Source organism: Brachybacterium sp. sponge (genome assembly GCF_001613775.1).
In the GTDB taxonomy this organism is placed as follows: Bacteria; Actinomycetota; Actinomycetes; order Actinomycetales; family Dermabacteraceae; genus Brachybacterium; species Brachybacterium conglomeratum.
This window is the reverse complement of the sequence record NZ_LRMP01000001.1, coordinates 1-54681: the sequence shown is the minus strand read 5'-3', so window position 1 is coordinate 54681 and position 54681 is coordinate 1. Positions and strand designations below refer to the sequence as shown.

Genomic DNA, 54681 nt, shown 5'->3' with positions numbered 1-54681 from the left:
GTCCGCGGGGGCGGACTGCGCCGAGAACGCACGCTTCTGCGCGGCGGGCTGGAGGTCGACGAACTGGCCGCCGAGCTCGCCGCGGACGCGGTTCTCGGAGCCGGTGGGCGCGGGGTCGTTGCCCTCACCGGTCAGGTCGCCGCGGATGATCGTGTCCGTGACGTCGACGCCGTCGGTGTTGTCCGAGGCGGTGACGTCGCCGCCGAAGTAGGTGGCGCCCTCGCAGCGGATCTTCTGGCCGCCGGACCCGAGCTGCACGCCGGCGTTGCCGGTCAGCGACGCGTTCCCGTCGAGCTCGCCGGCGCAGAAGGTGGTGCCCTCGGTCGCGCCGGTGACGGTCAGGTCGCCGGCGAGGGTCGAGTCGAGGATGTCGGTGAACTCGGTGTTCTCGCTGGTCACGTTGCCGCCGATGGTGTTGCCGCTGAGGTGCACGAGGCCCTGGGCGACGTTCACGCGGCCGGAGATCGAGGAGTCGTAGGAGTACAGGAAGGGCGAGGCGCCCTCGGCCGCACGGCCGTTGTAGTTGCCCTCCACCGCGGACTCGTCGAGGTAGACGCCGTAGCCGCCGTTGGAGACGACGTTGCCGGCGATCTGGGAGGTGGAGGCGTCGAAGTAGCCGTCGCCCTGGACGACGACGCGGCCGCCGACGGAGGAGTCGGTGATGAGGAGGTCGGCGCCGGCCTGGACGCGCACCTCGCCCTCGACGGTGACGTCGGTGAGGACGCAGGACTTGTCCTTCGCCACGACGAGGTCGCCGGGGACGGTGACCGAGGAGGCCTCGCCGTCGCAGCGGGTGGTCAGGGCGGCGCTCGCGGAGCCGGCGGTCGCGGCGATGCCCGCGGCGGCGAGCGCGGCGGCGGAGAGCAGGGTCACGGAACGGGAGAGGGTGCGCACTGGGGCTCCTTGGTCGCCGCGCCGGGCAGGGCGGGGCTGTGGGGGTTCGATAGGGGTGCGTCACGACCGTAGCGACTCACATCACACCGGACAATCGATTCGGCCAGATTCGCCGGAGTTCACCGAGATTTCCCCTTCTCGTGCCCCGGGCGACGAGCTCTCGTCCCCCTCGCCCCGGCCGCAGGTCAGAGCGGGAGTCGCACGTAGGTCGTCTCGAGGTACTCGGCGAGCCCCTCGTGGGAGCCCTCCCGGCCCAGCCCCGACTCCTTCACCCCGCCGAAGGGGGCCGAGGGGTCGGAGGCCACGCCCAGGTTCACCGCGACGATCCCCGACTCGAGCCGTCCGGTGACGGCCGTGACCTCGCCGAGGTCCTCGCCCATCAGGTAGGCCATCAGCCCGAACTCGGTGGCGTTGGCCGCTGCGACCATCTCCTCGACGTCGTCCAGCACCGTGATCGGCGCGAGCGGGCCGAAGATCTCCTCGCGCTGCACGCGCGCGTCCCGCGGCACGTCGGCCAGCACCGTCGCCTCGTGGAAGAAGCCCTCGCCCCCGCCCGTGCCGCCGCCGGTGAGCACCTTCGCGCCGCGCTCGACCGCATCGGCCATGAGCTCCTGGACGGAGTCGACGGCGGCCCGGTCGATCAGCGGGCCGAGGGTCGTGGCGGGATCCGTGCCGGGGCCGAGCACGAGCTGCTTGGTGCGCTCGACCAGCCGGTCGGTGAACTCCTCGGCGACGGAGGAGTGGACGTAGAAGCGGTTCGCGGCGGTGCAGGCCTCGCCGTTGTTGCGGAACTTCGCGAGCATCGCCGCCTCGACCGCGGTCTCGACGTCCGCCGAGGGGAGGACCAGGAAGGGTGCATTGCCGCCCAGCTCCATCGAGGTGCGCAGCACGTGCTCGGCGGACTGGGCGATCAGGGTGCGGCCCACCGCGGTGGAGCCGGTGAAGGAGACCTTCCGCAGTCGCGGATCGGCCATCAGCGTCGAGGACAGGCCCTTCGAATCGCTCGTGACCACGCAGTTCACCACCCCGTCCGGCACTCCGGCCTCGGCGAGGATCGCCATCAGCGCCAGCGAGGTCAGCGGCGTCTTCTGCGCGGGCTTGAGCACCGCGGTGCAGCCGGCCGCGAGGGCCGGGCCGATCTTCCGCGTCCCCATCGACAGCGGGAAGTTCCACGGCGTGATCAGCAGGGTGGGGCCGACGGGCCGGACCGTGGTGAGCACGGCGTGGTCGGCGGCAGGAGCGTGGCGGAACCGGCCGGGCTCGCGCACCGCCTCCTCGCTGAACCAGCGCAGGAACTCCGCGCCGTAGGAGACCTCGCCGTACGCCTCGGCGAGCGGCTTGCCCATCTCCAGGGTCATCAGCGCCGCGAGGTCGTCGGCTCGCTCGTGGCACAGCTCGTAGGCGCGGCGCAGGACCTCCGAGCGCTCGCGCGGCGTGGTCGCGGCCCAGTCCGTCTGAGCGGCGCAGGCGGCGTCCAGGGCCTTCGCGCCGACGGAGGCGGCATCGGCGTCGACCACGCGGGTCAGCGCCGCGCCGGTGGCGGGGTCGATCACCTCGAGCGCGGCGGTGCCGCCGAGGAAGCGGCCGCCGACGAAGGAGCTGGTCGGGGTGCGCTCGAGCACCTCCGCGATCCGGGTGGGGGTGAGGGCGGGCTGCTGGGACATCGGAACCTCCTGCGTCGACGGATGCTTCCTCCAGTCTGCACCCGTCCCGCCCCGCCGTGCCCGTTCGTTCTCAGTCGTGCCGGGCCGTGCTCAGCCGGCGGCGAGGGCGTCGACCGCGCCGATCAGGCCCAGGTGGCTGAAGGCCTGGGGGAAGTTCCCGATCATGCGGCGGTGCGTCCCGTCGTACTCCTCGGCGAACAGGTGCAGGTCGTTCCCGCAGGCGAGCAGGGTCTCCATCAGCTCCTCCGCCTCGTCCCGTCGGCCGGTGGCGGCGTACTGCTGGACCAGCCAGAACCCGCAGACCACGAAGGGGTGCTCGTCGCCGGGCAGGCCGTCCTGCCCGAGGGTGCGGTAGCGCAGCAGGAGGCCGTCCTCGGTGCGCAGGTCCCGCTCGATCCGTGCGACGGTCGCGAGCATCTGCGGGGCGTCGGCCGGGAGGAAGCCGGTGTGCGGGATCTGCAGCAGGGAGGCGTCCACCTCGGTGCTGCCGTAGGTCTGGGTGAAGGCGCCGTCGGGGCCGACGCCCTTCTCGAGGATCTCCGCGCGGACCCGGTCGCGCAGCCGGGTCCACTTTGCGAGCTCCTCCTCGGTCGCGGGCAGGCCGTGCTCGGTGACGGCGCGGACCGCTCGGTCGAAGGTCGCCCACACCATCACCCGGCCGTGGGTGAAGAAGGCCGGCTCCCCGCGCATCTCCCAGATGCCCTGGTCGGGGTCGTCGACGTGCGCGATCGTGAAGCGCACCAGCGCCTTCTGCAGCGGCCAGGACCAGCGCGACTCCGCGACCCCGGCCTCCCGCATCGCCGACAGCGCGATCATCACCTCCCCGACCACGTCCGCCTGGTACTGGGCGGAGGCGCCGTTGCCGATCCGCACCGGGAGGGAGCCCTCGTAGCCGGGCAGGTGCTCGAGCTCCTGCTCGGGCAGGTTCCGGTCCCCGGTGATCGTGTACATGATCTGGAGCCGCTCGGGGTCCCCGGCGATCGCGCGCAGCAGCCACTCCCGCCAGGACACCGCCGCGTCGACGTGCCCGTGCGCGAGCAGCGCCTCCAGCGACAGCGCCGCGTCCCGCAGCCAGCAGAAGCGGTAGTCCCAGTTGCGCACCCCGCCGAGGTCCTCGGGCAGGCTCGTCGTGGGCGCGGCGATGATCCCGCCGCTGCGGCGATGGGTCAGGGCGCGCAGCACCAGCAGGGAGCGGGCGACGGGCTCGGCGTACTCCTCCTCGACGCGGACGCTGCCCAGCCAGGAGGACCACTCCACGCTGGTCGCCGCGAGCGCGGCGTCGACGTCGGGCGCCGCGGGCACCTCCTGCCAGGACGGGAACCAGGTCAGCACCCAGTCGGCGCCCTCCCCGGCGCTCAGGCGGTGCCGGCCGTGGTGGGAGCGGTGCCCGGCGCGGAGGGCCGGGCCGTGCAGCGAGACGGCGTCCCCGCCCGCGACGGCCAGCAGCACCCCCTGGCCGGCGGCGTCCTCGCTGCGACGCACCCACGGCACCGCCGCGCCGTACTCGAAGCGGAGCACGAGCTCCTGGACCACCTCGACCTCTCCCTCGGTGCAGGTGACCGAGCGGATCAGGTCGGAGAGGTCCGCGTCGGCGCCGTCGGGGTGGGCGACGGGGGCCGGCGACGCGATCGCGCGCTCGGCGCCGATCGGGAGGAGCTCGATCACGGTCGCGGCGCCGGTGGGGGAGCGCCACTGCGTCTCCAGCACCATCGTGCCCGGCAGGTAGCGGCGGGAGACTACCTCCCCGTCCGCGATCCGCAGCGACCAGTGCCCGTGCCGCTCCTCGCCCAGCAGCGAGGTGAACAGGGCGTCGGAGTCGAAGCGCGGCATGCACAGCCAGTCGATGTCCCCCTCCCGCGTCACGAGCGCGGCGGTGCGCTGGTCGGAGAGCAGAGCGTGGTCCTCGATCGGTGCGGCGGTCATGGGGCCAGTGCATCACGGCGGGCGGGCCGACGGACCGGAGCAGTCGGCGAGAACCCGCGGCGGAGATGGACAGCAGGAATACGGTGAGCCCATGACGAACTCCGGGAACAGCCTGTCCGTGGACGTGCTCGTGATCGGCTGGGGCAAGGGCGGCAAGACCCTCGCCGCGGCCCTCGCCGGCCTCGGGCAGAAGGTCGCGATGGTCGAGCAGTTCGCGTCGATGCACGGCGGGACCTGCATCAACATCGGCTGCGTCCCCACCAAGACCCTCGTGCACGACGCCCAGGAGCGCCGCGAGGACGATGACGCCGCCTCCTACTGGGCACGGGCCGTCCAGCGCCGCGACACCCTCATCGGGACGCTCCGCGACGTCAACCACCACCTGCTCGCCGACCTCGACACGGTCACCCTCGTCGACGGCCGCGCCCGCTTCGTGGGCGAGCGGACCGTGGAGGTCTGCGGCGGCGAGGACCGCCTCACCGTCACCGCGCCGACGGTCGTGGTGAACACCGGCGCCGTGCCCTCGCGCCCGGACCTGCCCGGGATCGACTCCCCTCGGGTGCACGACTCCACCTCGCTGCAGCACGCCGACCCCTTCCCGCGGAGGCTCGCGGTGGTGGGCGCCGGGCCGATCGGGCTCGAGTTCGCCTCGATGTTCGCGGGCTTCGGCGCCGAGGTGACGGTGCTGAACCGACGCCCCTGCCTGCTGCCCGCCGAGGACGAGGAGGTCGCCGCCGAGGTGCAGTCCGTGCTCGAGGGCGACGGGATCACCGTGCTGCACGAGGCGGACCTCCGCGGCGTCGAGGACGGGGCGGAGGAGGCGCTGCTGCGCCTCGAGGTCGCGGGGCGGTCGCGCGATCTCGCGGTCGACGCCGTGCTGCTGGCCACCGGGCGCCGCCCCGCCACCGACGGCCTCGGGCTCGAGGCGGCGGGCATCGACGTGGACGAGCGCGGCGCGATCGTGGTCGACGAGCACCTGCGCACCAGCGCCCACGGCGTCTTCGCGCTCGGCGACGTGCACGGCGGCGCCCAGCAGACCTACCTCTCCCTCGACGACCACCGCATCGTTCTCTCCCAGCTCACCGGCGACGGCTCCCGCTCCACCTCCGACCGGGTCGCGGTGCCGACGACCACCTTCCTCACCCCTCCGCTCGCGGCCGTGGGCCTCACCGAGACGGAGGCGCGGGAGCAGGGACGGGATGTGCTGGTCGCGACGCAGAAGGTCGCCGCGATCAAGGCCATGCCCCGCCCGAAGACCCTCGGCGACCCCCGCGGGCTGGTGAAGATCGTGGTCGATGCGGACACCGACGAGATCCTCGGCGCACGGCTGTTCCACGTCGACGCGCAGGAGGTGATCAACCTGATCGCGCTCGCGATGCGCACCGGCACCACGGCGACGCAGCTGCGCGACGGGATCTGGACCCACCCCTCCTCGACCGAGGCGCTCAACGAGACGCTCGGGAAGCTCGCGCCGGTGGAGTGAGCCGCGGACACGGCGGGACAGGGAGACGGGCGGCGTCCTCCCCGCCCCGCCGTGCCGCCCGTCGGCTCTGACGGGGTGAGGCAGCTCATCGCCCCGCGAAGCCCCTGATCGCATCCGCTTTCCCGACTCTTTTCCAGGGTTCTCCGAGAGTTCCTCGACGGGAGTCCGAGGCACGGTGCGGAGCGTGGGGCCATGAGCTCCACCCCGCCCTCCTCCCCGGTGCCTCCTCACTCCCCGCATGGCCCTGACGTCCCGCCCGTCGAGGACGCGGCGGGCTCCTCGGAGTCCCAGGTCAAGAGCCTCTCCGTGCCCGGCCTGCTCGCCGGCGGCGCCGCCGCGGCGACCACCTCCGTGATCGGCGGCCAGCTCGGCATCAGCGGCACCGTGCTCGGTGCCGCGATCACCTCCGTGATCTCCGCGGCCGTGGTCGCCTTCTACACCGACTCCGTCAACGGCACCGCCCGCACGCTCAAGCAGGTCAAGGCCAAGGCGGGAAAGGCGCAGTCCCGCGTCCGAGGCGGGGAGGTCCACTCCTCGCGCACCCGCCGCGAAGCGGGTGAGGACGGCGCCGTCGGGACGGACGCCGCCGGGACGTCCGAGCATAGGCCCGGTGCGGACGGCGCCTCCGGGGAGACGCCGGGTCGCGGCCGGCGGATCGGGAGGATCGCCCTGATGAGCGTGGTCATCGCCCTGATCGGCATGGCCGCCGTGTTCGGCGTCCAGCGTCTGACCGGCACGGAGCTCTCCCCGGGCACCGGCGAGATCCAGCGCTCCGTCACCGGGACCGAGCACGTGACCCCCCGCGAGGACTCCGGCGGCACGACCGAGGACGGGACGTCCGAGGACGGCACCGGAGAGGACGGGACCGGGCAGCAGGACGGCGCCGAGCAGCAGGACGGGACCGGGCAGGACGGGACCACCGTGGACCCGCAGCAGCAGGACGGCACGACCGGCGAGGGCACCACCGGTGACGGATCCTCCGAGGAGGGCACCGGCGGCGGAGGCACCTCCGAGCAGGGCGGCGGCACGAGCGGCGACGGCAGCTCCTCCGGCGGAAGCTCTTCGGGTGGTGGCCAGGACAGCGGCGGCGCCTCCGGGAGCGGAACCTCCGGCAGCGCCTCCTCGGGCGGTGCGAGCTCCGGGAGCGGCTCCTCGGGCAGCGGATCGGGCTCGACCGGCTTCGGGAGCTGACCCGTCGGCGATGCCTCCGGCACCTCCGGCGGCGGCGCGGGGTCGGGCGGTCCCGGGTGGCCCGGCTCGTCGGCCCTCAGCCTGGGGCAGTCGGCCCGCGCCCTGCGGCGGCCGACCCTCAGGCCTCCCCGTCGTCCTCCCTGCCACCCTCCCCGGCGACGAACTCGCGCAGGTGGGCGGAGAGCTCGAGGCGGCTCGGCTCGTGGCAGTACATCATGTGCCCCGCCTCGTAGTACTCCACCCGGATCCGCTCCGAGTAGTCCGAGCGGGGGATCGCGAGCTGGGCGAGCACGTGCTCGCTGGCATGGAACGGGGTCGCCGCGTCGTGATACCCGTGGGAGACCAGCACCCGGGTGTGCGGGGACTTCCGCAGCACGCGGGCGAGATCGGAGGCGACCTCCACCGAGCGGTTCTCGAAGTCCTTGTAGCTCCACGGGTGCACGCGCCCGGACATGATCTCGTAGACCACGTCGGCGGAGAACTCGAGCTCCCCGCGCAGGTAGTGGTTGATCGCCGCGGTGTAGCTCGGGGCGAGCTGGTCGATCGACGGATCGGTCTCCATTCGCGCGGCGTTGGCGTCCCCGGCGGGCGCCGTGAAGCGGCCGTCGATCCGGCCGGTCACCAGGCCCTCGTCCCGCAGCAGCTCGGCGAGGAAGGCCTGGTGCTCGACGCGCAGGTCCGCGCGCTCCACCCAGTCCGGGTCCACGCCGATCAGCGCGCCGATCCGGGCCGCGGCCTCCTGCTTCTGCGCGGGGTCCAGTCGCAGCCCCGCCGCGAGCAGCGCCGGGTACTCCTGCTCGGCGAAGGCCTCGGCCTCGTCGACCACGTCCTGCAGCAGCCGGTCCTCGTGCTTGCCGTGGGCGTGCGCGATCGCGGCATAGGTGGGCAGGTAGTGGAGGTAGGGGCGGTCGTTGCCGGGGGAGAACACGATCGTGCCGAAGTCCAGCACCGGCGAGATCAGCACGATCCCGGCGACGGCGAGGTAGTAGCGGTCCAGCAGCCGTGCCGCGACGGCGGAGGCGCGGGTGGTGCCGTAGGACTCGCCGGCGAGATGGACCTCGGAGGTCCAGCGGTCGTTGCGGGTCAGCCAGTCGATGACGAAGGCGGCGATCAGGTCGCGGTCCGCGGCGAGGCCGTGATGGCGGTCCGGCTTCTGCCCGGGCGCCGGGCGGGAGAAGCCCGTGGTCATCGCGTCGACCACGACGAGATCGGCGTCGCGCAGGATCGTCTCGTGGTTGTTCAGCAGGCGGTGCGGGGGAGCGGCGGGGGCGCCCGCGTCCCCCGAGTCCACGCGGCGCGGGCCCAGCAGGCCCAGGTGCAGCCAGACGGTCGAGGCGCCGGGGCCGCCGTTGAAGGCGAACACCACCGGGCGGGGCTGCTCGCCCGGGGAGGTGGCGACGTACGAGACGGAGAACAGCTCCGCGTAGGGCCTGCCACGGCCGTACTCCTCGCCGTCCGGCTCCTCGCGCAGCACCACGGTGCCGGCGGTGGCGGTGTAGTTCAGCGGCCCGTCCTCGAGCGCGAGGCTGTGCAGGGTCGTGACCAGGCGGTCCTCGGGGGCGGTCCGGTCGGCGTCGGAATCCGGGCTGCTGCCGGTCGCGGCAGAGGTGCTGGGGGCGGCGGACTGGTCGTTCACACGAGCTCCTTCGTCGGATGCGGCATCGCGCTCGATGCTACGCGGGCCCGCTGCGCGGGGCCTCCTGCAGGAAGGGGACGTGAGCGGCACGCCGCGGAGCTCAGCCGCGCAGCGTGCCGCTCACGTCCCCTTCGTGCGGACGCGGCGGCGGGATCAGTCCAGGGCCGAGATGTCGCGGGACTCCTCGGCGCCGGGCTCGTTGTCCCGCACGACCATCCGGATCGGGTCGAGCTTCGTCCAGACCACGAACAGCACGCCGACGACGAGCATCGCCAGGCCGGCCCACAGGTTCGCGTTCATCCCGTCGGTCTTCGCCGCCTCGTCGGGCGAGAAGGCCACCAGGCCCATGATCACGAGGATCAGACCGAACAGGCCCAGCAGGGTGCCGATGAAGTTGCGGATGTCGAACGCGCCGGCGGTCTGCACGGTCGCGTCGGCCGGGACGTCGGCCCCGGCGGGGGTGTTCTCCTCGGAAGTGCTCATTGCTTCTCTCCTCCGTCCGCTCAGGCGAACGCGATGTTCAGGACGATGACCAGGACCAGGGCGATGCCCGCCATCGGGACCGGGCGGCGCCAGAAGGGCATGTCCTTCTCCTCGGGGTCGATCAGATCGGCCCTCGGCGTCTCCGAGTAGACCAGGCCCTTGAGCTCGTGGGCGGGCTTCGGGGCGGTGATCTGGGTGACGGCGACCGAGACCACGATGTCGACCACGAACGCGGTCGCCGCGCTCATGAACGCGAGGCCCTGGCCGGGCAGGGAGAAGACCCCGAGGAAGGTCGAGGAGCCCCACAGGATCACGGCCGAGAGCGTGCCCGCGACCAGGCCCGTCCAGCCGGCGGTCGGCGTCATCCGCTTCCAGAACATGCCCAGGATGAACGTCGCGAACAGGGGCGCGTTGAAGAATCCGAACAGGGTCTGGAGGTAGTCCATCAGGTTGGAGAACTGCGCGGCGATCAGCGCGGTGAAGATCGCGATGACGCAGGCTGCGGCCGTCGCGATCCGGCCCACCTTCGTGTAGTGGTCGTCGGGCGCGTCCTTCTTCACGTACTGCTGGTAGAGGTCGTAGGAGATCACCGTGTTGAAGGCGGAGATGTTCGCGGCCATGCCGGCCATGAATGCGGCGAGCAGGCCCGCGATCGCGACGCCGAGCAGGCCGTTGGGCAGCACGTCCCGCATCAGCAGCAGCAGGGCGTCGTTGTAGTTCACGCCCGTCGCGGCGGCGCCGGCGGCATCGCCCGCGTGGTCGAGCTGCTTGAACTCGGTGAGCTCCCCGACCAGCACCGCGGCGATCATGCCGGGGATGATCACGATGAAGGGGATGAACATCTTCGGGAAGGCGCCGATGATCGGGGTCATCCGGGCGGCGGTGATGGACTTGGACGCCATCGCGCGCTGCACCTCGACGAAGTTCGTGGTCCAGTAGCCGAAGGAGAGCACGAAGCCCAGGCCGAACACGATGCCGATCACGGACAGCACGGGGGAGTCGAAGCCGGAGAGGGCCTGGCCGGGCCAGGAGTGCAGCTGCTCGGAGCCGAGCATCCCGTCTCCGGCGATGCGCTCCTTCATCCCGGACCAGCCGCCCACGCGGTGCAGGCCGATCAGCGTCAGCGGCAGCAGCGCTGCGACGATCACGAAGAACTGCAGCACCTCGTTGTAGATCGCGGCGGAGAGGCCGCCGACGGTGATGTAGAAGAGCACGAACGCGGCGGCGAGCAAGAGCCCCACCCACATCGGCCAGCCCAGCAGGCGGTTGACGATCGTGGCCAGCAGCGAGAGGTTCACGCCCGCGATCAGCAGCTGTGCGACCGCGAAGGAGATCGCGTTGACCAGGTGCGCGCCCTTCCCGAAGCGCATGCGCATGAACTCGGGGACGCTGCGCACCTTCGAGCCGTAGTAGAAGGGCATCATCACCACGCCGAGGAACAGCATGGCGGGGATCGCGCCCACCCAGAAGTAGTGCATCGTCGGCATGCCGTACTGGGCGCCGGTGGCGGACATGCCCATGATCTCGACCGCGCCGAGGTTGGCGGAGACGAAGGCGAGTCCGGTGACCCAGGCGGGCAGCGAGCGGCCGGAGAGGAAGAACTCGATGGAGGTGGAGACGCCGCGCTTGGCGTACCAGCCCACACCGAGGACGAAGACGAAGTAGAGCGCGATGATCGCGTAATCGATCCACTGCGCGTCGAGTCTGAGGTCGACCATGAAGGGTCTCCTTGCGACGAGGAGGCGTGCCGCGACGTCGAGGAGGAGGTGGCGCGCGGGCGGGGAACGGCGCCGCCGTGGCGCCGACGAGGGACGTTACCACCGGCTTGCCGGGTGTTCCCGTCGGCCGACGGACTCCACGGCGGGGCAGTGAGGTGGGACACCTCGGCGGCGGTGCGGCCGGGGCGCGCAGGTCGGCGTGCGCTCGCCCGCCGGGGGCGTCCTCGCAGTTCGCGCGAATTTTGACCGACGGTAGGTGATGCGGCATCCTCGTCGGGCGCGAGCTCGCCCGTGCGGCGGTCGCGCTCCGCTCGCGCCCCGGGGTGGACAAACGGGTCGTGAACGTTCACGATGTATCTGTGCCCCCGAGCACATCACGCCCGCGACCGCGGTGCACTCAAGGACGAGGAGTGATGACCTGCGATGAACCCCCGCTTGTCACGACGATCGGCGCTGGTCGGAGGTGGTGCGGCGCTCGCCGCCGGCCTCGCGGCCTGTGCGCCGCCCAATCCCGGCGAGGTCAATGCCGAGCCGACCATCCCCGCCGCTGACGGCAAGGTCCACCTGACCTACTGGGCCTGGCTGAAGGACCTGCAGAAGGTCCTCGACGTCTTCAACGCCTCCCAGGACCGCATCCAGGTCGACGCCACCTGGATCCCCGGCGGCAACACCGGCGGCTACGCGAAGATCCTCTCCGCGGTCGCCGCGGGCGGCGGCCCCGACATCGCCCAGGTCGAGCTGCGCCAGATCCCCGAGTTCGCGCTCGCCGGCGCGCTGGTGAACCTCAGCCGCTACGGCTTCGGCGAGGACGAGTCCGCCTTCGACCCCGGCGCGATCAGCCAGGCGAAGGTGGGCGAGAACATCTGGGGCGTCCCGCAGGACACCGGCCCCATGGCGAGCTTCTACAACCGCGAGGTGCTCGAGGGCGAGCTGGGCCTGACCTTCCCCTCCACCTGGGACGAGTTCCGCGAGACCGCCGGCATCGTCTCCGAGGCCGGCAAGCAGATCATCAGCCTCGACCCCTCCGACGGCTCCCACCCCATCGGCTGGGTCATGCAGTCCGGCGCCGTGTGGTTCCGGCCCGAGGGCGACGGCTGGATCGTCGACATGACCGACGACGCCTCGATGCGCGTCGCCGAGTTCTGGGACGGCATCTTCGACGAGGGCCTGGTCGGCACCGGCTACGGCTCCTACACCACCCCCTGGTACGCCGCGGCGGCCGACGGGAAGGTGCTCGCCTCGATCAGCGGCTCGTGGTCCGACGCTCTGAACGAGACCGTGCCCGGCGGCTCCGGCAAGTGGGCCGTCGCGCCCATGCCCACCTGGCCCGACGGCTACGCCTCCGGCGGCCACGGCGGCTCCGCCGCCGCCATCCTCGCCAACTCGCAGCACCCGGCCGAGGCGCTCGAGTTCCTCACCTGGATGTGCACCGACCCCGCCGGCATCGACGCGATGATCGAGTACTCCGGCATCGGCTGGTCGCCCGCCGCCGACTACATCGGCGAGAAGCGGCAGCAGCCCAGCGAGTTCTTCTCCGGCCAGAACTACAACGAGGAGGTCATCGTCCCGATGGCCGCCGGGCAGAACCTCGACTGGACCTGGGCGCCGCTCATGCAGCGCGTCCAGGCGCTGATCGGCGACGGCATGACCACCGCCGTCACCGGCGAGGTCCCGCTCGCGGACATGTTCGCCAGCGCGCAGAAGGAGATCGTCGAGATCATGCGCACCATCGGTCTGAACGCGGAGGAGGCACGATGAAGGGCAAGAGCGCCCCCTGGCTGCTGCTGGCACCGTTCCTGGTGCTGTTCATCGGGACCATGATCGTCCCGATCATCATGGCGATCGGCTACAGCTTCACGCGCGTCCAGCGCCTGGGCCTGCTCGGCGAGGCCGGAGTGGACAGCGTCTTCGCGGGGCTGGACAACTACATCGCCGCGCTGACGAACGCGAACTTCATCGCCTCGATCGGGCGGATGGTCCTGTTCGGCGTCGTGCAGGTGACGGTGATGATCGTGGCCGCCACGATCCTCGCCCTGCTGCTCGAGAGCGCCTCGGCGAAGTGGCCCGGCTTCTTCCGCGCCACCTACTTCCTGCCCTACGGCATCCCCGGCGTGATCGCCACGATCCTGTGGTCCTTCCTCTACATCCCGGGGCTGTCCCCGATCGTGGACGTGCTCGGCGCCGTCGGCATCACCGTCGACTTCCTCGGCCCGAACATGGTGCTGTGGTCCATCGCGAACATCGTGACCTGGACCTACACCGGCTACAACATGCTGATCATCGTCGCGCAGCTCAAGGCCATCCCCGGCGAGCTGTACGAGGCCGCGAAGATCGACGGGGCGAGCTCCTTCCGGGTGGCCCGCTCGATCCAGATCCCGCTGATCCGCCCTGCCCTGATGCTCACGATCATCTTCTCGATCATCGGCACCCTGCAGCTGTTCGCCGAGCCGCGCCTGCTGCAGACCATGAGCGCGGGGATCACCTCGGAGTACACCCCGAACATGTCCGCCTATGCCTTCGCGTTCCAGTACAACGACATCGGCATGGCCGCGGCGCAGTCCGTGATCATCGCGGTCGCCGCCTTCCTGTTCTCGGCCCTCGCGCTGGGAATCTCGAACTGGATGGAGAAGCGCCGATGAGCACCACCGACAACGCCCCCACGCACCGTGCGAAGCCGCTCGGCAACGCCGCCAGGGCCGCCCGCGGCGACGGCCGCGCGGGCAGCCGCGACGCGGGCCGCAAGCCCACCACCACGATCATCGTCACCGCGATCCTCGCGATCGTCGCCGTGTACTTCCTGGTGCCGGTGTACTGGGTGGTCATCAACGCCACCAAGTCCACCGAGGACCTCTTCGGCACCAGCGGGTTCTGGTTCGGCGAGAACTTCCAGCTGTGGGAGAACATCCAGTCCGTGCTCACGGCCAACGGCGGGATCTTCCCCCGCTGGGCCCTGAACTCGATCCTGTACTCCGGGGTCGGCTCCGTGCTCGCGACCTACTTCGCGGTCGCCGCCGGATACGCCCTGGCCAAGTACCGCTTCCGCGGCCGCGGCCTCGTCTACGGGCTCGTCCTCGGCGGCGTGCTCGTGCCCGGCACGGCCGTGGCGCTGCCGCTGTTCTTCCTGTTCAGCTCGATCGGGATCACCAACACCTACTGGGCGGTGCTGATCCCCTCGCTGGTGAGCCCCTTCGGCCTGTTCCTCGCCTCGATCTACGCGGGCGCCGCGGTGCCCGACGAGATGCTCGAGGCGGGCCGTCTGGACGGCGTGAACGAGATCGGCCTCTTCCACCGCCTGGCCCTGCCGCAGCTGACCCCCGCGATCGTGACGATCGTGCTGTTCCAGTTCATCGCGATCTGGAACAACTACATGCTCCCGCTGGTCATGCTGGCCGACGAGAAGCTGTACCCGATCACCCTGGGACTGGACAACTGGCGGGCCCAGACGGACCGCCTGCCGGAGTTCTACCAGCTGACCACCGGCGGCGCGCTGCTGTCGGTGATCCCTCTGGCGATCCTCATCCTGGTGCTGCAGCGCTTCTGGCGCGGCGGCCTCACCGAGGGCTCCGTCAAGGGCTGATCCCGCCCCGCCGCGAGCGGCCGTTGCCACGACCGCCTTTCACCGCGACCGCCCCGCACCCCGTGACCACGGGGGCGGGGCGGTCGTCGTCGCGCGGGCTCGTGGGAGCATGACGTGGCATATATGCCACGTCGTGCCGCCGAGCGCCCGTACGCAGCGCCGCCGGGACCGTGGCGCGGCGGCGTGCGTCCTCGGCGCCGCCCGAGCCCGCCCGCTTTCGGGATCCGGTGGCGGGACGGCCCGGGGTGCTCTTGGATGGAGGGATGAGCTCCTCCCGCGGCCCTGCTCCTGCCCGACGCCCCGCGCCGACCGCGGTCCGGCTCCCTTCCCCGCCGCGCCGGCGCTCCGTCCTCGCCGCGGCGGCGGCGCTGCCGCTGGCCGGGGCCGGGCTCTCGGGCTGCGGGATGGTCGAGGGGATCGTCGGTGACGACATGGAGCCGGACCTCGTCTCCGAGCTGCCGCGCCGGAAGCCGGCCGAGGCCGACGGGCTCGGCCGGCGCGTCGTCCCCTTCACCGCCCAGCTGCTCGCCGGCATCGACCGCGAGCCGGTCAACGCCGTCTGCTCCCCGCTCTCGGCGCAGACCGTGCTGACCATGGCCGCGCTGGGCGCCGCAGGGGACACCCTCGCCCAGATGGAGGAGGTGCTCGGCGGCACCGTCGACGAGCTCGCCACCACCGCCAACACGCTCTCCGCGGTGCTCGCCGCCGTGGGGGACGCCGCCCGGGAGGAGGACGACCCCGAGGGGCCGGAGCCCGCCGTCGCCTCCCTCGTCAGCAGCACCTGGCTGCAGGAGGACATGGCGGTCGAGCAGGGATTCCTCGACGGCCTCGCCGAATGGTTCGGCAGTGGCGTGTTCCAGATCGACTTCCTCGCCGAGGCGGCGCGCGAGAAGGGCCGAGAGCGGATCAACGACTGGGTGGCCGAGCAGACGAACGACCTCATCGAGGACCTCGTGCCCGAGGGGGCGCTCCCCGACCGCACCCGTGCCGTGCTCGTGAACGCCCTGCACCTGAAGGCCGCCTGGCCCAGCCCGCTCGAGCGCCGCGGCGGCACCTTCACCACGGACGAGGGCGAGGAGCTCTCCGTCGAGCTGCTCCACGGCAGCAGCTCCGCCTGGTTCGAGGACTCGGTGTGCCGCGCCACCGCGCTCCAGGCCGCCGGCGGCGAACTCGCCCTCGCGCTGGTCCAGCCGGCCGACGGCATCGGCGCGACGATGGACGCCTGGGCCGAGGTCGCGGGGACGCCCGCGGCGGGCCTCGGCGGGCTGCTCGACGGGCTCGAGGACTCCTCGGAGCAGGTCGACCTCGCCGTGCCGTCCTTCGACATCGCCTGGGACTCCTCCTTGGTGGCGGTGCTGGAGGGCCTCGGGATGACCGAGCTGTTCTCCGAGGCGGCGGACCTCTCCGGAATCACCGCGGAGGAGGGCCTGATGATCACCGAGATCCTGCAGAAGGCCGTGATCACGGTCGATGAGGAGGGGATGGAGGCTGCGGCCGCGACCGCGGCGATGGCCGGCACGACCGCCGCCCCCGTCGAGCCGAAGGAGCTGGTCCTGGACCGGCCGTTCCTGTTCGTGGCCTATGAGCGGACGACCCGCGCCCCGCTGGTCGCCGGTTGGATCGGGGATCCGACGCAGACGCGGTGAGGCCGGGCCGGCGTCCGCGCACCTGTCTGCAAGGATGTCGGCCATGACAGGCCAGCTCATGACCGCCCTCGGCATCGGCCTGGTGGGCCTGCTCATGATCGGTCTCGGGCTCTGGCTGCGTGCAGGACGGCCGGCGGCGATGCGTCGCTGGATGAACCCGCTGTCGGAGAACTGGATGGAAGAACGGGTGGTGCTGCTCGGGATGCCGACTGTCGGGGCGCTGCTGGTCTGCCTCGCGGTGGTCGCCGCACCCCATCAGTGGACCGTGCTCCGCCTGCTCGCGACCGCGGGGATGGTGGTGCTGGCGGTCCCCGCCCTGTACTTCCTGATCCCCCCGTTGCCGCTTCCGGGGTTCCTGTACCCGGGATGGGCGCGCCGTCTGCGCGACGGACGCGAGGCGCAGAGGCGCGCGTTCCTGACCGGGCAGGGCTGAATGTGCTGCCCGAGGCCATCCTCGGGACAGCGCTGAACAGCACGGGCCGTCCGTCGGCGTGCCCGTGGGCGGGCCGGTTCGCGCAGGCGCTCGTCGGCTGACAGACTGGCGAAAACCGATTCACCGTGGAGAGGGCCGACGACGAAGTCCGTCGCGCTCGCCGAGGAGCACCGCGTCGAGTGCGCCGCCCGTGCCGTCCCGGCCATTGAGGAGGACTGAATTCCATGACCACTGACCTGCGCGTCGGCGTGATCGGCATGGGCGCCCGCTCCGATCTCGCCTCCCATGCCCACCGCCCCGGCGAGGGCTCCCGCGTCACCGTCGTCGCCGACCCGGCCGAGCGCGGCCGGGACCTCGCCCGCGAGCGCTTCGGCGAGGACGTGGCGACCGCCCGCTCCGTCGAGGAGATGCTGGAGGCGCACGAGGTCGACGCGGTGATGATCCTCGCCCCCGACTACGCGCACGCCGGGATCGCGCGGCAGACCCTCGCCGCCGGGGTCCCCACCTTCTGCGAGAAGCCGATGGCGATCTCCCTCGAGGACGCCGACGCGATGCTCGAGATCGCGAAGGAGAAGCGGGCGCGGCTGTACATCGGCCACAACATGCGGCACATGCCGGTGGTGCGGCAGATGAAGGCGATCGTCGACTCCGGCCGGATCGGCAGGGTCCGGGCGATCTGGTGCCGCCACTTCGTGGGCGCCGGCGGCGACTTCTACTTCAAGGACTGGCATGCCGAGCGGGAGAAGGCCATGAGCCTGCTGCTGCAGAAGGGTGCCCACGACATCGACGTGATCCACTGGCTCGCCGGCGGCGCCACCCGCCGCGTCTCCGGCATCGGCGACCTCGCGGTCTACGGCGACATCACCGACCGCCGCGACAACTCCGGCCGCCGCATGGGGGAGTGGTACGACGAGGACATCTGGCCGCCCACCGCGCAGAAGGAGCTCAACCCCGTCGTTGACGTCGAGGACATCTCGATGCTGCAGATGACGCTGGACAACGGCGTCCTCGCCTCCTACCAGCAGTGCCACTTCACCCCCGACTACTGGCGGAACTACACCGTGATCGGGGACGCCGGACGGATCGAGAACATGGGCGACGGCGCCGGCGACCAGATCCACCTGTGGACCTCGCGCCGCTCCGGGCCCGGCCGGCCCGACGACGTCGAGGTGATCGCCCGGGCCGAGGGCGGCCACGGCGGCGCCGATCCGAGCCTCGTCGCCGAGTTCCTGCGCTTCGCCCGCTCCGGCGGCCGCACCGAGGTCTCCGTGATCGCGGCCCGCGAGGCGGTGGCCACCGGGGTGCGCGGCGCGGAGTCGATCCGCTCCGGCGGCGTGCCCCTCGAGGTGCCGCCGGTCGCGGACGAGATCAGGGAGTACTTCGACGGCGGGCAGGTCTGAGATCGCACGGTCGCCGAGTCCGGCGATCGCAGCGGCGGCTCAGGCCGACGGGCCTGCCGGCCCGGGCGTCATCCCGTAGGCGCGCAGGGCGTCCGCGACGTCCGATGCCGCGGCGGCGTCCGCGTGCAGCGGCCAGGAGGCGGCGACGAAGCCGTCGGGCCGCACCAGCAGCATCCGCGCTGCGGTGTCGCGGCCAGGTCCTGTGCCGCGGCCCGGTCCCGCACCGAAGAACGGTCCCCCCACCGCCTCGGGCACCTGCGGTCGCTCGGCGGTGTCCGTCCCGACCACGTGCAGCTGCCAGGTCATCGCCCGCAGCGCCTCGCGGTTCGCGTCGGTCGGCAGGAGGCGCCGACCGACGGACCGGTCGCGCGCCCAGTGCGGCAGAGGCTCCCCGTCGGGGACCGGGTGGTAGTGGATGCGGTACTGGCCCAGCCACCCGCCGAGTCGGCGCCCGACGGGAGTGGCGAGGAGCCGCGGTGCGAGCACGGCGAGCAGGTCACGGGCTCGCCGGCGCGCGAAGGCGGTGCCGCGGCCGGGCCGGGCTATCACCCCGAAGGCCCGGTCCACGATCCGCACCAGCGTCAGCGCCACCGGTCGACGCTCGGCTTCGTAGCGCTCCAGCTGGTCGGGTTCCCGTAGCCCGGAGGCGACGTCGGCCACCAGGTTCACCAGGTGATGCGCATCCTGCAGGCCCGTGTTCATGCCCTGACCGCCCACGGGGGAGTGGACGTGCGCGGCATCGCCCGCCAGGAACACCGGCTCCTGTCGGAACCGGGCGGCGACGCGGTGATGGACCCGGTAGGCGGAGAACCAGTCCACGCGCTCGTACTGGATCCCGAGATCCTCGCGAGCGCCCGCGAGCGCCTCCTCCTGGTCGGGCTCCGCCCCGCCGTGCAGCCAGATCAGCCGGGCATGCCCGCCTTCGCCCAGCGGGAACAGGATCGCGAAGCGCTGCCGGCCGAAGCGTGCGGTGAGCGCACCGGTCTCGAGGCCCCGCACCCCGTGCAGGTCCGCCACGCAGAATGTCGCCTCGTCGGTCACGCCCTCGAAGGGGAGCCCCAGCAGGTGGCGCACGGGGGAGCTCGCCCCGTCGGCCCCGATCAGCCATCGCGCCCGGACCCGGACCGGGCCCTCCGGCCCCTCCAGCAGCGCCTCGATCCCCTCGTCGGCCGACGGGTCCGCGGTGAAGGAGACCAGCCCGTGCCCGTAGCGGACGGGCACGCCGTCGGCCGTGAGGGCGTCCGCGAAGAGGCGCTCGGTGCGGCTCTGCTCGAAGACCCGCGCCCCCGGGAACGGGGTGTCCCCCTGCTGTGCGGCGGCGAAGTCCGCCCCGACGCCGGGACTGCCCTGCCGGATCCGGATCCGGCCCGCGGCCTGCGCCCCCTCCAGCACCGGTGTGACCAGGCCCAGCTGATCGAGGATCTCCATGCTGCGGGACTGGACCACGATCGCCCGCGACTCCCTCGTCGGCCCCGGCTTCGGATCCACGACCAGGGCCGACAGTCCGCGGCGGCGAGCGATGAGCCCCGCTATCAGGCCCGTCGGCCCCGCGCCGACGACCAGCAGATCGATGGTCAGCGCGGCGTCGGGTGAAGGTGCCGGGTCGGTCGTGTGCGCAGCGTCATCCATGGCGGCCTCGTCTCGACGCAGGAGCGGTGGGCACCACCGTAGACCTGTCGGCCCGCGGCCCCGCTCGGCGGTACGGTGCCCACGTGCTCCGTCCGGAGCCGAGCCGTCGAAGGAGCCCGCATGACCGCCGCCCGCACCACCCGCCGCATCCTGCCCGAGGACCTCCCCGAGGCATGGCCCGGGGCGGCGACCTGGACCGGCGTCGCGGGTGGCACCCAGCCCTGGCGCCTGGCGCCCGCGCAGCTGGCGCGGATCGGCTCCGCCGACGTCGAGGAGCTCGCCCGCATCCCGAACGGCGTGCGTCTGGCCGTGGAGACCGATGCGCGCCGGCTGGAGCTCGTGCTCACCACGCAGGAGTCCCACGCGGACGCCCCGCGCCGTGCGGACCTCGTGATCGACGGCGAGCACACGGCGACCCTCGAGGCGGGAGGCCGCGCGGAGCTGATCGTGGACCTTCCCGGCAGCCTGGCGCGCGTCGAGCTGTGGCTCCCGCACACCGCCCCGACCGTGCTGCACCAGGCGCTGCTGCACGAGGCGAGCGTGCTCGTCCCCGCCCCGCCGCGCGGCCCGCGCTGGACCGTGCACGGCAGCTCCATCACCCAGTGCAACGAGGCGGAGAGCCCGCTGGGGACCTGGCCCGCCCTGGTCGCGGCGCAGAACGACTACGAGCTGACCGCGCTGGGCCTGTCCGGGCAGTGCCATCTGGATCCGCCGGTCGCCGAGACGATCGGGCGCTCCCGCCCGGACCTGGTCACCCTCTGCATCGGCGCCAACATCTACGGCGCCTCCACCTTCACCGAGCGCAGCCTGCTGCCGGCGCTGATCGGCTTCGTCGACCACGTGCGACGGCTGACCCCGGCGCCGATCCTGCTCATGAGCACCATCACCTCGGGCCCGCACCGCGAGGACGTCTCGAACGACGCCGGGCTCACCCAGCGCCGCCTGCGGGAGATCGTCCATCAGGGCGCGGAGCTGCTCGCGGCCGAGGACCCGCTGCTCACGGTCGTCGACGGGACCGAGATCATCACCGCCGAGGAGATGCACCTGCTCGGTGACCGGCTGCACCCCACGCCCGAGGGCTACCGGGTGATGGCCGAGCGGCTCGCACCCCGGCTGGCCGAGGCGCTCGTCAGCCGCGCTGCCGGCCTTTGAAGCGGGGCTCCTTCTTGTTGATGACGTAGAGCCGGCCGCGGCGGCGCACCACCTGGGCACCGGGGCGGGCGGCGAGGGAGCGGAGCGAGGAGCGGACCTTCATCGCGTCGTCTGCCCGTAGCGGCGGCGGAAGCGTTCCACGCGACCGGCGGTGTCCAGCACCTTGGACTGCCCCGTGTAGAAGGGGTGCGAGGCGGAGGAGACCTCCACGTCGATGACCGGGTACTCCTGGCCATCGGTCCAGGTGATGGTGCGCTCCAAGGTGGCTGTGGAGCGGGTGAGGAAGGAGAAGTCGGCGCTCGCGTCGCGGAAGACGACGGGCCGGTAGTCGGGATGGATGGACGGCTTCATGGGATGTCCTCCTTCAGAGGATGGGGTGGGGCGAGCCGGAGCTCACCAGCTGGACTTCGTCACGCCCGGCAGCTCGCCGCCGTGGGCGGCCTCGCGGAAGCGCACCCGGGAGAGCCCGAAGGTGCGCAGGAACCCGCGCGGACGGCCGTCGATCGCGTCGCGGTTGCGCAGCCGGGTGGGGCTCGCATCGCGCGGCAGGCGCTGCAGGGCGCGGCGGGCGATCACCTTCTCCGAGGTGGTCGCCGCGGGGTCCTTGAGCGTGCGCTTGAGCGCGGCGCGCTGCTCGGCGAACCGAGCGACGGTCTCGCGCCGGCGACGGTCGGCGGCGATCTTCGAGGTCTTGGCCATCAGCGCTCCTCGCGGAACTCGACGACCTCGCGCACGCGGGGGTCGAACTTCCGCGCGACGAGCCGGTCGGGGGTGTTCCGTCGGTTCTTGGTGGTCATGTACGTGTATCCGGTGCCGGCGGTGGAGCGCATCTTCACCACGCCCCGGATGTCGTTCTTCCTGGCCATAAGGGGTTTCCTCTCAGATCTTCTCTCCGCGGGCGCGGATCTCGGCGACGACCGCCTCGATCCCGCGGCGGTCGATGGTGCGCAGCCCCCGGGCGGAGACGCGCAGGCGCACGGTCCGACCGAGCGAGGGGACGAAGAACCTCTTCGTCTGCACGTTGGGGTCGAAGCGTCGCGAGGTGCGGCGGTGCGAATGGGACACGGACTTCCCGAAGCGGGGGACCGCTCCGGTGACTTGACAGCGCTGGGACATGGGCAGCGATACTAGTAATGAGAATGATTATCGTCAAGCAGGAAGTGCAGGACCCATGCCCGAGAGCCGTTCCTCGAATCCCGTCTCCCCTGAACCCCTTTCGGGGGCTCGGCATTCCCGCCCTGTCGCCGTCGTCACGGCGCTCGACGAGGTGCTGCGCGACGCCCTGGTGGCGAGCCTCCTCCTGGACGCCGAGGGACTCCTCGCCCTGCGCTACGAGGTCGCCGAGGACTCCTCCGCCCTGCGCCGCCTCGTCGTCGCGGCCGACGGGGTGCGCGAGGACGGGCTGGTCGACCTCGCCCACCCCTGCGTCTCCTGCGCCATGCGCGAGGACGCCGTGCCGGCCCTCGCCCGCCTCGCCGGCCTCCCCGAGGTGACCGGCATCCTGCTCGCCCCGCCACTGAGCGCGGACCCGTCGATCGTGGCGGGCACGCTGCGCCCCCACGAGGACGTCTGGCACCTCGCCTCCGCGGTCGCCCTCGCCGCGGCCGGCACCGCCTCCGAGGACCTCCTGGGCGACGCCACCCTCGCCGAGCGCGGGCTGCGCTGGGCCGACGGCGACGCCCGCTCCGTCGGCGAGGCGCTCGCCGCCCAGCTCGAGTACTCCGACGTCATCGTGCTCTCGGGTGAGCCGGACGGCCCCGGGGCCGAGCTCGTCGAGCACCTGCGCGCCCCCGAGCAGCGCCTCCTCCATGACCCCTTCGCCGTGGCCGTGCCGGACGTGCTCGGCGGACGGCTCGACCACACCGTCGCCCTGCGCCGACGCGACGCCCGGTGCGTCGAGCCCTACGGCGGCCCCACCGACCACGGCACCTGGACCCTCGACCTGCTCTGCGAGCGTCCCTTCCATCCGGACCGACTCCTCGCGAACATCGAGGCCCTCGGCGGCGGACGCCTGCGCGGGCGCGGTCGCTTCTGGGTGCCGGACCGCCCCGACAGCATCTGCCAGTGGGACGGCGCCGGCGGCCAGGTCTCCATCGGCGCCGTCTGGCGGACCGGCGCCGAGCTGCCCACCACCCGGCTCGTCGTCACCGGCCAGGACCCCGCCGACCTGCCCCGCGTGCGGGACGCCTTCGCCCGCAGCCTGCTCACCCCGCAGGAGTGGGCGCGAGGCCTCGCGCCGTGGCTCGGCGCCGAGGACCCCCTCGCGCCCTGGCTCGGGGAGCGGGACGCCAGGGTGTGAGAGGGGCCGCAGGCGAGCTCAGGCTGCCGGGACGGTCCGTCGGGTGTGGCTGCGGTGGGTGAGGACCACGAGGGTGAGCAGCGTGCCCACGCTCACCGCCGCCACCACGATCCGCAGCACGGGGCTGCCGGTCGCGTCCCAGGCCGTGTGCAGCACGACCGCTCCGAGGAGGGCGACCACCAGGGCGAGCGCCCCGCGTCCCCTGTGGGACGTCTCGACCAGGAACCACAGCGCCGCGCACACCGCACCCGTCCAGGCCACGTGCCCGGCCGGGACCAGCACCCCGCGCAGCACCAGCGTCGCATCCAGCGCGCCGAGCCCGCCGCCCTTGAACAGCAGCGCCCCGAAGCCATAGCCCATCGTCTCGAGCACCGCGAAGCCCGTGCCGGCCGCGATGCCGATCACGAGCCCGCCGCCGCGGGTCGCGCGATGGGCGAGCGCGAGCACGATCAGCGGCACCACGAGCTTCGCGGACTCCTCGATCACCCCGACCAGCAGGATCGAGGCGCCGCCGAGCACGGCGCCCGCGATCCGCTCCTCGAGGCCGGCCGCGCAGATGCCGAACAGGCCGCTCGCCGCGACCGTGACCAGCACGATCCGTCCAGGGACGACGGGGCCGCTGCGGGTGGACTGCGCGAGCAGCAGCACGCTCACGGGGATCGTCGCCGCGCCCACCAGCAGCACCGTCGGCAGCAGGATCGGATTGCCGGTGAGGACCATGATCACGAAGGTCGTGACATAGGCGAGGAGCCCGCCCGCCAGCACCAGCAGCCAGGAGAGGCGCAGGTGCCAGGGGTAGCGGGCAGGGGCTGCGGCGTCCGGTGGGGAAGGCCGGACCTGTGGGCCGGGCACCGTCGCTCGGGGCTGCGCCGTGAGCGGCCCGTGGAGTCCGGGGGCCTGGGCGACGGAGCCGGGGACGGCCGCGCGGGCGGGGGCCTGCGGGACCGGGGTCCGAGGTGCTGGGGCCTGTGTGACGGGGAACTGTGCGGTCATCGCCCGCTCCTTCATCCGGCGGGCTCGCTCGTGCTCACCCGAGGTGAGGCGTCGTCATCGCGGCGGCGTCGAGGACAGTATGCGCCTGCGAGGACGGAACGGCATCGTCTGCTGGGTCACGTCGTCGTCGTGCTGATGCGCATGGCTTCGACGCCGAGCCGGGGCCGACCGCACGGCCCCGCCGACGACGAGAGCCGTGACCCGGGTCGGACGAGCAGGCTCGTCGTTGCCGGATCACGGCTCTCTGGGGCGCCGCCTTTCGGGCGACTCGTGGGACTCTCAGGCGGTCGCGGTCCTCGCCGGCAGCACCTTGTCGCCGTAGCGGCGGCGGAAGCGCTCGACGCGCCCGGCGGTGTCCAGCACGGTGCCGCGACCGGTCCAGAACGGATGCGAGGCCGAGGAGACCTCGATGTCGATCACCGGGTACTCCCGGCCGTCCTCCCAGGTCACGGTCTTGTCCGAGGTGCGGGTCGAGTTGGTCAGGAAGGATTCCCCGGCGCTCCGGTCCCGGAACACGACGGGTCGGTACTGAGGGTGGATGTTCTTCTGCATGGCGTTCTCCTCACCGCGTCGATGACTGAAAGGTCAACGACGAAGGGGGTTCTCGTATTCCCGTATGGCCGGGCCGGCTGTCGAGGCTGGTCGCAGCGCCCGCCGTCGTGAAGCGACGGGCGCCGCGCAGGGTCAGGCGGAGGTGCCGACGAGAGTGCGTCGGGACTGCTCCTCCTGCACGGCACGGCCTCCGGTGCGCGCCAGGTGCGCGGCGGAGGAGAGGTCCACCTCGATGACGGGGTAGATGTTCCCGTCCTCCCAGGTGGTCGAGTGCTCCGATGTGCGAGTGGAGCGGGAGAGGTAGCGCAGCCCGGCGCTCTGGTCGCGGAAGACGACGAGATGGGGCTGAGGTCGATGGTGCTGTCGGTGGTCGGTCATGTGGTTCTCCTTCGAGGTCGGCGCGCGGCCGACGTGATGTCTGTGTCCGGCACGGTGCCGGGTGGGTGTGCGTGCAACAGCTCCGCCGGGGCGGAGCGAGTCATCCGTGTCCCGCTGTGCAGGGCAGTCGATGCCACTGCGACATGGCGGGGTGCTCGCGGCGCCCGCTGGGGCGGGCTGCTCGCGCTGCACGCGGTGCGAGGGCCGGGGCGCCGCCGTCGTGGCGGGTCCGGCCGGGAGGCTCGCACATCCGACGACGGCTGGGGCTGTCGTCCGGAGTGCTGCACGCTACGGGGTGATCAACGGTGATGTCCAGGGGTTTATTCCCAGGGGTGCGTCTCCCAGTGCGTCACGACCTGCCGTCGGCCCGCGCGTCGTCGTGGTGGCCGCGTCCGGCGGCTCGATCCACGATCAGCAGCACGTCGGCCGGACCGCCTTCGGCGCCGAAGGCGTGGGGGACCAGGGTGTCGAACTCGGCGGACTGGTCCTGGGTGATGCGATGGCGCTGAGCGCCGAGCTGCAGGATCAGCGTCCCAGAGAGCACCACCAGCCACTCCTGGCCGGTGTGGGCGCGCATCCGCGCGGGATCCGGGGGCGGGCCCACGACCCGTCGGCGCAGGATCACGGTGTCGGGGGAGCGGCGCATCTGCCAGCGCAGCGCGTCCATGCCGTGGTCCTTCACCGGGTTCGAGACGACCTGCTCGCCCTGCACCGCCACGAGCTCGTCGAGGCTCGTGTCCAGAGCGCGCGAGAGGTCCACCAGCTGGTCCAGGGCCAGGCGCCGCCCGCCGTTCTCGATCCGCGAGAGCGTCGAGATGCTGAGGTGGGTGCGGCCGGCGAGATCGTCGAGCGTGAGCCCCTGGGCGAGACGCAGCGCACGCAGCCTCTTGCGCACCAGGTCGTCGAGCTCCGCCGTTACTTGCGACATGAGCAAGAGTGTATGCAGACAGGGCAAGTCGGTCCAGGGTGGAGCCATCGCCCCGCCGAGGGGCGCAGCACCCGACCGAGAGGACCCCGCCATGACCGGCCATGACCAGCACTCCGCCCCGCCTCTGCCCGGGCCGACGGAGACCAGCCCGCTCGCCGCCGACCCGGCGCACTCCGACCCGCTGCCCGAGGCGCTCGTCGACGCCGTCGTGATCGGCGGCGGCGCCGCCGGGCTGAACGGCGCGCTCATGCTCGCCCGCTCCCGCCGCAGCGTCGTCGTCCTCGACGCAGGCCACCCGCGCAACGCCCCCGCCGAGGTGATCCACGGCCTGCTCGGCAACGAGGGCACGGCGCCCGGGGAGTACCTCGCCCGCGGCCGGGCCGAGGTGCGGCAGTACGGAGGGCTCGTCGTCCGGGGCGAGGTAGCCTCCGCCCGCGCCGTCGACCCGTCGGCCGAGGGCGACCTTCGCTTCGAGATCACCCTGGCCGACGGGCGCGCCCTCGCCGCCCGCCGGGTCCTGGTCGCCACCGGGATCCGCGACGAGCTGCCGGAGATCCCCGGCCTCGCCGAGCACTGGGGCCACGACCTCGTCCACTGCCCCTTCTGCCACGGCTACGAGGTGCGCGACCAGGCGATCGGCGTGATCGCGAGCCTGCCCTTCCACGCGCACCTCGCCCTGATGTTCCGCGCGCTGAGCGAGGACGTCGTGGTCTTCGCCGCAGGTGTGGAGTTCGACCCCGCCGCCCGCGAGCGCTTCGCCGCGCTCGGCGTCACCGTGCACGAGACCGCGATCCAGGAGGTCCTCGCCGGGCCCGACGGCGGGATCGCCGGGGTCCGCCTCGCGGGCGGCGAGGTGGTCGCGCGCTCCGTGCTCGCCGCCGGCACCCGGATGACCCCGCGCCTGGACGGGCTGGACGGCCTCGGGCTCGCCCTCGAGGAGCTGCCCGCCGGGATGGGGCAGAAGGTCGCCACCGGCCAGGCCGGCACCACCGAGGTGCCCGCCGTGTGGGTCGCCGGGAACGCCGCGGACCCCACCGCGCAGGTCGGGGCGTCCGCCGCGGCCGGGGCGCTCGCCGGCGCGCAGCTGCACGGTGCGCTCGTCATGGCCGACGCCGACGCGGCGGTCGCCGCGCTCGTCCTGCAGGGTTGAGCAGGCCGGACTCGGGTGAGGGACTGGAGCGGCGACGGGAGTCCGTCCCGTCGCCGCTCCTGGTCCCTGCTGCTCAGAGCGTGAGCAGCACCTTCGTCGCGCGGCGCTCGTCCATCGCGGCGTAGCCCTCTGCTGCGTCCTCCAGCGGGAGCGTGAGGTCGAAGACCTTCCCCGGGTCGATCTCGCGACGCCAGATCAGGTCGATCAGCTCGGGCAGGTAGCGGCGCACCGGGGCGGGCCCGCCGTGGAGATGGACCGCGGAGAAGAACAGCTCGTCCCCGGGGATCTGCACGTCGTGGGAGACGCCCACGAAGCCCACCGCGCCGCCGGGGCGCGTGCCGCGAATAGCCTGCATCATCGACTCCTGGGTGCCGACGGCCTCGATCGTGGAGTGCGCGCCGAGCCCGCCGGTGAGCTCCTTCAGCGCCGCGACGCCCTCGTCGCCGCGGGCCTCGATGATGTCGGTGGCGCCGTACTCGCGGGCCAGGGCCTGCCGCTCGGGGTGGCGGCTGAAGACGATGATCCTCTCGGCGCCCATCTGCCGGGCGGCCAGGACGCCCATCAGGCCCACCGCGCCGTCGCCGACCACGGCGACGGTGCGGCCCGGGCCGGCACCGGCGGCGTCGGCCGCGAACCAGCCGGTGCCCAGCACGTCGGAGGCGGCCAGCAACGAGGGGATCAGCTCCGGATCGGGCATGCCGGGGGTCTTGACCAGGGTGCCGTCGGCGAAGGGGATCCGAGCCCTCTCCGCCTGGGTGCCGATCTGCCCGTCGACGAAGATCGCGTGCACGCAGCGGGAGGGATGGCCCTCGCGGCAGATCTCGCACCTCCCGCAGGAGATCACGAAGGAGCCGACCACGAAGTCGCCGACTTCGAGGGTCTCGACCGCGGAGCCGACCTCTTCGACCACGCCCACGTACTCGTGGCCCATGTGCTGGTGGTCGGGCGCGTCGGCGCCGCGGTAGGGCCACAGGTCGGAGCCGCAGATGCAGGTGGCGGCGAGGCGGATGACGGCGTCGGTCGGCTCGATGATCCGCGGGTCCTCGCGGTCCTCGACACGGACGTCGCCGGGGGCGTGCATGATGACTGCGCGCATGGGGTGTTCTCCTTCTGATCGGGACGCGATCCATTCCATGCCCTGCTCGGCAAGCGGGGGAGTCCCTGGCAGGGGGTGTACCGACAGGGCGCCCCACGCACGGGACGCGTCAGGGCGGTGCGGCCTACCCTGACCCCATGGACAACAGAGCCGAGGTGCGCGAGTTCCTCATGTCGCGCCGCGCGAAGGTGACGCCGCAGGAGGTGGGCCTGTCCCCGGGCGGGTTCCGCCGCGTGCCGGGGCTGCGCCGCAGCGAGGTCGCGGAGCTGGCCGGGGTGAGCGTCGAGTACTACGCGAAGCTCGAGCGCGGCGCGATCGCCGGTGCCTCCGCCGCGGTGCTCGACGCGCTCGCCACCGCGCTGCGGATGGACGAGACCGAGCGCCGCCACCTGCTCGACCTCGCCCGCGCGGCCGACGGGATCCCCACCTCGGGCCGGGCCCGCAGGCCCCGCAGCTGGGGGGTCGCGCCCGTGCGGGAGAGCACCCGCTGGATGATGGACTCGCTGACCGGCGCGATCGCCTTCGTGCGCGACCAGCACCAGAACATGGTCGCGGTCAACGCGCTGGGCCGCGCCTTCTACTCCCCGCTGCTGGGCGAGGAGGGTGCCGGCGGGCGGGTGCCGAACCTCGCCCGCTTCCAGTTCCTCGATCCCGCCTCCCGGGACTTCTACCCGGACTGGGAGTGGTTCGCCGAGATGTGCGTGGGGATCATGCGCGCCGAGGCCGGGCGCGATCCCCACGACCCCGTGATGCAGGAGCTGGTGGGAGAGCTGTCCACCTGCTCGGAGATCTTCCGGCGGCTCTGGGGTGCGCACGACGTGCGCACGCACGGCGCGGGCACCAAGCGCTTCGTCCACCCCGTGGTGGGGGAGGTCGAGCTCGCCTACGAGGAGCTGGCGGTGACCGCCGAGCCCGGCCGGGTCATGCTCGTCTACACCGCCGAGCCCGGCTCGACCAGCGCCGAGCGGCTGCGCCTGCTCGCGAGCTGGGCGGCATCGGAGCAGGTCCCGCGGCCTGCGCGGGACGAGCAGGAGGCGTAGCCCGCGAGGTGGGCTGCTCGAGCGTCATCGCGTCAGTCCCGCGCTCACCTGCGAGTACGGCATCCGCCCCAGAGGCCGGCGCGGGGAGACACGGGCCGGCCGCTGAGCCGCGCCGCGTGACGAGTCAGTCGGCCGCGGCGGATCCGGATGCCCGCTCGGCCGCGGGGGCGGACTCCTGCGCCCATGGCCGCAGCGGGGAGACGGCGTCGATGGCGTCGCGGCGGGGGCCTCGGGGACCGAGGACGACGTTCGAGGCCAGCGGGATCTGGTGGGACGCGCTCTCGAGGATGTGCATCAGGTACCCGGCAGTGTTCGGGAAGGCGAGGAGGTCACCGATCGCGACACCCTGCGGGAAGTCGAGCCGTCGACGAAGGATCAGCTCCGCCTCGATGCAGTACGCCCCGACGAGGAACGCGTGCAGCGGCGCAGAGCGTGGACCGTCGCCGGGGACCAGCAGCGGATCGACGAGGAAGTCGTCCGACGTGGATCGGCACTGGGTCCGATTCATCTCGAGCCCGACGAGCGGCACCCCATCGCTGGTCGTGGTGCGCTGCACGACGCGGGACAGCGTCAGGCCGCATCCGTCGAGCAGCGATCTGCCGGGTTCGCAGCGCAGCTCCAGGCCCCGCTCCCTCAGCGCGACGGCTGCGGTCTCCCCGGTGGGGAGCCGTGTGCCCAGCACCTGGTCGAGCCACTCCCCGCGCACCGGTTCCTGGTGGTACGGATAGACCTGGCGCAGGGGCTCCCCGCGCCAGGTGACCGCGTCGGCGAGGTCGCTCGTCGACGCATCGTGCGCTGTCCAGAACGCGTCCCACTGACGGGCGTCGTCGAGATAGGACATCGGGACGCCCCCGCCGATGTCGATGAACCGAAGGTCGTGGCCGAGGTCGCGCAGCGCATCGCCGAGACGGAGCGCCTCGTCGAGGGCCAGGGCGCGGTGCTGCGCGGCATAGCCGTGGAGATGGAAATGGACTCCGTCGATCCTGAGGCCGGCGGCGGAGGTCCGGGCGTGATCGGCCCAGCGCTGCCAGGTCGCCGCGGACTCCCCGAACCGTGTGGGGGCGACGCCGCTGGCCGGGGTCGGTGCGAGGCGGAGCGCGACGGGCTGCGGCCCACCGGTCGTGTTCTCCGCTGCGACCTGCAGGAAAGCCTCGGCCTCGTCGAGGTTGTCGAGCACCAGCACGACACCGGTGTCGCGGGCGAGGCGCAGCAGCTCCGGTGGCTTCACAGCGGCGGTCACCACGACGTCCTCGGGCGCGTACCCCTGGTCGAGCACCTGGGACAGCTCCCGGTGGCTCCCGACGTCCACCCCGTGACCGGCGCGTCTCGCGGACTCGACCAGGCCCAGGGTCTTGTTCGCCTTGCGCGCGACGAAGATCCTCAGCGGCACGCCGTGACGGGCGGCCGCGGACTCCAGCTCGGAGGCGTTGCGGGCCAGGGCCGAGAACTCGTGGACGTTCACCGGGCTGCCGTACTCCTCGATCAGTGCGGAGCAGGCCCGACGATCCGCCAGCAGCTCTCGCATCCACGGCTCGAGACGGGCGCTGAGCGGGGGGAGCCCGCCGCAGCGGCGTCGCAGGGTCTCGGTGTCGCCGGGCGGATGATCGGCGGTGGGGTCCGCAGCGGTCGAGGAAGAGGGGGCAGGTCTGGTCATCGCGAACCGATTCTCCGCTCGGGGGTGGTGGTCGTGGTCGGTCGGGGAGGGGCCGAGGGCTCAGCGTCGGTGCGGCGCAGTCTCGAGGTGATCCGCGCCGCCCAGAGACGGGGCTCGTCGTGGAGGTGCCGGTTCAGGGTGTCGTGTCCGATGACGTGGTCCTCCGTCGGGCGCCCGAACAGGGCGAGGCCCTCCTGCCGCTGGCTCCGGCCGCCGGAACGGTCCCCGGCGAGCGCAGTGCCGTCGTGATCCACGGCCGCGCCGCGGCGTGCCGGTCGCACCTCCACCAGCGCCTGGTCCACCAATGCTCGCGAGAGCGGGTCGAGGATCCCCACGATCCCCGGCGGCGCCAGCACGGCATCGACTACGACGTCCGGCGGAGCGTGACCGGACGGGGCATCCTCGACTCCCGACGCGGTGATCCGGGTCCCGGCATCCACCCAGGAGAGGTCCAGCGCGCCGGACCCGATCATGGCCAGCAGCATCTCCGCGACCTCGAGGGGAGGGCCGAACGCGAACCTCTCGAGCACCTGGGAGGCCCGACGGAAGCGAGCCCATTCCTCGGCGGGGGCCGCGGAACCGCGGACCGCGAGCGTGAGGGGGCGGTAGAGCCCTGCCCAGACGCGTCCGAGGATCCATGCGGGGCCGGGGGCCCGTCCGCCTCGGCCGATCTCCACGCTCCGTCGCAGGGCGTCCTCGGCGTGGCCCGGGCCGTGGTGCAGATCCGGGTCGGATCCCGAGGCCAGTGCGCCTTCGACCGCCTCTCGCCCGGGGTGGGGATCCGTCCCCGTCGCAGCGAGGGCGGCCGTGGCGACGTCCAGGACGAGGTCGATCACGGCGTCGGGGCCGACGTCGGTCCGTTCGGTGGAGCCCAGGCGTCGAGCTCCCTCGGCGACGGCACGGCTCACCCCGGCCGGCAGGGGGAGCCGAGGGTCGGGCTTCGCGTCCAGGAGGCGGCCGTGGCGCGCCGTGGGCAGGAGGACCAGCGGCTCCTCGGAGCCGCGCCGGTGGAGGAGGCCGGAGACGCCGTCGGCGCGCGGGGTGAAGCGCCCGCCGCGCTCGAGGGTCAGCACGAGGGCGGCGTCGATGAACGTCAGGGCGCCGCCGCGCAGCGCCACCCGCGCGCCGGGCGGGACGTGATGAGGACCCAGCATCTCCGCGGCGGGCAGCACCGCCGGACGCATCGGGATGGTCGAGGACCAGGTGCGGGCCAGGGCACCGGAGTGTTCTGCGGCATGTCCGGTGGCGAGCAGGGTCTCCTCCACCGGCGGGAGCGCGCCGTGGCTCGCGGTCAGGATCTCCCAGGCCCCGGACGTGCGCCGGAGCGACACCGCCCGATCGCTCACGGTCCTCGTCATCACCCCGATCCGGGCCATGTCCGCCAGCATCCGGAGCCACCGCGCATGGAGGTACTCGCCGACCACGGCGCGCGGCGGGTAGGTCGCGGAGACGAGGGTGGGATGAGCGGCGGCGACCCAGTCGCGGAACGACGGGCTCGTCCCGGTCGCCGGGACGTCCAGCAGAGCGGCGTCGACGTTGAGTCGGAGGGAGTGCGGTTGGGTGACGTCATAGGCGGCGCCGGTCCCCTCGACCGGTCCCGGGGCGACCACGGTGATCTCGAGGGCCCGCAGAGCGCCGTGGGCGGCGGCGTCGCTGAGCTGGGCGCACAGCTCCTCGAGCGCGAACAGCGCCTTGGGGCCGTCGCCGACGACGGCCAGGGTGAGCGGCGGTTCGCTCGCCGGAGGGCCCTCAACCACGGCGGGCGAGGGTCTGCAGGGCCGTGGTCGCGGTGGCGACGTCGGAGGGGCCGGCGTGCAGCGTCGTGCGCACCCAGTTGTCGTCGTAGACGGTGCCGAGGTAGGGGACGCCGCTGTCGTGGACGATCAGGGCGACCCGGCTCCCAGGGGCGAGGTCCGATGCGATCGTTCCCAGCGCGTGCACGATGCCTCCCGTCGAGGCGCCGGCGAGGATGCCCTCGCGCTCGGCGAGAAGTCGCGCGCCGACCACGCAGTCGACCCCGCTGACGCGGACGACTCGGTCCGGGGCGACCGTGCGGGAGATGTCCGTGACCACTCCGGCGCCGAGACCGGGCAGAGGGCGAGGGGCTGCGGTCCCTCCGAACAGCACGCTCCCTTCCGCGTCCACGGCGACCGTGGTCGTGTCCATCGAGGTGCGTCGGAGGTAGGCGCTGCATCCGGCGAGGGTGCCGGTGGTGCTCACCGCGGCCATCAGCACGTCGAGCCGGTGACCGGTGGCTTCGGCGATCTCCCGCATGGTCCCGTCCTCATGGGCGGCCGGGTTCGCAGGGTTGCCGTACTGGTGGAGGTTCACGGCCCCCGGGATCTCCGAGAGGAGTCGTTCGACGCGACGCAGTCGAGCTGTGAGGAGATCGCCCGTCTCCGGATCGGGGTCCGTCACCATCTCGATGCGTCCTCCGAGGGCCCGGATCGCCGCGACGGCGGTCCCGTTCGTGCGCGAGTCGACCACGCAGACGAAGCGCACAGCGTGCTCCAGGCACACTCGCGCCAGGGCCACACCGAGATTCCCCGAGCTGGACTCGACGACCGTGCCGCCTGGGCGCAGTCTGCCCGAGGCCACGGCATCGCGCACCATGGACAGCGCAGGCCGGTCCTTCGTGCTGCCTCCTGGGTTGGCGGATTCGAGCTTGGCGAGGATCTCGATGCCGGACTCCGGGAAGAGGCGGTCCAGGCGGACGAGCGGCGTTCGGCCGATCGCGGCGGAGACCCCGACCGCGATCGACTCGCGGCCGGTCGTCTGAGGGCGCCACGCGCCGGAGCCTTCGAGAGTGGTGCTCATTCGCTGCACGTTACGGCACCTCGCACCGACCGAGCGCTCTTTCGGCCAGGTGCGCTCCACCGGATCGGGCGGCACACCCCGGACACTGCATCGACCCAGCTCGGAGCAGTGGCGGGACGCACGACGAACCGGTATCGCGAGGAGTCGGCGAGGAACCGAACGGTCGGCATCCCTCCTCCCGCAGCGGAGATGGGTACGTTGCAGTGGTCGCGAGTCGTCATGCTGTGAACGGCCGCGATGGCGCAGCCACCACGATCGAAAGGAACGTCATGAACGGTATCGAGGAGTTCGGACAGAGCGACGTCGTGCGCATCCTGCGAGGGACGGAGCTGGTCATGCTGACCACCGCGCTCCGGGACGGTGCGCTGGTCTCCCATCCGATGACGATCCAGGAGGTGAGCGACGACGTGGACGTGTGGTTCTTCGTGGGCCTCGACAGCGGGCATGCCGAGGCGCTGAGGCAGGGATCGGCCGTGAACCTCGCGGTGGCAGAGGGAGGGACCTGGCTCTCGGTGGCCGGGAAGGCCGTTTTCGAGGACGACCGCGCTCGGATCCGGGCTCTCTGGACCGATGCGGCCGAGGCCTACTTCCCGGAAGGGCCCGAGGACGAGAACCTGGGCCTGCTGCGGTTCTCCGGGGACTCCGCGCAGTACTGGGGCGTGCCGGGTGGGAAGGCCGCCGCGGTCGCACAGATCGTGAGGGCGCGCCTGACCGGGGACCGACCTGCCGGCGGCACCGCGACCACAGATCTCTGAGCGCTGAGAGACCGAGCCGTGGCGTCCTCGGAGCGGGAGGTGTCGATACGGGCGGCCGGGTGTTCGACCCGGGCGGCCCCGCCCCGCGCCATCGGGCGGTCCGCGCTCGACCGACGGGAGCCCGAACGGTGATCGCCCCGCCGGTCCGACCGGTCGGATCCCTGCTCTCGTCCCCGGGGCCGGGCATAGCATGCGGGGCTTCAGGGTCGACGACGAGGGAGGCGCCATGGCTGATAGTTCGGACGGCATGGCGTCGACGCATGGCCCGGCGAGGCCCGGCCATGAGGCGCGACACCCGGTCCCCTCGTCCCGCGTTCCGGGCCGACGCTCCCGGCTCCGGCTGCTCGACGTCGAGACCGGCCGCGCCACCGTCGTCCACGAGTCCTCCGAGCTGCTCCTCGAGTCCGTGAGCTGGCCCGACGGGGGAGAGACGCTGATCGTGAGCGCAGGCGGCGCGCAGTGGGGCATCCCCGTCGGGGGAGGGGAGCCAAAGCGGCTCGGCCCCGCCCCGGCCCCGGCGGACCCCGTCGACGGAGCGACCGGGGCCGCAGGGGGCAGGCTCGACGAGGTCGTCCTCACCCGCGTCGGCGCGTGCCGGCTCGCGGACGGCACCTGGATCCCCCCGCGGGTCGTCCGCGTCCCCGGCGCCGGAGGGGTCCCGGTCGCTCCGGCCGACCACGGTCGCGATCCCGGAGCGGCCCCGGACCCGCCGGGCGCCGCGCACGGCGGCGGCTGGGCCGTCTTCGACGCGGAGAGCGACCCCGCCGCGCCGGGACATGCGCAGCTGTTCCGCATGCGACCCGACGGCACCGGGATCGAGCAGCTCACCCACGACGAGCGCGTGAACCGCTTCCCGCAGGTCTCCCCGGACGGCCGGCTGGTCGCCTACGTCAGCCGACCGCCCGGGGAGGAGGGTGCCGGCGGTGCCGACCCGCTCCTGCGGCTGTGTGCGGTCGACGGGTCGGGAGGGCGCGATCTCGCCCGTCTCCACGGCGTGCCGGGGACCGCGGGCGGGCACTGCTGGTCCCCGGACTCCCTCCACGTGGTCTGCCTCGATCGTCCACGGACGGACTGATCCCCGGCGGGCGGAGCGGGCCGGCGACGGTCGGCGCGCCGCTCAGCGGCGCCGGTCGCGGAGCGTCTTGAGCCAGCCGTCGACCACGTCCCAGGCGGCGACCGCGAGGATCGAGACCACCAGGATCACGCCGAGGGTGTGCATGGACTGCGCGTCGATGTCGCCGACGGTGCGGGCCAGCTGGAGCAGCTCCGGGCTCAGCAGCAGGTCGTTCGCGAAGAGGGCCAGCGCCCAGCCCGCGAAGAGGAGCGCGAGGACGGTGTTCGCCACGGCGAGACCCGTGCTCCAGCGGCCCCTTGCGTGCAGCACGATCGCGTGGACCATCTCGGCCAGGACGATCGCGACCAGCAGCAGCGTCCACAGCGGCCACAGCCCCGGGTGCAGGACCGGCAGCCAGTCGTCCTCGATCCGGACCAGCCCGATCAGCCGGTCCCAGACCAGGGCCGCGAGGACCAGTCCGAGCACGACGAGGGAGGCGATCAGGTCGGCGCGGCCAGTGCCGGACTCTTTCGGCTCGGGCAGGTCCTCCACGCTCCACGTCTCGGCGGTGTCCGCGCCGGTGCGCTCGAGGACCACGAACACGAGCGTGGTCCAGAAGGCCACGTGCACGGCCGCGGTGAGCGCGGTCGAGATCGCCTGGCCGATGATGGTCCCGACGTCGGCGCCGATCAGCGCCTGGGACAGGCCCACGCCGACCAGGGCGCAGGCCGGGACGATCCACAGCAGCAGGATCAGCAGGCGTCGCCAGGTGAGGTAGTAGCGCGGCCCCAGCAGGTGCAGAGGGCGGTCGGCGTAGCCGGCGGCGAGCACCGCGGGGTCACCGAGGCCGGTGAGGACCTCGCGCTCGGCGGCCTCGGGGTCCTCACCCTGTTCGGTGCGGGCCTCGACGGCATCCGCGATGGAGGCGGCGAGCTCGGCGCGCACGTCCTCCTGGGACTCGGCGGGGAGGGAGCGGATGGTGGCGCTGATGTAGCGCTCGGTCAGGGTGGCGGACATGTCAGGACTCCTCGTGCGCGGGGTCGGGCTCGGTGAGGGAGGAGAGCGACTCGGTCAGAGCGCGCCACTCCTGCTGGAGGGTCTCGGCCAGGCGGATCCCGTCGGCCGAGGTGGAGTAGAACTTCCGCGGCCGGGACTCCTCGGTGTTCCACTCGCTGGTGAGGAAGCCCTGCTTCTCGAGGCGCCGCAGCAGCGGGTAGAGGGTGTTCGCATCGGTGGGCAGGCCATGGGCGTCCAGCCGTTCGAGCAGCGCGTAGCCGTAGCCGGGCTCGCGCAGCAGCTGCAGGCAGGCGAGCACGACCGTGCCGCGGCGCAGCTCCTGCAAGTGGGTGTCGACAGCATCGCTCATGCACCACACCATAGTGTGTGGCGCACAGTGTTGGCAATGGGGCAGTGTCGTGCGGGGTGTGGGGCGTCGTCCCGGGGGCGGATTCACCGGTCCGGGCGTGCGTGATGAAGGCCCCTCCGATCCGGAGGGGCCTTCATGCGTCGTCGAGCGGTGCGCCGGGTGGAGGCCTCAGCCCGCGCGGCGCGCGGAGAAGCGGTGCAGCAGCTGCGGGGAGTGCCCGGGGGCGACGCCGTGGGCGCGGTCGAGCTCCAGCAGCTCGGGCAGCGGATCCGCGCGCACGTCGACGAAGCCCGCCTCCTCCCAGGCCGTGCAGATCCGCTCCACACCGGCGCGGGCGAAGTCGAGGTGGTCCACGGCCTCCTCGTCATAGGCCTCGGCGAAGTGCGCTTGCCGCGGGGTCGCGGGCGCCGCACCCCCGTCGTCCTCGGGTGCGAACCACTGTCCGTCGATCGCGACCAGAACGCCGCCTGGGCGCAGCAGCTCGCGCCAGCGCCGCAGCGCGGTCGGGGCGTCGCGCAGCGTCCACAGCAGATAGCGGGAGACGATCGCATCCAGGCTCCCGCGCGGGAACGGCGGGTCCGTCGCGTCGGCCTCGAGGAAGGTCGGCGGGTGCGGATGGCTCTCGAGCTTCGCGCGCGCCTGCGTGAGCATGCCGGGGGAGAGGTCGATGCCGGTGACGTCGAAGCCGTCGGCCGCGAGGAGCAGGGCGACGTTGCCGCTGCCGGTGCCGAGGTCGAGCACGTCCCGCGTGCCGGGCGGAAGCGCGGCGCCGAAGGCCCTCGACCAGGCCTCGCGCTCGCCAGGCAGGGAGAGGCGGGAGAGCTGGTGCTCGTCGTACTCGGCGGCCCAGCGGGTCCAGTACTGGTTCCAGGCCTGCTGGTCCTCGGCGGCGGTGCGGGTCATCAGGGCGGCTCCAGGGGTGGTCGGGGGGCCGGGGGGCCTGGGCGGTGGTCGTCGGGGCGAGGGGCCGACGGATCAGTCGTGATCGCCGGGAGCGGCGTGGTCCGGACCGCGGAAGAGGAACTGGGTGGTGCCGTCGGCGGCGAGGGCCCGTTCGGCAGCGACGGCGTAGGTCGCGCCGACGAGTCCCACCTCGAGCGCCTCGGCGGGCGGGCCCTCCGCGCGCACCCGGCCGCCGTCCAGCACGATCACGCGGTCGCAGTAGCGGGAGGCGAGGTTCAGGTCGTGCAGCACCACCACGGTCGCCAGTCCTCGCGCACGCACGATGGAGAGCACGTGGTGCTGGGAGCCGATGTCGAGGTGGTTCGTCGGCTCGTCCATCAGCAGCACGCGGGGCTGCTGGGCGAGGGCGCGGGCGATCAGCACCCGCTGCTTCTCGCCGCCGGAGAGCAGGCCGAACTCCCGGCGGGCCAGGTGCAGGGCACCGGCGCTCTCCAGGGCCTCGGCCGCGATCTCGAGGTCCGCCTCGCCGGTCCCTCCGAAGGCGCCGGAGTGCGGGATCCTGCCCAGCAGCACCACATCGGCGACGGTCAGCGGCACCTCGCCGCTGAGCTCCTGCGCCATCACCGCGATCGACCGGGCACGCTCGCGGCCAGGCAGCTCGGCGAGATCGCGGCCGTCCAGCAGCACCTGCCCGGCCCCCGGCACGAGAGAGCGGTGCAGGATCCGCAGCGCGGTGGTCTTCCCGCTGCCGTTGGGGCCGACGAGACCGAGCACCTCCCCGTCGTGCACCTCGAGATCGATCCCGTCGAGCACGGTCGAGGCGCCGTAGGAATGGCGCAGTCCGTGCGCGGACAGCACGGGCGAGGGGAGCTCCGGCCCGCTCATCCCTCGAGCTCCACCAGCCACTCGTGGATCCGCTCGAGCCCGTCGACGACCAGCGGGGAGGCGGGCTCGGCGAAGTTGAACAGCAGCGGCAGCAGCGCCTGGTCCTGCACGGCGCGGAGGCTGCCCAGCTGGTCCTGGGAGATCATCTCCTCGGCCTTGTCGGAGCCGTCGCCGTCGGTCTGGTAGAGCACGATCAGCACGTCCGGGTCGGCGGCCAGCAGCGGCTCGGCGCTGATCTCGAACACTCGCTCCTCGGTGCCCGCGAAGACGTTCTCGATGCCGAGCGCGTCCAGCTGCGCGGTCACCATGGACGCCGCGCCGTAGGTGTACAGCGGCCCGCCGCCCACGGAGGGGTAGAGGACTGCGGCGGTGGCGGTGGCGAGGTCCTTCGCGGACTCGGAGACGGCGTCGATCCGCTCCTGCAGGGAGGTGGAGAGCTGCTCGGCCTGCTCGCCGTGGTCGAAGATCCGCCCGTAGGTCTCGATCTGCTCGTGGAGCGTCTCGAAGCTCGAGCGCTCGTGGTCCGAGGCGCAGTAGACGTTCTGCACGACCAGCTGCGCGCCCGCATCGGCCATCGCCTCGCGGCTGACGCCGTCGGGCAGTCCGAAGACGATGTCGGGCTCCTGCGTGATCACCATCTCCTGGGAGATCTGCAGGTGGCCGGAGGCGTCGATCTCGTCGCTGAGCGTCGGGATCTCCTCGATGCGTGCGGCGAGGTCGTCGTCGTAGTAGCCGGGAGGGAAGGCGCCGGCCCGCGAGACGACGCGGTCCAGCACCCCGATGCCGTCCAGAGTCGTCACCGGCGCGGACTCCAGCAGCACGATCCGCTCGGGCGGGGCGTCGAAGGTGAGCGTCGCCTCGCAGTTGGCGAGCTCGAGCGGGAAGCCCTCGGCCGATCCGCCGCCGTCGTCGGAGCCACCGTCGCCTGTGCTCCCGTCCGAGGGGCCGCAGGCGGCGGTGAGGCCGACGGCGCCGACGAGACCCGCCATCAGGGTGCGGCGGCGCAGCGGCGTGGACGTGGGTCCGTGGCCGACGGGCCCGGGGGAGCCGGGCTCCGCCGCCTCGGATCCGAGCGCGTCGGCCAGGGGGAGGGGCGTGCGAGGCATCGTGCTCCTTCGAGCGGGGAGAGGGGTCAGCGCTGCCGGGCGTAGAGCCGGCGCACGAGGATCAGCAGGAAGGGGGCGCCGATCGCGGCGGTGAGCACGCCGATCGGCAGCTCGCGGGGCTGCATGACCACGCGGGCGAAGGCGTCGGCCCACAGCAGGAACAGCCCGCCCAGCAGCGCGGAGGCGGGGATCAGCACGCGGTGGCGGGCACCGACGAGACGGCGGGCGAGGTGCGGGATCACCAGGCCCACGAAGCCGATCGAGCCGGCGCCTGCGACCGCGGCGGCGGTGCACAGGGAGACGACCAGCAGGAAGCCGACGCGCGCGCGGTCGGGGTGGATCCCGAGGCCGTGGGCGATCTCGTCGCCGGCGCTGAGCGCATCGAGCACGCGGGCGCCCGCGAGCAGCACGATCGCGCCGAGCACCGCCGCGACGAGCGCCACCCACAGAAAGGCGTTCCAGCGGGCCAGTGACAGCGAGCCGAGCATCCAGAACATCACTGAGCGGGCGCCCTCGGCGGAATCGGAGCAGAAGATCAGCAGGTTCGTCAGCGCCGTCAGCGCGTAGCCGACCGCGACGCCGGAGAGCAGCAGGCGCAGCGAGGTGACGCGGCCGCCGGCCCGGGCGATGAGGAACACCAGCAGGGCTGCTCCGAGCGCGCCGAGGAAGGCGAGCACCGACTGGGCGTAGTCGCCCAGCGCCGCGCCGACGCCGAAGAGGATCGCGGCAGCGGCCCCGGTGGAGGCGCCGCCGGAGACGCCGAGGATGTAGGGGTCGGCGAGCATGTTGCGGACCATCGCCTGCAGCGCCGCGCCGGAGAGCGCGAGGCAGGCGCCGACGGCGGCCCCCATCAGCACCCGCGGCACGCGCACGTCCCAGACGATCGAGTCGGTCGAGGCCTCCCAGGACCCGCCGAGGGACAGCCCGAGATGCTCGGCGATGACCTGCACGGTGGTGGAGGCCGGGATCGGCACGGGCCCGATGCCGACGCAGAGCACGAGGCTCAGCACGCTCGCCGCGGCGAGGACGCCGAGGACCAGGGCGGAGCGTCTGGCGCGCGAGCGCACCCCGAGCGCGTCGGGGGAGGGGCCGGTCGCGGGGCGGCCGGCCGGCGCGGTGCCGGCCGGGGCGTTCGCCGGGGTCGCCGAGGCAGGGGCAGAGGACGTCACTTGCACGAGCGTACAAGTATTGCCATGGGGCCGGGTGGGCCGTGCCCGCCGTTGCCCGGGCTCGCTGAGCGTCGTGCGGTGTCAGGCGCCGGGGCGCCGACCGGAGCCGTCGTCCGCGCTCGGTCCGCCGTGCGCGTGGTGCCCGTCGTGCGCGTGGTGGTGCGGGTGGTCGACGTCGTCGAGGTGTCCGGAGCCGAGCTCGTGCAGCAGGTCGTGGGCGAAGCCGCTCGCAAGCTCGTAGCGCACCACGCGCCCGGTCCGCACGGCGTGCACCCAGCCGGCCTCCCGCAGCAGCGCGAGGGCGTGAGAGGTGGTGGACTCGTGCGCCCCGATCGCCCGGGCGAGGTCCGAGCTGCGGATCAGGGGATGGGCGTGCAGGCAGAACAGGATCCGCAGGCGACGCACGTCGGCCAGCAGCGCCATGCGCGCGGCGAGCTCGCCGAAGCCGTCCTCCCCGGCGAGCAGGCGGCGCAGCTCCTCGACCAGCTGCTCGTCGTCGAGGACCTCGGAGGAGGTCCTCACGTGGGCGGGGCGGCCGGGGCTCATGGCGCACACGGTACCGGGCGCCCCCTACACTGTCGCCGTCGACCGCGCCCCTGTCCCCGACTCTCTGCGAGGTGCTGCGATGCTCGACGTCCTCTGGGGCATCGGAGGGATGGCAGGCCTCCTGCTCATCGCCTTCGCCCTGTCCAGCAACCGCCGCGCGATCCGCCCGCGCACCGTCGTCGGAGCCTTCGCGCTGCAGCTCGCGCTGGGGGTGATCGTCCTGTACTGGGGCCCCGGCCGATGGGCGCTGCAGCAGGTGAGCGCCGGATTCCAGGCAGTGATCGACACCTCCTCCGAGGGCATCTCCTTCCTCTTCGGAGGGCTGCTGCCGGCCGAGGGCGAAGGGACGATCTTCGCGCTGCAGGTGCTGCCGGTGATCATCTTCTTCGCCTCGCTCACCGCGGTGCTCTACCACTGGCGGATCCTGCCGTGGATCGTCCAGCTGCTCGGCGGCGCCCTCGGCAAGCTGCTCGGCACCGGCTACGGCGAGTCCGTGAACACGGCCGCGAACATCTTCCTGGGGCAGACCGAGGCGCCCCTGGTCATCCGCCCCTATCTCAGCAGCCTCTCCCGCTCGGGCCTGTTCGCGGTGATGGTGGGCGGTCTCTCCACCGTCGCGGGCTCCGTGCTGGTGGGCTACTCCCTGCTCGGCGCCCCGCTCGAGTACCTGATTGCCGCGAGCTTCATGGCCGCCCCCGGTGCGCTGCTCATGGCCAAGATCCTCCTGCCCGAAAACGATCCCGAGGCCGTCGCCCGCGAGGCGGAGCTGGTCGCCGCGACCACCCGCAGGAAGCGCAAGGGCGCGGCGCCGTCGGCCGACGGGACCGCCGCAGCCGATGACCCTGCTGCGGGGGCCGGGACTGCCGCGGCCGACGGGACCGCGCCGATCTCCGCGACCGCCGTCGACGCCGCCGCGCCCGCCGACGCCGCCGCGACGTCCGATGCGCCCGCCCCCACCGGGGGCACCTCGTCGGCCGGGACGTCGGCGCAGGACGACGACGAGGAGGACACCCTCTCCTACAGCAACGTCATCGACGCCGCCGCCGGCGGAGCGGCCGACGGGCTGCGGCTCGCCCTGACCGTCGGCGCGATGCTGCTCGCCTTCATCTCCCTGATCGCGCTGATCAACCTGCTGATCGGCACGGTCGGCGGCTGGTTCGGCGCCGACGACCTCACCTTCCAGCAGATCCTCGGCTGGGTGTTCGCGCCGATCATGGTGATGATCGGGGTGCCGCTGGACGAGGCCGTCGCCTCGGGCAGCTTCGTGGGGCAGAAGATCGTGGTCAACGAGTTCGTGGCCTTCGCCGGCTTCGGCCCCGAGATCGACACCTTCAGCCCCAAGACCGCCGCGATCACGAGCTTCGCGCTCACCGGCTTCGCGAACCTCTCCTCGCTGGGGATCCTGCTGGGCGGGCTCGGCGGCCTCGCTCCCGAGCGTCGCCCCGAGATCGCGCAGCTGGGTCTGAAGGCGATCCTCGCGGGCACCCTTGCGAACCTGATGAGCGCCACGATCGCCGGGATCATGCTCGGCTGATCGCCGACGCCGACGCCGACGCCGTGCCGGTGCCTGGCCCGCCTCGGCTCAGCCGGTCAGCGCCATCACGAGCAGGAGCTGCGTGAGCAGGAAGCCGCTGAGCAGGTTCAGGCGCAGGAAGCGGCGCCAGGCGGCGTGGGCTCGCTCCGAGTCGGCATCGGACAGGGAGCGGAAGGGCCAGGCGCTCGCGAGATACGGCAGCACCAGCAGCCCCGCGAGCGCGGCCGGCCATCCCGTGACCAGCATCAGCGCGCCGGCCGCGGCGTAGAGGCACAGCACCAGGCGCACCGTGCGCGTCGCACCCAGGACGGTCGCGATCGAGCCGATCCCCGCCTCGCGATCCGGGCGGATGTCCTGCACCGCGCCGAGGGCGTGCGAGGCCATGCCCCACAGCAGGAACGCGGACAGCGCGGCGAGGGCGGTCCAGCCCATCGGCGCGCCGGCCAGCGCGAGGCCGAATGCGGCCGGCCCCATGAAGTGGATCGCGGAGGTCAGCGAGTCCAGCCCCGGCCGCTCCTTGAGCCGGATCCCGGGCGCGGAGTACCCCACCACCGCGGCGAGCACCACCAGCAGCACCGCTCCGGAGGCGAGACTGCCCAGCACCAGCAGAGCCACGACGAAGGGCAGCGAGCCGAGGCCCGCCGCCCACAGGGTCGTGCGGTGGACGCGCCGGTCCAGCACGATCCCCTCCACCCCTCCCTTGCGGGGATTGCGCAGGTCGGACTCGTGGTCGAAGACGTCGTTCACCCCGTACATCAGCAGGTTGTACGGGACGAGGAAGAACACCGTCCCCACCAGCAGCGCCGCGTCGACGCCGCCGCCGGCCAGCAGGTAGGCGGCGGCGAAGGGGTAGGCGGTGTTGATCCAGCTCAGCGGGCGCGAGGTGCCCAGCAGCTGGGACAGCGTGCCCGGGCGCGGGGCGGACAGGACGTTCATCGCTCCTCCTGCGGGGTCAGCAGCAGCCACAGCGAGGGCAGCAGGAGCCCTGCCGCGAGCGGCCAGGCGAGGTCCTCGAGCGGGGTGAGGAGGAGCCGCACGCCCAGCAGGTCCTCCTCGGCGTAGCGGAACAGGTCCGCCGCGATCATCAGCGAGTCGAACACGATCGTGAGCGCCAGCAGCGCTGCGATCGTCGCGCCGGTGGTCAGCCACCAGCGGGGCCCGGGGCGGCAGCGCACGGCGGCCAGCACCGTCACCAGCAGCACGGGGAGCAGGAAGAGTCCGGCCAGGGCGGCGTAGCTCATGCCTCTGCCTTCCCGGCCGTGGCGTGACGGCGTCGGCCGAGCAGCCGGTCCAGCAGGCCCCACAGCACGAGCGTGAGATGGCAGAGGAAGGTGAGGAACACGAGCTCCTCGAGCGGCAGCTCCGGACCGACCTCGACGCCGCTCATCAGGGGGCTGTCGCCCATGCGGTAGTGGCCCGACGCGATCGCCGCCAGGTCCCAGGCCAGGAACAGCACGATCCCGGCGAGGAGCACCGCGACGGCGCGGCGCGGGGCACGCCACAGCGCCAGGCTGAACCGCCGGTCCAGCAGCACCATGCAGGCCAGCGCCGTCAGCAGGCACAGGAGGTACACGATCCCGCTCATGCACGGGCCCCCGCATCGCGGGCGGGCTCGGGCAGGGGCGCCGAGGAGCGGTCCCCGCGCAGCCGCTTCGCGACCAGCTCCGCGCTGATCAGGCACATCGGCAGGCCGATCCCGGGCAGAGTGCTCGAGCCGGCGTACAGCAGCCCCTCCACCCGCCGCGAGGCGTTGCGGGCTCGGAAGAAGGCGCTCTGGCGCAGGGTGTGGGCGGGACCGAGCATGCTCCCGGACCAGGCGCCGAGGTCCTCCGCGAACTCCCCAGGGCCGATCGTGCGGCGCACCACGATCCGCTCGGCGAGATCGGGGATCCCGGCCTCCGCGGCCAGGCGTGCGATCGCTTCCTCCGCGATCTCCTCGATCGCGGGATCACCGGTGCCGTCCACGCCGCCTCGGCCCAGCGACGCATCCGCCGGGACGGGGACGAGCACGAAGAGGTTCTCGTGGTCGGGCGGGGCGACCGAGGGATCCGTCGCGGAGGGGCGGCATACGTAGCTGGAGGCCGGGGAGGGCACCCGGCCCTCCCGCAGCGCCCCGAAGTTCTCGTCCCAGTCCCGGGTGAACAGCAGCGTGTGATGGGCGAGCTCGGGCAGGGCCCCGCGCACGCCCAGCAGCACCAGCACCGCGCCGGGGCCGGGAGTGCGGCGGCTCCACCAGGAGGCGGGATAGGTCTGAAGGCGCCGCGGCAGCAGCGCGGTCTCGACGTGGTGGAGGTCGGCGGTCGCGACGACCACGTCGGCGCGCAGCTCGCGCACCTCCCCGTCGGCCGTGCGGATCTCGACCCCGCGGGCCGCGGCTCGGCGGCCCGGCCCTCCGCCGAGGTGCGCATTGCGCCCGCGCGCGCCGCGGTGGTCCTCGGTGAGGACCCGGGTGGCTCGGGTGCCGGTGTGCAGGCGTGCGCCGTGACGGACCGCGAGCCGCGCGACCACGTCGACGAGCTCGGTGAAACCGCCCTGCGGGTACTGCACCCCGCCGGTGAGGTCCAGGGCGCTCATCAGGTGGTACATGCTCGGAGTGCGGTCCGGGGAGGAGCCGAGGAAGACAGCCGGGTAGCCGAGCACCTGTCGCAGTCGGGGGTCGCGGAAACGGCGCGCGACGAAGCGATCCAGCGGCTCGGCCAACAGGCGCAGAAGCTGCGGGCCGCGGGCGATCACAGCGGGGTGGAGCAGCCACCACGGCGAGGTGAACGAGGTGTACAGGAAGCGCTCGAGAGCCATGTCGTAGGTGCTCGCGGCGGAGTCGAGATAGCGGGCCAGTCCCAGCCCCGCACCGGGCTCGATCCGCTCGAACAGATCGGCATTGCGGGCGGCGGAGGCGCTCAGGTCCAACGGCTCCTCGTATCCCTCGCACAGGACGCGATACGCCGGGTCGAGAGGGCGCAGGTCGAGCTCCTCCGCGGCGGAGGTGCCCAGCAGGCGCAGGAAGTGGTCGAACACCTCGGGCATGAGGTACCAGGAGGGGCCGGTGTCGAAGCGGAACCCGTCGCGCTCCCAGCTGCCGGCGCGGCCGCCGAGCTCCTCTCGCGCCTCGACCAGGTCCACCTCGTGGCCGTCCCGGGCGAGCAGCGCCGCGGTGGCCAGGCCCGAGATGCCGCCGCCGATGATCACGGCCGACGGGCGGGACCCGTCGGGCGCTCGACGGGATCCGTCCGCCGGCGGCCCGGAGGCGGCGGCTCGGGGTGGTGACCCGGTGCCGGGATTCGTCGTCCGCCGGTTCATCGGGCCGCTCCACGGCGCGCCGCGAGCACGGCGCGGGCGATGACAAGGGCCTTTTCCGGCTCCGGCACCCGCACTCGGGTGCGGCGGATCCGGGCCGCGGGGGTGCGGCGCAGTCGACGGGAGAGCGCCGAGTAGAGGCCGTGCGCGGCGGTGACAGCGGCGCGGCTCGAGGAGGGGAGATGGGGCAGCGCGGTCGCGGCGCGGGCGAGGTCGGCGTCGATGTCGTCGAGCAGCAGGTCCCGCTGCGCGTCGTCGAGGCGGTCCACGTCCACCCCGGGAACGTAGTCGCGGCCCAGGCCGTCGTGATCCTCGGCGAGGTCGCGCAGGAAGTTCACCTTCTGGAAGGCGGCGCCGAGCGCGCTCGCCGCGGGGGCGAGGCGCGCAGCTGTGGCCTCGTCGCCGTCGACGAAGACTCGCAGGCACATGAGGCCCACCACCTCGGCCGACCCGTGCACGTACTGCGCGAGGCTCTCCGGGTCGTGGGCGGTGACGGTGAGGTCCGCGCGCATCGAGCCGAAGAAGGGGTCGATGAGCTCCGGGCCGATGCCGTGGCGGCGTGCGGTGATGGCGAAGGCCTGCACGACGAGGTTGGTGGAGCGGGTGCCGCCGACCGCGCGAGCGGTCTCGGCGGCGAGCTCCTCGAGGGCGCGTGCCCTGGCGGCCGGGTCGAGGCCCGAGTCGGGGTCGTCGACGATCTCGTCGGCCAGGCGGACCAGGGCGTACAGGCTGCGAACATGGGTGCGCACGGGTTCCTCGAGCAGGCGCGTCGCCCAGCCGAAGGAGGTCGAGTAGCCGGCGATCACGCAGCCGGCGCTGCGCTGCGCGACCCGGTCGTAGAGACTGAGCGCGTCCGAGGGGAGCTGCCGCGTGCTCATCGCGCACCACCGTTCAAGGCCCGCACGCCGGCGGGACCGTGCGCGTCCTCGAGGCGCCGGGGCGGCCGCAGCACGGCGAGCAGGGTCGCCAGGACGATAACGGCGGCGACCGTCGCCGCGGCGATCGCGACCACCGGCGACGAGGGCCCATCGGTCGCGCGGCCGACTGCGATCCAGAGCAGACCCCAGACCATCGCTGCGGGCGCGGCGACCGGGCGGCGACCGGCCCGGGTCAGCGCCACGCCGATCACGGCCACCGCGAGCAGCACCAGCACGGCGAGCACCTCGGGGGCGCCGAAACCCGAGAATCCCGCACCCTTGAGCGCTGCCGCGATGTTCGCGCAGGTCGCGACGCTGACCCAGCCGAGATACAGGCCGAAGGTGCCGTCGACGACGACCCGCTCGAGCGCCCCGGCAGGAGGCCTGGCCGTGAGGCGACGGAACAGGGCGCCGAGCACGCCCAGCAGCACCACGATCACCAGCACGCTCAGAGCGACCGCACCGGCCTGGACCACGAGGATCCAGGCGGCGTTCAGCAGCAGCGAGGCGATCGCGAGGCCGGCGATCCCGCGGTCGTCGCGCCTGTCCCACCACTGCCACAGCGTGTACGCGGCGAGGCCCAGGTAGATCACCGACCAGATCCGGAAGGCGGGGGTCGCGGGGGCGAGGTGCGTCGAGTCGGCGGAGAGCAGGCCGCCGGCGGCCTCGTCGATCGGTGCCCCGCCGAAGGCGCCGACGCCCACGGCCGTGCCCGCCATCGCGAGCAGGAAGACGAGGGTCACGGCGAGGCGTCGGCCCAGCGGGCGCGGGCCGGTGCGCCGTCGGCCCTCCCGGCGGCGCCGCGCGGCGGCCGGATGGTCGGGGGTGCTCGCGGCGGTCATGCGGACTCCTCGTCGTCGACGGTGGGTGAGGCGGCGCCGGGCCCGCCGTGGGAGGGCGCAGGGGTCCCGGTCCCGGCTGACCCTGCGGTCACTCCGGTCGCTGCGGGACCGTCGTGCGCTGCGTTCTCGGCGGCGCGGGCGATGTTGCGCTGCATGCTGCCGAAGACGATCCCGTGGAAGGGCCACACAGCCCACCAGTAGGCGTCCCCGAGCAGACCGCGGGGGTGGTAGAGCGCCCGCTGGTGCAGCACGGTGCGACCGTCGGACCCCTCCACGGCGAGCTCGAGCCAGGCATCGCCCGGGACGCGCATCTCGGCGCGCAGGCGCAGCAGGCGGCCGCGTTCGAGACGTTCCACGCGCCACCAGTCCAGCGCCTCGCCCACCATCAGCCGGTGCGGGTGCCTGCGACCGCGGCGCAGGCCGGGCCCGCCGACGACTCGATCCAGCAGCCCGCGCGCCACCCAGCCCAGTCGCCACGAGTACCAGCCGTGCGCGCCGCCGATCCCCTCGATCACCGACCAGAGCGTCTGCGGGGACGCGTTCACCGTGCGGGAGCGTTCGTCACGGCGCACGATCCCTCCGGACCATTCAGGGTCCTCGGGCAGCGGCGAGGACGGCGCCCCGGCCGGAGCGGCGGAGTGCCAGGTGGTGGTGACGTCGAGGTCGCGGATCCTGGCGAGGGCGAGCTCGATCGCACGGTCCACTCCGATGAGCCCGCCGTCGGGGTCCGGTACGAGATCACGCAGGTCCGACTCGGCCGCGACGGCGTCGTGGACCAGCGATTCCACGAGGGGGCGCGCGATCGAGGTGGGGACCGGGGTGACCAGCCCGATCCAGTGGCTCGCCAGGCGCGGGGTGAGGACGGGGACCACCTGGATCCGCCGCCGGGGCAGGCCAGCGGCGCGTGCACATGCGTGCAGCAGCTCGGCGAAGGTGAGGACGTCGGGCCCGCCGATGTCGAAGGTGCGGTTCGGAGCGCCCTCGAGCGTCGCCGCGGCCACCAGGTAGTGGAGCACGTCACGGACGGCGATCGGCTGGATGCGGTTCCGCACCCAGCGCGGCGCGACCATGACCGGGAGCCGCTCGGCGAGATGGCGCATGATCTCGAAGGATGCACTGCCGGAGCCGAGGATCACCGCGGCGCGCAGCACGACGGCCGGCACGGCGCCTTCGAGCAGGATGTTCCCGACCTCCTCGCGGGAGGCCATGTGGGCGGAGAGCTCCTCGCCGCGGGGGTGGATGCCGCCCAGGTAGACGATGCGCCGGGTCCCGGCTCGCTGCGCAGCGGCCGCGAAGGCCTGAGCACCGGCGCGATCGCGGGTCGCGAAGCTGCTGCCCCCGCCCATCATGTGGATCAGGTAGTAGGCGACGTCCACGTCCTCCAGGGCTCGGGCGAGCGTGGACGGATCTGCGACATCCGCCTCGACCACCTCGACACGATCCCGCCAGGGCCGGTCCTGCAGGCGCTCGACGTGTCGGGCCATGGCGCGCACCCTCAGCCCCGCGTCGAGAAGCGCCGGCACGAGCCGGCCGCCGATGTACCCGCTCGCGCCGGTGACGAGCACCAGCGGCGCGTCAGGACCGGCGGGGCCGTTCATGCGCTGGCTCGCTGCGAGGCGGCGTCACGCTGTGCGGCGGCGCGCTGCGAGCAGGCGGCCGCGACGGGATCGGCACCGGCCGGCTCTCCTCCCGACACGTCCGACGGGAGCAGCAGCTCGAGGCCGGCGTGGATCTCCGCGATGGTGGCAGCGAGAGCCTCGCTGAACGCGGGAGGAAGGTCGTGGCGTGCAGCGGCGTCGACTGCGCTGGACAGATGCCACAGGGCGAGCTCTTCGACCCAGTCGCGGGATCCGCTCGCGGTGAGCAGGTCACGGGCGCTGCGCGCCTCCTCGTCAGTGAGGTCCTCGCGCCCGAGCAGCGCTCTCAGCTGCGGCCAGTGAGCCGTGGTCGCGGCGTGGGCGACGAGGGCGGTGCGCTTGCCCTCGCGCAGGTCCCCCAGCGCGCTCTTGCCGGTGCGATCCTCGTCGCCGAAGACGCCGAGGAGATCGTCGACCAGCTGGAAGCCGATGCCGAGCAGAGCACCGATCGCGTCGAGAGCCTCGAGACGGTCCGGCGACGCGTCGGCGAGCAGTCCGGCGGCGTGGAGGGGGAGCTGGAAGGAGTACACCGCCGTCTTCAGCTCGGCGACGGTCAGCGCCTCCTGCAGCGTCTCCGGCCGATCGGCAGGCCGGAGCGGCAGCTGCACATCGGCGATCTCCCCGGCGGCCGAGGCGTGCAGCGAGCTCTCCATCAGGTCCAGGAGGGCGGCGACCACGGGGGGAGGCGCCGAGCATCCGGCGACAGCGCGTAGGGCCGTGATCAGGCCGAGGTCGCCTGCAAGGATCCCGGCAGCGTCGCCGACCCGGCGTGCGGCGTGCGCGGTGGCACCCCCGCGGCGCACTTTCGCGGCCACGGAGGCGGGGAGGCTCGGGGCGCCGCGCCGCATCTGGTCGCCGTCGATCACGTCGTCCTGGACCACGAAAGCGGTGTGCAGTATCTCGACCGCGGCCGCGACCTGGATCGCGGCCTCGCGGCGCGAGCCTCCCAGGGAGTCGTGGGTGGCCAGTAGAAGGGCGGGCCGGAATCTTCTGCCGCCCTCGGTGGACTCGCCGAGCGCGTTCCACAGCAGATGGTGGTCTGCGGAGGCCGTTCCGCCCCCGAGCGCGGTGCCACGACGGAGGAGACGCCTGATCTCGTGGTCGACGCCAGGAGGGCAGGGGATGCTCATGAGGTTTCTGCCAGCAGGTGATCGAGCCGATCGTCGAGCTGCTCGAGCTGCGCGACGGCCCAGGGGCTGAGCGTCCACGGCGCCAGGCGCACGAGCTCGGCGAGCACGTCGGCCCTCACCCACCGCAGCTCCATGACTTCCTCGGGTGAGGGCACGGGCTCGCCCTGAGGGATCGCGGTGAAGACGGGGCATACCTCGTTCTCGACGACGCCCGAGGCGTCGACGGCTCGATACCGGAAGTCGGGCAGAACCGGCCGCAGTTGCCGGACCTGGAGGCCGAGTTCGCCGAAGGCGTGACGGGAGATCGCCTCCTCGAGAGTCTCACCCTGGCGGGGGTGGCCGCAGAAGGCGTTGGTCCACACGCCGGGCCAGGTGCGCTTCGAGAGCGCCCGGCGCGTGAGCAGCACGGCCCCGTCCTCGCGCACCAGATGGCAGGAGAAGGCCAGATGGAGCGGTGTGTCGACCGAATGAACGGTGGCGCGAGGGGCCAGGCCCCGGGGAGAGCCGTCGGGATCGAGAAGGATCACGTGGTCCTCGTCGGCCGTCCCGGCCGTTCGTGCCGCAGCGGTGCCGATCACGGCGACCTCCCGTTGTCCGTCGTCAAGAACTATGTAGCCAGGCTATCTACTTCGACTCTAGCACCCGTCGTCGTCGTATTCGGGCAATCGTGCCACCTCTGCGTCCGTCGTGCAGAGACCGCCCCCGGTCGCGCCGAGCCCCGCAGCCCTGGTGTCGGGTACGGCGGGGCTCTCGACACGTTCCGCCCTCGAGGCGGAGAGATCGGGGCGGACTCAGAAGGTGCCGGCGGCGACCTGTGCGGTGCGCTCCTCCTGGCGGGCCACGTCCCCGGGGTAGACGCGGTAGAAGAGGAACCAGTAGACGGCGTTGAGCAGGTAGGGCACGACCACGAACCACAGGAACATGGTCTGGCTCGAGAAGGCCTCGGCGACGAAGCCGAGCCCGAGCGCCATGAGCGCCGTGATGCCGCCCTGGATGAGGGAGAAGAGCATCGCGAAGGCGGTGGCGCTCAGCTGGGTGGGGGCGACGTTGGAGACCATCGGGAGCACGCAGCCGGAGAAGCCGATCGAGAAGACCAGCCCCAGCAGGAAGGTGATCGGTGCGGCGGTTGCGAAGCCCTCGTAGGGGAACTGGGTCGCGAAGGCGACGGTCGCGGCGAAGGAGACCAGGTAGAGCTGCATCAGGATGATGCGACCCTTCTCGTCGAACTTCCGCACGAACAGGTCCGCGAGGCGACCGCCGAGGAAGGCGGAGAAGACGGCGCCGACGGAGAAGCACGACATCGCGAGGGTGACCTCGAAAATGCTCAGTCCGCGCTCGACGGCGAGGAAGTTCGGGTAGAAGGCGAGCAGCACGAGGCTGGTGACCATGACGACCATGCCGGCCATCAGTGAGACGGTGGGGATCTTGAAGAGCTTCACGCCGTCGGAGATCTTGAAGCGGCCGGCCTCGGCCATCATGTCCTCGCGCGCGGTGTTCTGGCGCGGGTCCTTGACCCACAGGGCGATCAGCACGCCGGAGAGGATCGAGATCCCGCCCATGGTCCACATCGCGTAGCGCCACGCGTCGGGGCTCGGGTCGTCGCCGCGGGCGAACAGGCCGATCGCCGGGCCGATGAAGATGCCGACGGCGCCGCCGATGGCGCGGATCGTGCCGTAGGCCTTCCCGCGCTGGGACTGTCGGAACAGGTCGGGCAGCAGGCCGTTGATGATCGGCTCGGAGGCGACGGTGCCGACGACGCTGATCGTGTAGAGGATCAGCAGCCAGGTGAAGCTCGGCGCGAAGCCGGAGGCGATGGTCCAGATGCCCCACACGCCGGTGACCAGGATGAGGATCTTCTTGCGGCCAAAGCGGTCGGCCATCATCGCCCAGAACGGACCGAAGAGCATGCGGGCGAACTTGCTGATGGAGCTCAGGATGCCGAGCATCCCCTCGCCGACGCCGAAGGCGGCGCCGATGAGCGGGAAGAAGGTGTTGATCAGCCCGCCTTCGGAGTTATCCACGGCCTGGGAGAAGCCCATGGCGGCCATGGCCCTGCCGTTGCCCTTGGTGGACTCCGTGCCGCTCGCGTCGGGCCGACGGGAGTCGCTGTCGATGACGGCCACGCCCGGGGCGGCGCCCTCGGAACGGGCGATGATCGTTCCGGTGTCGGTGGAGACCGAGCCGGGAATGGGGCCCGAGCCTGAGCCGGGGAGGCCGAAGCCGTCGTCCAGAGGGGTGTTGCCCATCGTGTGTCCTCTCGCGCCCTGCCGTGCGGCGGGGCTGAACTGCGTTGTTCCGGGTACTGCGAAGGAAGGGGATGGCCGAGCTGCGGGTGCTGCGCGGCGTGTGGAGCGGGGTGATGCGGGTGGTGCCTGGTGCTGCGTTGCGGGGCTCCGCGTGGCGCGTCATCGGTGACCGCGCCGCCCCGTCGTGCGGGGTTGCCACAGTGTGGAAAAGCGGGAACCTTGCGGGAACCAGTTGCCAGCTGTTGCAGTAGAGGCTGCCGGCAGCGATGCGGCCGCGGCAGAGGGTGAAAGGTTCTTGTAGATGCGGTCCGGCCAGGTCAGACGGGTGACTCACGGGTAGATCACGATTCGCGCGAATCCGGGACGGACATGGACCGCAGCCCGTACAAGCACGGAAACCGACGGCAACTCTTGCAGCGGGGGAGCCGGTGACCGGTGTCGCGACCCTCGGGTCGGGAGGAGCCGACCGCTCGGGCCGACGAGCGGAGGGAGGCGCGTGCGGGCCGCGGGCGCGCCGACGGGCAGAGGCACGACGCCGGCGCCGACGGTGGACGGAGCGAGGTCGACGGCGGACGGTCCGTTCCCGGGAGCACGCTCGCAGGACCTTGCCGAGCCGGTCGGTGCAGGGGGAGAGGGGGAGGCGGGAGGAGGGGGCGCTGGACGATATGCCCTCGGCGTCGGAAGCGGAGAGGGCGAGTTGTACGGGTCGACGGCGGGGACGGGGAGGGTCGATGGGCATAGGAGGACGCGTTCGTCGTGCCGGCTCGAGGGCCGTGCGAGAGGACGAGGGTCGAGGGCATCCGGCGAGCAGGGGAGCGAAGGGGTCGGCAGGCGCAAGGCGCGATGCGGGGTCACGGGGCCGTGGACTGTCTGGCTTCTGGGGGAGCGCAGCGGCATCGGGCGTGTGGACGAGCTCCGAGCCAGTAGGGCCCTGTCCCCAGGGAAAGGGCCCTGACCCCAGGACGAGCGCCGGAGCAGGATGACGCCGGGGATCAGGACGCAGGAGCAGCGGGATGAGCGGACGGGCGATGCCGGCTCGAACGATCCGAAGGGTGCCGGTACAGGGGCTGCCCGTCGCCCCTTTCCCTCCGCGGACTTCCGGGAGCACCGGGGACGCCCCACGAGGCCGCGACCGAGGCGCTGGAGGAGCCTTTCAAGCGGCGTTCTGGGCAATGTGGTCGAGGCCACCTCGAAAAGAGCCGTTCTGGCTTGACGGGGTCTCGGAACCCCCGTAATGTTCTTCCTCGTGCCCAGGAGATCGGGACAGCGGATCGGCCCATGGTCGAGAGGTTGGAACTGGTCCTGACCTGGGGCGGAAGGTTCTCGGAAGAGGATCGCGGCGCGGATCACACCGCAGCGATTTGACTCGGAGGGGCGGAAGTCCTAAGTTTGACGGGTTGCCTCAGGGCGAAGAGCTTGAAAAGGTTCGGAACACTGAGTGCGCGTGTTGCTTGATATCTCAATAGCGTGTCTGTTTATCGATGCCATTATTTTGAATGGCAGATTATAACGGATGATACAGCAGTTAATGCTGGTTGTTTGTTTATTTTGTCAGGTTTAT

The 54681-nt window shown here is 72.7% G+C and carries 52 protein-coding genes (1 of these 52 only partly in view); 15 read left to right on the top strand and 37 right to left on the bottom strand.

From position 1 onward, the window contains the following. The 3 genes from A4A78_RS00265 to A4A78_RS00255 all read right to left on the bottom strand — a co-directional run. Positions 1-894 carry the 5' portion of a hypothetical protein gene (locus A4A78_RS00265; protein WP_062946452.1) on the bottom strand. It extends 90 nt beyond the left edge of the window, so the window shows 894 of its 984 coding nt (coding positions 1-894); the start codon lies at positions 892-894; its stop codon lies beyond the left edge, outside the window. A 185-nt stretch (positions 895-1079) separates the two neighbouring features. Beyond that, a complete protein-coding gene (locus A4A78_RS00260) occupies positions 1080-2558 on the bottom strand; it encodes an NAD-dependent succinate-semialdehyde dehydrogenase (protein WP_197466600.1) in 1479 nt (492 codons plus the stop codon). 90 nt (positions 2559-2648) lie between these two features. Then, positions 2649-4481, bottom strand: coding sequence for a glycoside hydrolase family 15 protein (locus A4A78_RS00255; protein ID WP_062946451.1), 1833 nt, complete (start codon positions 4479-4481; stop codon positions 2649-2651). Positions 4482-4572: 91 nt separating this feature from the next. Between A4A78_RS00255 and A4A78_RS00250 the strand changes: the two genes are divergently transcribed. Together A4A78_RS00250 and A4A78_RS00245 are read left to right on the top strand one after the other, a co-directional pair. Further along, positions 4573-5964 (top strand): NAD(P)/FAD-dependent oxidoreductase, encoded by a 1392-nt coding sequence (locus tag A4A78_RS00250; protein WP_197466599.1) that lies wholly within the window; start codon positions 4573-4575, stop codon positions 5962-5964. A gap of 192 nt (positions 5965-6156) precedes the next feature. Beyond that, positions 6157-7155 (top strand): hypothetical protein, encoded by a 999-nt coding sequence (locus A4A78_RS00245; RefSeq protein WP_062946450.1) that lies wholly within the window; start codon positions 6157-6159, stop codon positions 7153-7155. A gap of 118 nt (positions 7156-7273) precedes the next feature. Here A4A78_RS00245 and A4A78_RS00240 read toward each other — a convergent pair whose 3' ends face one another. From A4A78_RS00240 to A4A78_RS00230, 3 genes are all read right to left on the bottom strand, one after another. Then, the gene (locus A4A78_RS00240; protein ID WP_062946449.1) at positions 7274-8791 is read right to left on the bottom strand and encodes a S10 family peptidase; all 1518 of its coding nucleotides are present in this window, start codon (positions 8789-8791) and stop codon (positions 7274-7276) included. Positions 8792-8944: 153 nt separating this feature from the next. Beyond that, positions 8945-9274, bottom strand: coding sequence for a hypothetical protein (locus tag A4A78_RS00235; protein WP_197466598.1), 330 nt, complete (start codon positions 9272-9274; stop codon positions 8945-8947). Positions 9275-9294: 20 nt separating this feature from the next. After that, entirely contained in the window at positions 9295-10992 is a 1698-nt protein-coding gene (locus A4A78_RS00230) for a sodium:solute symporter family protein (protein ID WP_062946448.1), read from the bottom strand. A 423-nt stretch (positions 10993-11415) separates the two neighbouring features. Between A4A78_RS00230 and A4A78_RS00225 the strand changes: the two genes are divergently transcribed. The 6 genes from A4A78_RS00225 (at position 11416) to A4A78_RS00200 (ending at position 18048) form a co-directional block, all read left to right on the top strand. Then, entirely contained in the window at positions 11416-12750 is a 1335-nt protein-coding gene (locus A4A78_RS00225; RefSeq protein ID WP_062946447.1) for an ABC transporter substrate-binding protein, read from the top strand. After that, positions 12747-13631, top strand: a complete 885-nt coding sequence (locus A4A78_RS00220; RefSeq protein WP_062946446.1) for a carbohydrate ABC transporter permease — start codon at positions 12747-12749, stop codon at positions 13629-13631. Before A4A78_RS00225 ends, A4A78_RS00220 begins: the two co-directional genes overlap by 4 nt. After that, positions 13628-14569: a carbohydrate ABC transporter permease gene (locus A4A78_RS00215; protein ID WP_062946445.1), complete on the top strand. Its 942-nt coding sequence runs from the start codon at positions 13628-13630 to the stop codon at positions 14567-14569. The genes A4A78_RS00220 and A4A78_RS00215 overlap by 4 nt, the downstream gene beginning before the upstream one ends. Before the next feature lie 263 nt (positions 14570-14832). Next, complete coding sequence (locus tag A4A78_RS00210; protein ID WP_062946444.1) at positions 14833-16215, top strand: serpin family protein; 1383 nt, start codon at positions 14833-14835, stop codon at positions 16213-16215. A gap of 43 nt (positions 16216-16258) precedes the next feature. Continuing rightward, positions 16259-16648, top strand: a complete 390-nt coding sequence (locus tag A4A78_RS00205) for a hypothetical protein (protein ID WP_062946443.1) — start codon at positions 16259-16261, stop codon at positions 16646-16648. 224 nt (positions 16649-16872) lie between these two features. Then, complete coding sequence (locus tag A4A78_RS00200) at positions 16873-18048, top strand: Gfo/Idh/MocA family protein (RefSeq protein WP_062946442.1); 1176 nt, start codon at positions 16873-16875, stop codon at positions 18046-18048. Positions 18049-18087: 39 nt separating this feature from the next. On the opposite strand, the gene A4A78_RS00195 is transcribed toward A4A78_RS00200, so the two are convergent. Further along, a complete protein-coding gene (locus A4A78_RS00195; RefSeq protein ID WP_062946441.1) occupies positions 18088-19677 on the bottom strand; it encodes an FAD-dependent monooxygenase in 1590 nt (529 codons plus the stop codon). A gap of 120 nt (positions 19678-19797) precedes the next feature. Between A4A78_RS00195 and A4A78_RS00190 the strand changes: the two genes are divergently transcribed. Further along, complete coding sequence (locus A4A78_RS00190) at positions 19798-20829, top strand: GDSL-type esterase/lipase family protein (protein ID WP_062946440.1); 1032 nt, start codon at positions 19798-19800, stop codon at positions 20827-20829. Here the strand turns inward: A4A78_RS00190 and ykgO are convergent. The 5 genes from ykgO to rpmB are packed head-to-tail and all read right to left on the bottom strand — an operon-like array spanning position 20807 to position 21945. After that, complete coding sequence (ykgO, locus tag A4A78_RS00185; protein WP_062946439.1) at positions 20807-20932, bottom strand: type B 50S ribosomal protein L36; 126 nt, start codon at positions 20930-20932, stop codon at positions 20807-20809. The two genes, A4A78_RS00190 and ykgO, sit on opposite strands and share 23 nt — an antisense overlap. Beyond that, positions 20929-21180 (bottom strand): type B 50S ribosomal protein L31, encoded by a 252-nt coding sequence (locus A4A78_RS00180; RefSeq protein WP_062946438.1) that lies wholly within the window; start codon positions 21178-21180, stop codon positions 20929-20931. The genes ykgO and A4A78_RS00180 overlap by 4 nt, the downstream gene beginning before the upstream one ends. A gap of 42 nt (positions 21181-21222) precedes the next feature. Next, positions 21223-21528: a 30S ribosomal protein S14 gene (gene rpsN / locus A4A78_RS00175; protein WP_062946437.1), complete on the bottom strand. Its 306-nt coding sequence runs from the start codon at positions 21526-21528 to the stop codon at positions 21223-21225. Next, entirely contained in the window at positions 21528-21695 is a 168-nt protein-coding gene (rpmG, locus tag A4A78_RS00170) for a 50S ribosomal protein L33 (protein ID WP_062946436.1), read from the bottom strand. Before rpmG ends, rpsN begins: the two co-directional genes overlap by 1 nt. 13 nt (positions 21696-21708) lie before the next feature. Then, positions 21709-21945: a 50S ribosomal protein L28 gene (gene rpmB, locus A4A78_RS00165; RefSeq protein ID WP_053917303.1), complete on the bottom strand. Its 237-nt coding sequence runs from the start codon at positions 21943-21945 to the stop codon at positions 21709-21711. A gap of 55 nt (positions 21946-22000) precedes the next feature. Between rpmB and A4A78_RS00160 the strand changes: the two genes are divergently transcribed. Then, positions 22001-23128, top strand: a complete 1128-nt coding sequence (locus A4A78_RS00160) for a GTP-binding protein (protein WP_156488500.1) — start codon at positions 22001-22003, stop codon at positions 23126-23128. 18 nt (positions 23129-23146) lie between these two features. Here the strand turns inward: A4A78_RS00160 and A4A78_RS00155 are convergent, their stop codons facing one another. From A4A78_RS00155 to A4A78_RS00140, 4 genes are all read right to left on the bottom strand, one after another. After that, entirely contained in the window at positions 23147-24121 is a 975-nt protein-coding gene (locus A4A78_RS00155) for a PrsW family intramembrane metalloprotease (protein WP_197466597.1), read from the bottom strand. A gap of 279 nt (positions 24122-24400) precedes the next feature. Next, positions 24401-24673, bottom strand: a complete 273-nt coding sequence (locus tag A4A78_RS00150) for a type B 50S ribosomal protein L31 (RefSeq protein ID WP_062946434.1) — start codon at positions 24671-24673, stop codon at positions 24401-24403. 132 nt (positions 24674-24805) lie between these two features. Next, a complete protein-coding gene (locus tag A4A78_RS00145; RefSeq protein ID WP_062946433.1) occupies positions 24806-25051 on the bottom strand; it encodes a 50S ribosomal protein L31 in 246 nt (81 codons plus the stop codon). A 349-nt stretch (positions 25052-25400) separates the two neighbouring features. Then, on the bottom strand, positions 25401-25979 hold the full coding sequence (locus tag A4A78_RS00140) for a helix-turn-helix domain-containing protein (protein ID WP_062946432.1): 579 nt from the start codon (positions 25977-25979) through the stop codon (positions 25401-25403). Positions 25980-26070: 91 nt separating this feature from the next. On the opposite strand from A4A78_RS00140, the gene A4A78_RS00135 reads away from it, so the two are divergent. Further along, on the top strand, positions 26071-27129 hold the full coding sequence (locus A4A78_RS00135) for an NAD(P)/FAD-dependent oxidoreductase (protein ID WP_156488499.1): 1059 nt from the start codon (positions 26071-26073) through the stop codon (positions 27127-27129). A 73-nt stretch (positions 27130-27202) separates the two neighbouring features. Here A4A78_RS00135 and A4A78_RS00130 read toward each other — a convergent pair whose 3' ends face one another. After that, the gene (locus A4A78_RS00130) at positions 27203-28225 is read right to left on the bottom strand and encodes a zinc-dependent alcohol dehydrogenase family protein (protein WP_062946431.1); all 1023 of its coding nucleotides are present in this window, start codon (positions 28223-28225) and stop codon (positions 27203-27205) included. A gap of 137 nt (positions 28226-28362) precedes the next feature. Here A4A78_RS00130 and A4A78_RS00125 point away from each other — a divergent pair, with 137 nt between their 5' ends. Then, on the top strand, positions 28363-29265 hold the full coding sequence (locus A4A78_RS00125) for a helix-turn-helix transcriptional regulator (protein WP_062946430.1): 903 nt from the start codon (positions 28363-28365) through the stop codon (positions 29263-29265). 124 nt (positions 29266-29389) lie between these two features. Here the strand turns inward: A4A78_RS00125 and A4A78_RS00120 are convergent, their stop codons facing one another. From A4A78_RS00120 to A4A78_RS00110, 3 genes are read right to left on the bottom strand one after another with little or no spacing between them, the layout of a single operon-like run. Further along, positions 29390-30919, bottom strand: a complete 1530-nt coding sequence (locus A4A78_RS00120) for an alanine racemase (RefSeq protein ID WP_062946429.1) — start codon at positions 30917-30919, stop codon at positions 29390-29392. Continuing rightward, the gene (locus A4A78_RS00115) at positions 30916-32676 is read right to left on the bottom strand and encodes an FAD/NAD(P)-binding protein (RefSeq protein WP_062946428.1); all 1761 of its coding nucleotides are present in this window, start codon (positions 32674-32676) and stop codon (positions 30916-30918) included. The genes A4A78_RS00120 and A4A78_RS00115 overlap by 4 nt, the downstream gene beginning before the upstream one ends. Then, positions 32669-33736 (bottom strand): pyridoxal-phosphate dependent enzyme, encoded by a 1068-nt coding sequence (locus A4A78_RS00110; protein ID WP_062946427.1) that lies wholly within the window; start codon positions 33734-33736, stop codon positions 32669-32671. The genes A4A78_RS00115 and A4A78_RS00110 overlap by 8 nt, the downstream gene beginning before the upstream one ends. Before the next feature lie 269 nt (positions 33737-34005). Here A4A78_RS00110 and A4A78_RS00105 point away from each other — a divergent pair, with 269 nt between their 5' ends. Beyond that, a complete protein-coding gene (locus A4A78_RS00105; RefSeq protein ID WP_062946426.1) occupies positions 34006-34491 on the top strand; it encodes a pyridoxamine 5'-phosphate oxidase family protein in 486 nt (161 codons plus the stop codon). A 226-nt stretch (positions 34492-34717) separates the two neighbouring features. Further along, a complete protein-coding gene (locus A4A78_RS00100) occupies positions 34718-35566 on the top strand; it encodes a biopolymer transporter Tol (protein ID WP_231880753.1) in 849 nt (282 codons plus the stop codon). Positions 35567-35608: 42 nt separating this feature from the next. On the opposite strand, the gene A4A78_RS00095 is transcribed toward A4A78_RS00100, so the two are convergent. From A4A78_RS00095 to A4A78_RS00065, 7 genes are all read right to left on the bottom strand, one after another. After that, a complete protein-coding gene (locus A4A78_RS00095) occupies positions 35609-36562 on the bottom strand; it encodes a permease prefix domain 1-containing protein (protein WP_062946424.1) in 954 nt (317 codons plus the stop codon). A 1-nt stretch (position 36563) separates the two neighbouring features. Next, the gene (locus A4A78_RS00090) at positions 36564-36911 is read right to left on the bottom strand and encodes a PadR family transcriptional regulator (protein WP_062946423.1); all 348 of its coding nucleotides are present in this window, start codon (positions 36909-36911) and stop codon (positions 36564-36566) included. Positions 36912-37079: 168 nt separating this feature from the next. After that, positions 37080-37814 (bottom strand): class I SAM-dependent methyltransferase, encoded by a 735-nt coding sequence (locus A4A78_RS00085; RefSeq protein WP_062946422.1) that lies wholly within the window; start codon positions 37812-37814, stop codon positions 37080-37082. A gap of 72 nt (positions 37815-37886) precedes the next feature. After that, positions 37887-38699: an ABC transporter ATP-binding protein gene (locus tag A4A78_RS00080; protein WP_062946421.1), complete on the bottom strand. Its 813-nt coding sequence runs from the start codon at positions 38697-38699 to the stop codon at positions 37887-37889. After that, positions 38696-39805 (bottom strand): ABC transporter substrate-binding protein, encoded by a 1110-nt coding sequence (locus A4A78_RS00075; protein ID WP_062946420.1) that lies wholly within the window; start codon positions 39803-39805, stop codon positions 38696-38698. The genes A4A78_RS00080 and A4A78_RS00075 overlap by 4 nt, the downstream gene beginning before the upstream one ends. Positions 39806-39831: 26 nt before the next feature. Further along, complete coding sequence (locus A4A78_RS00070) at positions 39832-40974, bottom strand: iron ABC transporter permease (protein ID WP_082835107.1); 1143 nt, start codon at positions 40972-40974, stop codon at positions 39832-39834. An 81-nt stretch (positions 40975-41055) separates the two neighbouring features. Further along, a complete protein-coding gene (locus A4A78_RS00065; RefSeq protein WP_062946419.1) occupies positions 41056-41520 on the bottom strand; it encodes a helix-turn-helix transcriptional regulator in 465 nt (154 codons plus the stop codon). A 79-nt stretch (positions 41521-41599) separates the two neighbouring features. Here A4A78_RS00065 and A4A78_RS00060 point away from each other — a divergent pair, with 79 nt between their 5' ends. Then, on the top strand, positions 41600-43054 hold the full coding sequence (locus A4A78_RS00060; RefSeq protein ID WP_062946418.1) for a NupC/NupG family nucleoside CNT transporter: 1455 nt from the start codon (positions 41600-41602) through the stop codon (positions 43052-43054). 48 nt (positions 43055-43102) lie between these two features. Here the strand turns inward: A4A78_RS00060 and A4A78_RS00055 are convergent, their stop codons facing one another. The 10 genes from A4A78_RS00055 to A4A78_RS00010 all read right to left on the bottom strand — a co-directional run bounded on the left by A4A78_RS00055 (position 43103) and on the right by A4A78_RS00010 (position 53120). After that, positions 43103-43990: a prenyltransferase gene (locus A4A78_RS00055; protein ID WP_062946417.1), complete on the bottom strand. Its 888-nt coding sequence runs from the start codon at positions 43988-43990 to the stop codon at positions 43103-43105. Beyond that, entirely contained in the window at positions 43987-44295 is a 309-nt protein-coding gene (locus A4A78_RS00050) for a lycopene cyclase domain-containing protein (RefSeq protein ID WP_062946416.1), read from the bottom strand. Before A4A78_RS00050 ends, A4A78_RS00055 begins: the two co-directional genes overlap by 4 nt. Further along, positions 44292-44639 (bottom strand): lycopene cyclase domain-containing protein, encoded by a 348-nt coding sequence (locus tag A4A78_RS00045; protein WP_062946415.1) that lies wholly within the window; start codon positions 44637-44639, stop codon positions 44292-44294. The genes A4A78_RS00050 and A4A78_RS00045 overlap by 4 nt, the downstream gene beginning before the upstream one ends. After that, positions 44636-46351 (bottom strand): phytoene desaturase family protein, encoded by a 1716-nt coding sequence (crtI, locus tag A4A78_RS00040; protein ID WP_231880745.1) that lies wholly within the window; start codon positions 46349-46351, stop codon positions 44636-44638. Before crtI ends, A4A78_RS00045 begins: the two co-directional genes overlap by 4 nt. After that, positions 46348-47226 carry a squalene/phytoene synthase family protein gene (locus A4A78_RS00035; protein WP_062946413.1) on the bottom strand — a complete coding sequence of 293 codons (879 nt, stop codon included), beginning with the start codon at positions 47224-47226 and terminating at the stop codon, positions 46348-46350. Before A4A78_RS00035 ends, crtI begins: the two co-directional genes overlap by 4 nt. Beyond that, complete coding sequence (locus tag A4A78_RS00030; RefSeq protein ID WP_082835106.1) at positions 47223-48107, bottom strand: tryptophan-rich sensory protein; 885 nt, start codon at positions 48105-48107, stop codon at positions 47223-47225. Before A4A78_RS00030 ends, A4A78_RS00035 begins: the two co-directional genes overlap by 4 nt. Then, positions 48104-49705 (bottom strand): SDR family oxidoreductase, encoded by a 1602-nt coding sequence (locus A4A78_RS00025; RefSeq protein WP_082835105.1) that lies wholly within the window; start codon positions 49703-49705, stop codon positions 48104-48106. Before A4A78_RS00025 ends, A4A78_RS00030 begins: the two co-directional genes overlap by 4 nt. Next, positions 49702-50874 carry a polyprenyl synthetase family protein gene (locus tag A4A78_RS00020; protein WP_062946412.1) on the bottom strand — a complete coding sequence of 391 codons (1173 nt, stop codon included), beginning with the start codon at positions 50872-50874 and terminating at the stop codon, positions 49702-49704. The genes A4A78_RS00025 and A4A78_RS00020 overlap by 4 nt, the downstream gene beginning before the upstream one ends. Then, a complete protein-coding gene (idi, locus tag A4A78_RS00015) occupies positions 50871-51452 on the bottom strand; it encodes an isopentenyl-diphosphate Delta-isomerase (RefSeq protein WP_231880736.1) in 582 nt (193 codons plus the stop codon). The genes A4A78_RS00020 and idi overlap by 4 nt, the downstream gene beginning before the upstream one ends. Before the next feature lie 213 nt (positions 51453-51665). After that, complete coding sequence (locus tag A4A78_RS00010; RefSeq protein WP_062946411.1) at positions 51666-53120, bottom strand: MFS transporter; 1455 nt, start codon at positions 53118-53120, stop codon at positions 51666-51668. Between the last annotated feature and the right edge of the window lie 1561 nt (positions 53121-54681).

What these genes read in the sequence shown, in the direction of transcription:
- A4A78_RS00260 (WP_197466600.1), bottom strand. Translation starts at nt 2,558, where the DNA reads ATGTCCCAGCAGCCCGCCCTCACCCCCACCCGGATCGCGGAGGTGCTC.
- A4A78_RS00255 (WP_062946451.1), bottom strand. Translation starts at nt 4,481, where the DNA reads ATGACCGCCGCACCGATCGAGGACCACGCTCTGCTCTCCGACCAGCGC.
- A4A78_RS00250 (WP_197466599.1), top strand. Translation starts at nt 4,573, where the DNA reads ATGACGAACTCCGGGAACAGCCTGTCCGTGGACGTGCTCGTGATCGGC.
- A4A78_RS00245 (WP_062946450.1), top strand. Translation starts at nt 6,157, where the DNA reads ATGAGCTCCACCCCGCCCTCCTCCCCGGTGCCTCCTCACTCCCCGCAT.
- A4A78_RS00235 (WP_197466598.1), bottom strand. Translation starts at nt 9,274, where the DNA reads ATGAGCACTTCCGAGGAGAACACCCCCGCCGGGGCCGACGTCCCGGCC.
- A4A78_RS00230 (WP_062946448.1), bottom strand. Translation starts at nt 10,992, where the DNA reads ATGGTCGACCTCAGACTCGACGCGCAGTGGATCGATTACGCGATCATC.
- A4A78_RS00225 (WP_062946447.1), top strand. Translation starts at nt 11,416, where the DNA reads ATGAACCCCCGCTTGTCACGACGATCGGCGCTGGTCGGAGGTGGTGCG.
- A4A78_RS00220 (WP_062946446.1), top strand. Translation starts at nt 12,747, where the DNA reads ATGAAGGGCAAGAGCGCCCCCTGGCTGCTGCTGGCACCGTTCCTGGTG.
- A4A78_RS00215 (WP_062946445.1), top strand. Translation starts at nt 13,628, where the DNA reads ATGAGCACCACCGACAACGCCCCCACGCACCGTGCGAAGCCGCTCGGC.
- A4A78_RS00210 (WP_062946444.1), top strand. Translation starts at nt 14,833, where the DNA reads ATGAGCTCCTCCCGCGGCCCTGCTCCTGCCCGACGCCCCGCGCCGACC.
- A4A78_RS00205 (WP_062946443.1), top strand. Translation starts at nt 16,259, where the DNA reads ATGACAGGCCAGCTCATGACCGCCCTCGGCATCGGCCTGGTGGGCCTG.
- A4A78_RS00200 (WP_062946442.1), top strand. Translation starts at nt 16,873, where the DNA reads ATGACCACTGACCTGCGCGTCGGCGTGATCGGCATGGGCGCCCGCTCC.
- A4A78_RS00195 (WP_062946441.1), bottom strand. Translation starts at nt 19,677, where the DNA reads ATGGATGACGCTGCGCACACGACCGACCCGGCACCTTCACCCGACGCC.
- A4A78_RS00190 (WP_062946440.1), top strand. Translation starts at nt 19,798, where the DNA reads ATGACCGCCGCCCGCACCACCCGCCGCATCCTGCCCGAGGACCTCCCC.
- ykgO (WP_062946439.1), bottom strand. Translation starts at nt 20,932, where the DNA reads ATGAAGGTCCGCTCCTCGCTCCGCTCCCTCGCCGCCCGCCCCGGTGCC.
- A4A78_RS00180 (WP_062946438.1), bottom strand. Translation starts at nt 21,180, where the DNA reads ATGAAGCCGTCCATCCATCCCGACTACCGGCCCGTCGTCTTCCGCGAC.
- rpsN (WP_062946437.1), bottom strand. Translation starts at nt 21,528, where the DNA reads ATGGCCAAGACCTCGAAGATCGCCGCCGACCGTCGCCGGCGCGAGACC.
- rpmG (WP_062946436.1), bottom strand. Translation starts at nt 21,695, where the DNA reads ATGGCCAGGAAGAACGACATCCGGGGCGTGGTGAAGATGCGCTCCACC.
- rpmB (WP_053917303.1), bottom strand. Translation starts at nt 21,945, where the DNA reads ATGTCCCAGCGCTGTCAAGTCACCGGAGCGGTCCCCCGCTTCGGGAAG.
- A4A78_RS00160 (WP_156488500.1), top strand. Translation starts at nt 22,001, where the DNA reads ATGCCCGAGAGCCGTTCCTCGAATCCCGTCTCCCCTGAACCCCTTTCG.
- A4A78_RS00155 (WP_197466597.1), bottom strand. Translation starts at nt 24,121, where the DNA reads ATGACCGCACAGTTCCCCGTCACACAGGCCCCAGCACCTCGGACCCCG.
- A4A78_RS00150 (WP_062946434.1), bottom strand. Translation starts at nt 24,673, where the DNA reads ATGCAGAAGAACATCCACCCTCAGTACCGACCCGTCGTGTTCCGGGAC.
- A4A78_RS00145 (WP_062946433.1), bottom strand. Translation starts at nt 25,051, where the DNA reads ATGACCGACCACCGACAGCACCATCGACCTCAGCCCCATCTCGTCGTC.
- A4A78_RS00140 (WP_062946432.1), bottom strand. Translation starts at nt 25,979, where the DNA reads ATGTCGCAAGTAACGGCGGAGCTCGACGACCTGGTGCGCAAGAGGCTG.
- A4A78_RS00135 (WP_156488499.1), top strand. Translation starts at nt 26,071, where the DNA reads ATGACCGGCCATGACCAGCACTCCGCCCCGCCTCTGCCCGGGCCGACG.
- A4A78_RS00130 (WP_062946431.1), bottom strand. Translation starts at nt 28,225, where the DNA reads ATGCGCGCAGTCATCATGCACGCCCCCGGCGACGTCCGTGTCGAGGAC.
- A4A78_RS00125 (WP_062946430.1), top strand. Translation starts at nt 28,363, where the DNA reads ATGGACAACAGAGCCGAGGTGCGCGAGTTCCTCATGTCGCGCCGCGCG.
- A4A78_RS00120 (WP_062946429.1), bottom strand. Translation starts at nt 30,919, where the DNA reads ATGACCAGACCTGCCCCCTCTTCCTCGACCGCTGCGGACCCCACCGCC.
- A4A78_RS00110 (WP_062946427.1), bottom strand. Translation starts at nt 33,736, where the DNA reads ATGAGCACCACTCTCGAAGGCTCCGGCGCGTGGCGCCCTCAGACGACC.
- A4A78_RS00105 (WP_062946426.1), top strand. Translation starts at nt 34,006, where the DNA reads ATGAACGGTATCGAGGAGTTCGGACAGAGCGACGTCGTGCGCATCCTG.
- A4A78_RS00100 (WP_231880753.1), top strand. Translation starts at nt 34,718, where the DNA reads ATGGCTGATAGTTCGGACGGCATGGCGTCGACGCATGGCCCGGCGAGG.
- A4A78_RS00095 (WP_062946424.1), bottom strand. Translation starts at nt 36,562, where the DNA reads ATGTCCGCCACCCTGACCGAGCGCTACATCAGCGCCACCATCCGCTCC.
- A4A78_RS00090 (WP_062946423.1), bottom strand. Translation starts at nt 36,911, where the DNA reads ATGAGCGATGCTGTCGACACCCACTTGCAGGAGCTGCGCCGCGGCACG.
- A4A78_RS00085 (WP_062946422.1), bottom strand. Translation starts at nt 37,814, where the DNA reads ATGACCCGCACCGCCGCCGAGGACCAGCAGGCCTGGAACCAGTACTGG.
- A4A78_RS00080 (WP_062946421.1), bottom strand. Translation starts at nt 38,699, where the DNA reads ATGAGCGGGCCGGAGCTCCCCTCGCCCGTGCTGTCCGCGCACGGACTG.
- A4A78_RS00075 (WP_062946420.1), bottom strand. Translation starts at nt 39,805, where the DNA reads ATGCCTCGCACGCCCCTCCCCCTGGCCGACGCGCTCGGATCCGAGGCG.
- A4A78_RS00065 (WP_062946419.1), bottom strand. Translation starts at nt 41,520, where the DNA reads ATGAGCCCCGGCCGCCCCGCCCACGTGAGGACCTCCTCCGAGGTCCTC.
- A4A78_RS00060 (WP_062946418.1), top strand. Translation starts at nt 41,600, where the DNA reads ATGCTCGACGTCCTCTGGGGCATCGGAGGGATGGCAGGCCTCCTGCTC.
- A4A78_RS00055 (WP_062946417.1), bottom strand. Translation starts at nt 43,990, where the DNA reads ATGAACGTCCTGTCCGCCCCGCGCCCGGGCACGCTGTCCCAGCTGCTG.
- A4A78_RS00050 (WP_062946416.1), bottom strand. Translation starts at nt 44,295, where the DNA reads ATGAGCTACGCCGCCCTGGCCGGACTCTTCCTGCTCCCCGTGCTGCTG.
- A4A78_RS00045 (WP_062946415.1), bottom strand. Translation starts at nt 44,639, where the DNA reads ATGAGCGGGATCGTGTACCTCCTGTGCCTGCTGACGGCGCTGGCCTGC.
- crtI (WP_231880745.1), bottom strand. Translation starts at nt 46,351, where the DNA reads ATGAACCGGCGGACGACGAATCCCGGCACCGGGTCACCACCCCGAGCC.
- A4A78_RS00035 (WP_062946413.1), bottom strand. Translation starts at nt 47,226, where the DNA reads ATGAGCACGCGGCAGCTCCCCTCGGACGCGCTCAGTCTCTACGACCGG.
- A4A78_RS00030 (WP_082835106.1), bottom strand. Translation starts at nt 48,107, where the DNA reads ATGACCGCCGCGAGCACCCCCGACCATCCGGCCGCCGCGCGGCGCCGC.
- A4A78_RS00025 (WP_082835105.1), bottom strand. Translation starts at nt 49,705, where the DNA reads ATGAACGGCCCCGCCGGTCCTGACGCGCCGCTGGTGCTCGTCACCGGC.
- A4A78_RS00020 (WP_062946412.1), bottom strand. Translation starts at nt 50,874, where the DNA reads ATGAGCATCCCCTGCCCTCCTGGCGTCGACCACGAGATCAGGCGTCTC.
- A4A78_RS00010 (WP_062946411.1), bottom strand. Translation starts at nt 53,120, where the DNA reads ATGGGCAACACCCCTCTGGACGACGGCTTCGGCCTCCCCGGCTCAGGC.